This window comes from Pseudomonas sp. 3B-A001-10F (genome assembly GCF_056313565.1).
Window position 1 is genome coordinate 1 of record NZ_JBQYFW010000032.1, and the last position, 56233, is coordinate 56233.

The following is a 56233-nucleotide window of genomic DNA, read 5'->3' on the forward strand; positions in this document are numbered from 1 at the left end:
TTGATCATCTTCACGACTTGCAGCTTGAAGCTGTCGTCGAATGCCCTGCGTTTTTTAGTCATGAATAACTCCTCGATAGATGTATTTTCCACCTATCGGGGTGTCCGGGGAAATTAGACCACTGCACTGAAAGACCGAGTCGATTATGGATTCGGGAAAGCAAGTTCAGGTCGGTGCAACTCGGGAGCATCCCCCAATCAGTCCCCTCTCCCTCTGGGAGAGGGTTAGGGTGAGGGGCTCTTGCCTTTAGAGGTCGCCAAGCCCATCGATCAACGCCTGATTCTGCTCCGGCGTGCCAATCGAAATCCGCAGGAACTGCGCAATCCGCTCCTGCTTGAAGTGCCGCACAATCACGCCCTGCTCACGCAGCTTGGCCGCCAGCCCCGCCGCATCATGCTGCGGATGCCGGGCAAAAATGAAGTTAGCCGCCGACGGCAGCACTTCAAAACCCTTGGCCTGCAACTGCGCAATCACCCACTCTCGGCTCTCGATGACCAGACGGCAGGTCTTGTCGAAGTGCTCACGATCTTCAAACGCCGCTGCCGCCCCGACAATCGCCAGACGATCCAACGGATAGGAGTTGAAGCTGTTCTTGATCCGCTCCAGCGCCTCGATGAGATCGGGATGGCCGACCGCAAAACCAACGCGCAAACCAGCCAGCGAACGCGACTTGGACAGGGTCTGCGTCACCAGCAGGTTCGGATAATGGTCCACCAGACTGATCGCCGTCTCGCCGCCGAAGTCGATGTACGCCTCATCCACAACCACTACCGAATCCGGGCTGGCCTTGAGGATCTGCTCGACCGCATCCAGCGCGAGCAGGCAACCGGTTGGCGCATTCGGATTCGGGAAAATGATTCCGCCATTCGGTTTGGCATAGTCCGCCGGATCGATCTGGAACTGCGCGTCCAGCGGCACAGCATCAAACTCGATGCCATACAGACCGCAGTAAACCGGATAGAAGCTGTAACTGATGTCCGGGAACAACAGCGGCTTATCGTGTTGCAGCAATCCGTGGAAAATGTGCGCGAGCACTTCGTCCGAACCGTTGCCAAGGAACACCTGATTGCTCTGCACGCCGTAATACTGGGCGACAGCAGTTTTCAGCAGATCACTGTTCGGGTCCGGGTACAGACGCAGGTTGTCGTTGAGTTCGACCTGCATCGCCGCCAAGGCTTTTGGCGATGGGCCGTACGGATTTTCGTTGGTGTTGAGCTTGACCAGTTTAGTCAGCTTCGGTTGTTCGCCCGGTACGTACGGCACCAGATCCTTGACGAACGGGCTCCAGAATTTACTCATCGCTCAGTTCCCCTGCCCTTGTAGAAAGTCTTCGTCTTTGATGCGGTATTCAGCGCTGCGCGCGTGGGCGCTCAGCGACTCGCCACGGGCCAATACCGACGCCGTTTTACCCAGCTCGGAAGCACCGGCCTCGGAGCAAAAGATGATCGACGAACGCTTCTGGAAGTCGTACACGCCCAGCGGCGAGGAGAACCGCGCGGTGCCCGAGGTCGGGAGCACGTGGTTCGGGCCTGCACAGTAATCGCCCAGGGCTTCGGAGGTGTGACGGCCCATGAAGATCGCACCGGCGTGGCGGATCTGCGGCAGCCAGGCTTGCGGGTCAGCGACCGAAAGCTCCAAGTGCTCCGGTGCGATGCGGTTGGCGACTTCGATGGCTTGGGCCATGTCCTTCACGTGAATCAATGCACCACGGCCATTGATCGAGGTTTCGATGATGGTCGCGCGGTCCATGGTCGGCAGCAGTTTGTTGATGCTGGCGGCGACCTTGTCGAGGAACTCGGCATCCGGGCTGACCAGAATCGCCTGGGCGTCTTCGTCGTGCTCGGCTTGCGAGAACAAGTCCATGGCGATCCAGTCCGGATCGGTCTGGCCATCGCACACCACGAGGATTTCCGAAGGCCCGGCAATCATGTCGATGCCGACCTGACCGAACACGTGGCGCTTGGCAGTGGCGACATAGATGTTGCCCGGGCCAACAACCTTGTCGACCTGCGGCACGCTTTCTGTGCCATAGGCCAACGCAGCAACGGCTTGCGCACCACCGATGGTGAACACCCGGTCGACGCCAGCGATGCATGCGGCCGCCAGCACCAGCTCATTGATTTCACCGCGCGGGGTCGGTACGACCATGACCACTTCGGTCACGCCGGCGACCTTGGCCGGAATCGCGTTCATCAGCACCGACGACGGGTACGACGCCTTGCCACCCGGCACATACAGGCCTGCGCGATCCAGCGGCGTGACCTTCTGGCCCAGCACGGTGCCGTCAGCTTCGGTGTAGCTCCAGGAATCCTGCTTCTGTTTTTCGTGATAGCTGCGCACACGGGCCGCGGCTTTTTCCAGGGCTTCGCGCTGGGGCACGGTGATGCGGGTCAAAGCCAGTTCCAGACGCTCACGCGGCAGGATCAGGTCAGCCATCGAAGCGACTTCAAGGCCATCGAACTTCTGGGTGAACTCGACCAGCGCCGCGTCACCGCGTTCGCGCACAGCCTTGATGATGTCCAGCACGCGCTGATTGACCGAGTCGTCAGACACACTTTCCCAGCTCAGCAGATGATCCAGATGATGCGCGAAATCCGGGTCAGCAGCGTTGAGTCGGCGAATTGCAGTCGGTGCGGTCATAGCGAGAGCCTCATAGGAATGGCAAAAACTCAGGCGCCCTAACTTAGCAGTCGTTTCCGCTTGGGCACCTGAGATTCTGGCTATGAGGCGGATAGACGGGCGCGACTTAACGTCGCGCAGGTGAATCAGCCGCGGTGTCGCGATTCCACTGCGTTGCGCAGGGTATCGATCAACGCCTGGATTCGGGCGTGTTGCATTTTCATCGAAGCCTTGTTGACCACCAGGCGCGAGCTGATCGTGGCGATCAGTTCCTGAGGTTCCAAGCCGTTGGCGCGCAGGGTGTTGCCGGTGTCGACCACGTCGATGATCTTGTCAGCGAGACCGATCAGTGGCGCCAGCTCCATCGAGCCGTACAGCTTGATGATGTCGACCTGACGGCCCTGCTCGGCGTAGTAACGCTTGGCCACATTGACGAATTTGGTCGCCACGCGCAGACGGCCTTTTGGCTCCGGCGCGCCGATCTTGCCGGCGGTCATCAGCTTGCACTGGGCGATCTGCAGATCCAGTGGCTCGTAGAGGCCCTGGCCGGTGTATTCCATCAACACGTCTTTGCCGGCAACGCCAAGGTCGGCCGCGCCATGCTCGACATAGGTCGGCACATCGGTGGCGCGCACGATCAGCAGACGAACGTCGTCCTGGGTCGTGGGAATGATCAGCTTGCGGCTCTTGTCCGGATTCTCGGTCGGCACGATGCCCGCTTCGGCAAGAAGCGGCAGGGTGTCGTCAAGGATGCGGCCCTTGGACAGTGCGATGGTCAACATGGGAAACGTCAGTCCTTATCAAGGTACTCATGTCCGGTCGCAATCGGCGCCGGACACACATCGAGCCGGAAACCGGCTCGACTCTTAAAATCAGTGGACACGTCCCTGTGTCCCAATGCAGCAATCAGCCCGGAACGCGACGGATCTTGGCGCCCAGCATCTGCAGTTTTTCTTCGATGCACTCGTAACCACGGTCGATGTGGTAGATGCGGTCGATCAAAGTATCGCCTTCGGCAACCAGTGCCGAGATTACCAAGCTGGCCGAAGCACGCAGGTCGGTCGCCATCACTGGCGCGCCTTTCAGAACTTCAGTACCGGTGACGATAGCGGTGTTGCCTTCAACCTGGATCTTTGCGCCCATGCGGTGCAGTTCGTACACGTGCATGAAACGGTTTTCGAAGATCGTCTCGATCACGGCACCGGTGCCTTCGGCAATGGCGTTGAGCGAGATGAACTGCGCTTGCATGTCAGTCGGGAACGCCGGGTACGGCGCGGTGCGCACGTTGACGGCTTTCGGACGCTTGCCGTGCATGTTCAGCTCGATCCAGTCTTCACCGCAGGTGATTTCTGCGCCGGCTTCACGGAGTTTTTCCAGAACGGCTTCGAGGATGGTCGGATCAGTGTCCTTGACCTTGACGCGACCGCCGGTCACTGCAGCGGCAACGAGGTAGGTGCCGGTTTCGATACGGTCAGGCATGACCTTATAGAAAGCCGAACCCAGACGCTCAACGCCATCAATAGTGATGGTGTCAGTACCAGCGCCGGACACCTTGGCGCCCATGGCGTTGAGGAAGTTCGCCAGGTCAACCACTTCTGGTTCACGGGCGGCGTTCTGCAACACGCTGCGGCCCTTGGCCAGAGCAGCGGCCATCATGATGTTCTCGGTACCGGTCACACTGACGGTATCGAAGAAGAAGTGTGCACCGCGCAGGCCACCTTCAGGCGCCTTGGCCTTGATGTAGCCGCCTTCGACGTCGATCACCGCGCCCATGGCTTCGAGGCCACGGATGTGCAGGTCGACCGGACGCGAACCGATGGCGCAACCGCCAGGCAGTGCGACTTCGGCTTCACCGAAACGGGCAACCATCGGGCCCAGTACCAGGATCGACGCACGCATGGTTTTCACCAGTTCGTACGGGGCGATCAGAGTCTTGATGGTGCGCGGGTCGATTTCGACGCTGAGTTTTTCGTCGATCACCGGCTCGATGCCCATGCGACCGAACAGCTCGATCATGGTGGTGATGTCGTGCAGGTGCGGCAGGTTGCCAACGGTCACCGGGCCATCGCACAGCAGGGTGGCGGCCAGGATCGGCAGGGCGGAGTTTTTTGCGCCGGAAATGCGGATCTCGCCATCAAGACGAGCGCCACCGGTAATAATCAATTTATCCATAAGAATCTCGACGCCCTTAGGCTCAGGTGCGCTCGGCCCAGGCCGCGCTGCTGAAAAATTTCATAGTGACCGCATGGATGCTGCCATCGGTGATCCATGGGTTCAAATGGGCATAGACCTGCTGCTGACGCTTCACCGGGCTCAACGCCGCCAGTTCATCGCTAATCACGTTCAGCTGGAAATTGCAGCCTTCGCCCTCAACTTCTACCAACGTTCCGGGCAGCTTTCCTTCAAGGAAGCTCTTCACTTCTACGGCCTGCATGCTCAACCTCAATCGGCGCCCTGTGCGCACGGGTCGGACATCATACAAAAAAGCCCCGCGCCTGCGAACCCCGCATGGCAGGACTCTGACGGGGGGCTTCTTTATAGATGTGGGTTCAGGGGTGCGCCAACAGTTCGGTCAGTTCACTGACCTGAGCAATTTCGCGCATGTCTTCGGGCATCGCACGGATGCTGACAGCCTTGCCGGCCGCATTCGCATCGCGCATGAAGCACAGCAGCAACGATAAACCGACGCTGCTGGACTTCTTCACCGCCGAACAATCGATCACCAGCGAAGAGGCCTTGCTGGACTTGATCAGCGCCTGGCCTTGCTTGCGCAGGTCAGCGCCGGTGCGATAGTCCAGCACTCCGCTGAGCAGTAGCTCGTCGACATCACTCATACGAACTGCGGCCTCATTCATTTCGCGGGGTTCTTTTCGGTGGCTTCTTTGGCCTTGGCCACTTCACCGGCCCAACCATTGATGGTCTTGTCCAGATCGTTGCCATTGCGCTGCATTGCGTCGGCGAACTGGTCACGGAACAGTTTGCCGATGTTGATGCCGTTGATGATCACGTTGCGCAGTTTCCACTCGCCGTCGATTTTCTCCAACGTGTACTGCACAGGATAGATTGCACCGCTGCTGCCCTTGACGGTCATGTTGACGCTGGTGCGATCGCCCGATTCGTCCTTGGCAGGGTCAACGGTGATGCCCTGGTTGTTGTACTCAAGCAAAGCGTTGCCGTAGAACTGGAACAGGCCTTTCTTGAAGTTTTCTTCGAAGGTCTTCATCTGCGCCGGCGTGGCCTTGCGCGAGTACTTGACCGTCATGATGCTCTTGGAAATGCCTTCGGCGTCCACCACTGGCCCGACGATACTGTTGAGCGCCGCGTAGAAATCCGTCGGATCCTGCTTGTATTTCTCTTTGTTGGCAGCCAGGTCGGCCAGCAACCGGGTGGTCGTGTCCTGCACCAGTTCATGCGCGGATTGCCCAGGCGCAGCGTTAGCCATCAGTGGCAATGCCGCGAGCAACACCAACAGGCCACGTCGCAAGGTAGAAATCATTCAAAAGCTCCTCATTTGGCGTCTTTGCTAACGGTATTGAGCAGGAATTTACCGATCAGGTCTTCCAGTACCAGTGACGACTGCGTGTCATGGATGGTTCCACCATCCTTCAACGGTTTGTCTTCCCCGCCGACGCTGATACCGATGTACTTCTCGCCCAGCAGACCAGCGGTCAGGATAGACGCTGTGGAGTCGGTCGGCAGGTTGTCGACCTTTTTATCCACTTGCAGGGTGACCCGACCGGTGAAGCTGTCGCGATCCAGATCGATCGCCGTGACCTTGCCGATGGTCACACCGGCCATGGTCACTTTGGCTCTGACCGTCAAACCGGCGATATTGTCAAAGTAGGCATAAAGTTTATACGTGTCAGTGGTCGACGTCGGAGACAGACCACTGACCCGCAAAGCAAGCAGCAACAAAGCCAGGATCCCTGCCAGCAGGAACAGGCCGACACCGATTTCCAGGGTGCGGTTTTGCATCAGAAATCTCCAAACATCAAAGCGGTCAGAATAAAGTCCAGGCCGAGCACTGCCAGCGAGGCAAACACCACGGTCTTGGTGGTAGCACGACTGATGCCCTCGGAAGTGGGCTCACAGTCATAGCCTTGGAATACGGCAATCCAGGTCACTACAAAGGCGAAAACAATACTTTTGATCACGCCATTGAGCACATCACTGGTGAAATTCACGCTGTTCTGCATGTTCGCCCAATAAGAGCCTTCATACACACCCAGCCAGTCGACAGCCACCCACGAGCCACCCCAGATGCCTACCACGCTGAAAATCATCGCCAGCACTGGCAGGGAAATGAAGCCGGCCCACAGCCGCGGGGCAATGATGTACTTGAGCGGATCGACACCGATCATTTCCAGGCTGGACAGCTGTTCGGTGGACTTCATGTTGCCGATCTCGGCGGTCAGTGCCGAACCGGCACGACCGGCGAACAACAGCGCCGTCACCACCGGGCCGAGTTCACGCAGCAGGGTCAGCGCAACCATCTGCCCCACCGCCTGCTCCGAACCGTAACTCGACAGAATGCTGAAACCCTGCAGCGCCAGCACCATGCCGATGAAGATCCCGGAAACAACAATGATCACCAGCGACATTACGCCGACCGAATGCAGTTGCTTGACCAGCAAGCCGAAGCCACCACTGATGCCACCGCGCCCCAACAATGCGTGAAACAGAAACAGCGTCGCACGACCGAACACCGCGACGGCATCGATCGCCGCCTCGCCGAACCGGCGTACGCGTTCTATTAATGAAATTCTGCGCATCAGCGCTTCCCCAGAAGATCTGCGCGGTAATCCGTCGCTGGAAAATGGTACGGCACCGGGCCATCGGGATCGCCGGTCATGAACTGACGGATACGCGGCTCGTCCGAGTTCATCAACTCGTCCGGCGTACCCTGCCCCAGCACCTGACCATCACCGACGACATAGATGTAGTCGGCAATGCTCGCGGTTTCGGCCAGATCGTGGGACACCACGATACTGGTGATCCCCAGTGCATCGTTGAGCAGGCGGATCAGGCGGACCAGCACGCCCATGGCGATAGGGTCCTGCCCGACGAACGGTTCGTCATACATGAGGATCTGCGGATCGAGCGCAATCGCTCGCGCCAGTGCGACGCGGCGCTTCATGCCACCGGACAGTTCGTCCGGCATCAACTCGATGGCACCGCGCAGACCGACCGCCTGCAATTTGAGCAGGACGATGTCGCGGATCATTTCTTCCGGCAAATCGGTATGAACACGCAGGGGGAAAGCCACGTTCTCGAAAACATCGAGATCGGTGAACAGTGCGCCGCTTTGAAACAGCACACCCATGTGCTTTCGCGCATCGAACAGATCGCTGCGCGAAAGCGCAGGCAGGTTCTGGCCGTTGACCCAGACTTCGCCGCTGGCAGGGCGCAGTTGTGCCCCCATCAATCGCAGCAGCGTGGTCTTGCCACACCCGGAAGGTCCCATGATGCCGGTGACCTTGCCGCGCGGGATGCGAATATCGACGTTATTGAAAATGCTGCGCGCACCGCGCTTGAAGGAGACTCCCTTCAGCTCGACCGCGTAGGCGTTATCGGCACTCATCTAAACTCCTTGCGATGCAGCCTCTCACTCGGACGCCTGTCTTTACTTAAAAAGTACGTACATCCCGGGCAGGCCGAACTGGCGGCGAACTATATCACTGCAAAGGCTACGCGCCCAAGGCTTGTACCAGCCTGTGTTCGGCGATATGACAGGTGCGCAGGCTCTTTTCCCGGGTTTTGGTAACGAGTAATGACAAAGCACGACGAACTTGCGTGAGGCTTTGCAACATAACCGCTATAATCGCCGCCTTTTCATCGGGCTATACGATTTCTGACATGAGCCAATCCAGCGACCTGATTCAATCGGCACAACGCACCATCCAACTCGAAGTGGAAGCCGTACAAGGCTTGTTGCCCCATATCGACGCCGATTTCGTACGCGCTTGCGAGATGATTCTGGCCAGTAAAGGCCGTGTAGTCGTGGTTGGCATGGGCAAGTCCGGGCACATCGGCAACAAGATTGCAGCCACCCTGGCCAGCACCGGCACCCCGGCCTTTTTTGTCCACCCGGCCGAAGCCAGTCATGGCGACATGGGCATGATCACTCGTGACGATGTGATTCTGGCCCTGTCGAACTCCGGCTCGACCAATGAAATCGTAACCCTGCTGCCGTTGATCAAACGTCTGGGCATCCAGCTGATCAGCGTCACCGGCAACCCGCAATCGCCGCTGGCCAAGGCTGCCGAGGTCAATCTCAATGTTCATGTCGAGCATGAAGCCTGCCCGCTGAACCTGGCACCGACCTCGTCGACGACCGCAGCACTGGTCATGGGCGATGCGCTGGCCGTGGCACTGCTGGAAGCACGCGGCTTCACCGCCGAAGATTTCGCTTTCTCGCACCCGGGTGGCGCCCTCGGCCGTCGCCTGCTGCTGAAAGTGGAAAACGTCATGCACGCCGGACAAGAGTTGCCGCAAGTCCAACGCGGCACGCTGCTCAAGGACGCACTGATGGAAATGACCCGTAAAGGTCTGGGCATGACCGTCATCCTTGAAACCGACGGTAAACTCGCCGGGATCTTCACCGACGGCGACTTGCGCCGCACGCTGGATCGCAGCATCGACATTCGCAGCGCCACCATCGACCAGGTAATGACGGCCCACGGCAAGACTGCCCGCCCGGAAATGCTGGCCGCCGAAGCCCTGAAAATCATGGAAGATCACCGAATCAACGCATTGGTAGTCGTAGACGAGGAAGATCGCCCGGTCGGCGCCTTCAACCTCTCCGATCTGCTACGCGCAGGAGTCATGTAATGAGCAACGATCTGCTGCAACGCGGCAAAGCGATCAAACTGGCGGTTTTCGACGTCGACGGCGTCCTCACCGACGGTCGCCTGTACTTCCTTGAAGACGGCAGCGAGTTCAAGACCTTCAATACCCTCGATGGCCAAGGCATCAAAATGCTGATGAACGCCGGCGTGCAGACCGCTATCATCAGCGGTCGCAAGACACCCGTCGTTGAACGTCGAGCGAAAAACCTGGGGATTCCCCACCTGTTTCAGGGCCGTGAAGACAAACTGGTCGTGCTCGACGGCCTGCTTGCGCAACTGGGCCTAAGCTATGAAGAAGTCGCCTACCTCGGTGACGACCTGCCTGACCTGCCGGTGATCCGCCGGGTAGGCTTGGGCATGGCAGTGGCCAACGCTGCCGATTTCGTCCGCGAGCACGCCCATGGCGTTACCCGCGCCCGTGGTGGCGAAGGCGCCGCCCGCGAATTCTGCGAATTGATCCTGCGCGCCCAGGGCCGCCTCGATGCGGCCAACGCCGCGTACCTGTGAGCCAAACCATGTTCAGCAAAAAATTTCGTAACTTCCTGCTGTTCGGCTGCATCGCTGCGATTTTCGCAGCGGTCGGCTATTGGAATATCAGCCCGGAACGCTTTCTCGACAAACCACCGGTCACCTCGGTTGAAACGCCTATCGACTGGTATGCAACCAACACGCATACCCTGCAATACCTGCCGGATGGCAAGGTGCAGTATGAGATGACGTCCGAAAAAGCCGAGCACGTGAAGGCAACCGACGTCACGCTCGTGACCAAACCCGACCTGAACATGTATCGCGGAACAGAATTTCCGTGGCACGTGACCAGTGAGCGCGGTGAAGTGAACTCAGGCGGCACCGAAGTCGAATTGATCGACTCGGTACGCGTTGCGCGCACCGATGAAAAGAAGCGTGACATCCTGATCACGTCCACTCGCATGACCGTGTTCCCGCAGCAGGAATATGCGCAGACCGAGCAACCCGTTAGAATCGACGGCGCTGGCGGTGTATCGACTGGCGTTGGAATGAAAGCGTACCTGAAGGAAAGCAGGATACACCTGCTATCGAACGTAAGAGGACAGTATGAGGCTCGTTAAAACCCTCCCTATTTTGCTCAGTCTGGGCGCAGCACTGGGAAGCGTGAGCGCCTGGGCTCTGCCGAACGATCAGCAGCAACCTATCCGCATTCAGGCCGACGACGCCCAACTGGACGACAAGAACGGCATCGCCACCTATAAAGGTGATGTGATCATCACCCAAGGTTCGATGATCGTTAAAGGCAACACCGTCACCATGACTCGCGCGCCGAATGGAGATATCGACGTAGTGACCTCCGTGGGCAACCTGGCTTATTTCGAGCAGCTGCAAACCCAGGGCGACACCAAACCGGTTCAAGGCTACGGCGTGACGATTCAATACCATGCCCAGCAAAACCGCGTCGTGCTGATCGACAAGGCCAAGGTCGTCGACAAAGACGGCAACGTCACTCAGGGCGAGAAAATCGTCTACGACACCGTGAAGAAACTGGCCAGCGCTGGTCGCGCTACCGGCAGCAAGGTCACCGAAACGCGTCCGCGCATCGACATGGTGATCCAGCCGAAGAAGAAAACCGACGAGAAAACCCAGTAATGGCAACTCTGAAAGCTCAGCACCTGGCCAAGGCCTATAAAAGCCGCCAGGTCGTGCGTGACGTCAGCCTGTCGATCGACAGCGGCCAGATCGTCGGCCTTCTCGGCCCGAACGGTGCCGGCAAGACCACGTGTTTCTACATGATCGTCGGCCTGGTACAGGCCGATCAGGGTCGCGTGCTGATCGACGATCTGGACGTCAGCCACCAGCCGATGCACGGTCGCGCCAAGGCCGGTATCGGCTATCTGCCGCAAGAAGCGTCGATCTTCCGCAAACTGTCGGTGGCCGACAACATCATGGCCATCCTCGAGACCCGTCAGGAGCTCGACAAGGCCGGCCGTCGCAAGGAGCTGGAAAGCCTGCTGCAGGAATTCCACATCAGCCACATCCGCGACAACCTTGGCATGAGCCTGTCCGGTGGTGAACGTCGCCGGGTGGAAATCGCTCGCGCGCTGGCAACGGCACCGAAATTCATCCTGCTCGACGAACCGTTCGCCGGTGTCGATCCGATCTCGGTCGGCGACATCAAGCAGATCATCCACCACCTCAAGGCTAAGGGCATCGGTGTATTGATCACCGACCACAACGTCCGTGAGACGCTGGACATCTGCGAAACCGCTTACATCGTCAACGATGGTCAACTGATCGCCGAAGGCGATGCAGAAACCATCCTGGCCAACGATCTGGTCAAGGAAGTGTATCTGGGCCACGAGTTCCGCTTGTAAGCGTAACAGTGCCCGGTGCGCCGCCCGGGCGCTGTATCGATTCAAGCAGGAATTAATACGCTTTAATTGTTACAGCGCTCTAGGCAAACACTTCAGTTTCAGGCATATAATTTGCTTAAGTTTGGCGCCCCGGCGCCCTGTAGTGGATGGCGCATAGCGCCGGCGAATAAGGTGTTAAGCCCCTGCCATGAAACCATCGCTAGTCTTGAGAATGGGCCAGCAGCTGACGATGACACCGCAGCTGCAACAGGCCATCCGCCTGCTCCAATTGTCGACCCTGGATCTGCAACAGGAAATCCAGGAGGCGCTGGAATCCAATCCGATGCTCGAACGCCAGGAAGAAGGCGAAGACTTCGACAATTCCGACCCCATGGCCGACAACGCCGAACAGAAGCCCAACACCGAGATCCAGGAACCCTCGTATCAGGAAACCGCGCCCACGGTGGACAACCTGGAGGAAGGCGACTGGAGCGAGCGTATCCCCAACGAACTGCCGGTCGATACCGCCTGGGAAGACGTCTATCAGACCAGCGCCAGCAGCCTGCCCAGCAGCGATGACGACGAATGGGACTTCACCACCCGCACGTCCGCCGGCGAGAGCCTGCAAAGCCACCTGTTGTGGCAGCTGAACCTGGCACCGATGTCCGACACCGATCGCCTGATCGCCGTCACCCTGATCGATTGCATCAACAATCAGGGCTACCTGGACGAAACCCTCGAAGAAATCCTCGAGGCGTTCGATCCGGAACTCGACATCGAACTCGATGAAATCGAAGCCGTCCTGCACCGCATTCAGCAATTCGAACCCGCTGGTATTGGCGCGCGCAACCTTAGTGAATGCCTGCTGCTTCAATTGCGTCAGCTACCCGCCAAGACGCCTTGGCTGGCTGAAGCGAAACGTTTGGTCAGCGATTACATCGACCTGCTCGGCAGCCGCGATTACAGCCAGTTGATGCGCCGCATGAAGCTCAAGGAAGACGAGCTGCGCCAGGTCATCGAACTGGTGCAAAGCCTCAATCCGCGCCCTGGCTCGCAAATCGAATCCACTGAAGCCGAATACGTTGTCCCTGACGTCATCGTGCGCAAGGACAACGAGCGCTGGCTGGTCGAGCTGAATCAGGAATCGGTGCCGCGTCTGCGCGTCAACGCCCAGTACGCCGGTTTCGTCCGCCGTGCCGACACCAGCGCCGACAACACCTTCATGCGCAATCAGTTGCAGGAAGCCCGCTGGTTCATCAAGAGCCTGCAGAGCCGCAACGAAACCCTGATGAAAGTAGCCACCCAGATCGTCGAGCATCAGCGCGGCTTTCTGGAGTACGGCGACGAGGCCATGAAGCCGTTGGTTCTGCACGACATCGCTGAAGCGGTCGGCATGCACGAATCGACCATTTCCAGGGTGACAACGCAGAAATTCATGCATACCCCGCGCGGTATTTATGAACTGAAATACTTTTTCTCCAGCCACGTCAGCACCTCCGAAGGCGGCGAATGCTCGTCCACGGCGATCCGCGCGATCATCAAAAAACTGGTTGCCGCGGAAAATCAGAAAAAGCCGTTGAGTGACAGCAAGATCGCTGGTTTACTGGAGGCACAAGGCATTCAGGTGGCTCGCCGCACCGTCGCCAAGTACCGCGAATCCCTCGGGATCGCGCCTTCGAGCGAACGCAAGCGGTTGATGTAAGCCACGTTACAGCGTTCCAGTGGCAGGCTATCCAGCCTGCCGCTTTATGCACTGGCAACGAAGGAGAAGCTGTATGCAAGTCAACATCAGTGGACACCAACTGGAAGTGACCGAACCTCTGCGCACCTACATCAACGAAAAACTCGACCGATTAGAGCGCCATTTCGACAAGATCACCAACGTGCAAGTCACGATGTGCGTCGAAAAGCTGAAGCAGAAAATCGAAGCCACCTTGCATATTCCCGGCGGAGAAGTGGTTGCCAATGCCGAGCATGACGACATGTATGCCGCCATTGACCTACTGACCGACAAGCTGGATCGTCAACTCAAAAAGCATAAGGAAAAGACCCAGAGCCTCCTCCAGGGCGCGACCGGTCGATAACCCCCCATTCCATGATCCGACTTGAAAGTATCCTGACCCCCGGCCGTTCCCTTGTGAACGTGCCGGGCGGCAGTAAAAAGAAAGCCCTCGAACAAATTGCCAACCTGATCGCCCGCGAAGTGGCGGATCTGGAGATGCAAGATGTCTTCGAGGCGTTGATTGCCCGTGAAAAACTCGGCTCCACCGGTTTTGGCAACGGCATCGCCATTCCTCACTGCCGCCTCAAGGGTTGCACAGCACCGATCAGTGCGCTGATGCACCTTGATGCTCCGATTGATTTCGACGCCATTGACGGCGCACCGGTTGACCTGCTGTTTGTTTTGCTGGTCCCGGAGGCTGCCACCGATGCGCACCTGGAGCTGCTGCGCCAGATCGCCAGCATGCTCGATCGCAAGGAAGTGCGTGAAAAACTGCGCAGCGCTCCAAGCAATGAAGCGTTGTATCAGGTTGTCCTGGACGAGCAGAACGGGCACTAATCATGCGCTTGATCATCGTCAGTGGCCGTTCCGGCTCGGGTAAAAGTACGGCTCTGGATGTCCTTGAGGACAACGGCTATTACTGCATCGACAACCTGCCTGCAGGCTTGCTGCCGGAACTGGCCGAACGCGCGCTGATTCACACGGAACTGGCGCAGCCGCTGGTAGCCGTGTCCATCGATGCGCGCAACCTGCCGAGCCACCTGACACGCTTTCCAGAACTGCTTGAAGATGTCCGGGCCAAACACATCCAGTGCGACGTCCTGTATCTGGACGCCGACGAAGAAACCCTGCTCAAGCGTTTCTCCGAAACCCGCCGTCGTCACCCGCTGAGCAACGCCAACCGCTCACTGGCCGAGGCGATCCAGGATGAAACCGCCCTGCTCGGCCCGATCGCCGACCTCGCGGACCTGAAGATCAACACCACCAATCTGAACCTGTACCAATTGCGCGACTCCATCAAGCTGCGTCTGCTGAACCAGCCGGAGCCGGGGACCGCATTTCTGGTCGAGTCCTTCGGCTTCAAGCGCGGCATGCCGGTGGATGCGGATCTGGTGTTCGATGTGCGCTGCCTGCCCAATCCGTACTGGAAGCCGGAACTGCGCGCGCAATCGGGTCTCGATGCGCCGGTGGCTGAATACCTGGCGGCACAGCCGGAGGTCGAAGAAATGTTTCAGGACATCTTCACCTACCTGCACAAGTGGCTGCCGCGCTTCGCCGCGAGCAACCGCGCTTACGTCACCATTGCCATTGGCTGCACCGGCGGGCATCACCGCTCCGTCTACCTGACCGAACGTCTGGGTCAGGCCCTGCAGAAAACCCTGAAGAACGTCCAGGTTCGCCACCGCGACCTCACTTAAAGGATTCACACCGCGATGCCTGCTCTGGAAATCGAAATCATCAACAAGCTGGGCCTGCATGCCCGCGCATCGGCCAAGTTTGTCGGGGTGGCCGGGCAGTATCCGGATTGCACGATCAGAGTGGGCCGCGATAAAGACCACACGGTCGATGGCAAAAGCATCATGGCGATGATGATGCTAGCGGCTGGCAAGGGCACCAAGATCTATCTGAGTACCGAAGGTGAAAAGGATCAGGAGGCGCTGGATGCGCTGGTGGCGTTGATCAACAACTACTTCGACGAAGGCGGCTGACAGCCAAGGTCAAAAGATCGCAGCCTGCGGCAGCTCCTGCATTGGAAAACGTTCCCAGCAGGAACTGCCGCAGGCTGCGGTCTTTTGCTCTGCTTCAACCCAACGCCGTATCCATCACCATCATCAGACAAAACCCGATCAACAGGCCAAGACTGGCCAGTTTGTCATGACCATTGCGTCGCGACTCGGGAATCACTTCATGGGTCACTACCAGCAACATCGCCCCCGCCGCCAGAGCTAGTCCTAATGGCAACAACACCTGCGCCAGACTGACCAGCCACGCACATAACAACGCAAACACCGGTTCGACCAGACCTGACGCCGCACCGATCAGGAACGCCCTGACCCGCGACATCCCCGCCCCGGCCAACACCAACGCGATCACCAGACCTTCCGGGACATCCTGCAAAGCGATACCCATGGCCAGGCTGTCCGCATCCGGCATGCCGCCGCCAGCAGAAACGCCGACGGCCATGCCTTCAGGGATGTTATGGGCAATGATGGCGAACACGAACAACCAGATCCGTGGTGGAATCACCGGATGCTCGACGGTGCCGACGAGCATTTCCGGGGACGCGCCGGAAACCTTGCGATCGACCAGATACAGCCCGAACGCACCCAGCATGATGCCGAAGCAGATCAGGCCGCTGGCGCCCCACGGTGTCAGTCCGAGGCTTTCGGCGGCAGCAATGCCCGGCACGATCAGCGAAAACGCCGTCGCCGCCAGCATCACCCCGGCACCAAAACCCAGCAAGGTATCACTGAGTGCCTGCGGCATCCGCCGGATCACCAGCACTGGCACAGCCCCGAGCGCCGTGCCGAGGGCGCAGATCGCACCGCCCTGCAACGCGCGCAACAGCCTCGGTTCCAGATTCAGCCATTCCAGTCCGTGGGCGACCAGCAAAGTCATGCCCGCCAACAGCAACAGCGATCCCACTGCGTAACGAAACATACGCCCACTTCCGATCGCCAGTGTTTCAGTGCCCATAGTCAGCCTTGGATTGTTTTTATAGAAGACTTAAACCAGCGCAGCCTGATAACGCGCAGCGACTTCAGGCCAATTGATCACGTTATAAAAGGCGTTGATGTATTCCGGCCGACGGTTCTGATACCGCAGGTAGTAGGCGTGCTCCCAGACATCGAGGCCGAGAATCGGCGTGTTGCCGTTCATCAAGGGGCTGTCCTGGTTGCCGCTGCTTTCCACCAGCAGTTTTTTCTCCGGGGTCACGCTCAGCCAGGCCCAGCCACTGCCGAAACGGGTCAGTGCGGCTTTGGTGAAGGCTTCCTTGAAGCTGTCGAGACCGCCCAATTGCTCATCGATGGCCTTGGCCAGCGCGCCGTCCGGTTTGCCGCCGCCGCTTGGCACCATCACTTCCCAGAACAGCGAGTGATTGGCGTGACCGCCGCCCTGATTGATCACTGCCGCACGGAGTTTTTCCGGTAGATCCTTGACGCTGGCGACCAGTTTTTCTACCGGCCATTCGGCGTATTCAGTGCCTTCTACGGCGGCGTTGAGATTGTTGATGTAGGTCTGGTGATGCTTGGTGTAGTGGATCTCCATAGTCTGCGCATCGATGTGCGGTTCGAGCGCGTCGTAGGCGTAAGGCAAGGCAGGCAAGGTAAAAGCCATTTCAATGGACTCCATGGTGATGGGGGGCAGGTGCGCGGCGCGCATTGCCGGTATCCGGATGCAGCAGGCGTTGGGTGCGCGGGTATTCACCGTGCTCGCTGATGAAATTCAACAGCTCGACGTAAGTCTTGCTGCTCTGGCGCAGCGCCGCTTCACGCAAGGCCAGGCGCTGACGTTCGTCCTGCATGGTCTGCAACAAGCGTTGATGGATGGCGCAGAGGTATTCGGCGCTCTCCTCCGGCTGATTCAGGCGCAAGTGCAGATCGGCCAGGTTGTGGTGGGAGATGACGCAAGCCGCCACCGCTTCGTCGGCATCCGCCCAGCGTTCGAACAACACTTGCGCCAGGGCCAGGGCTTGCAGGTAAGCCTCACGGGCGTCGATCAGTTCGCCGAGCATGAAGCAGCGATTGGCCCTTTCGATCGTGCGTTTCCAGTGCTCCATGGTGAGCCTCCAAAGCGGTTGCGGGGTTTACACGCCGCCGGCGGTGAGTTTCTCGGGGTTGAGCAACTCTTCCAGTTGGCTGCGCGACAGGTCGGTGTGTTCCAGGGCGACGTCGATCACTGCACGGCCTTCCTTGTAGGCCTGCTTGGCGATTTCGGCGGCTTTCTGGTAACCGATGATCGGGTTGAGCGCGGTCACCAGAATCGGGTTGCGCGACAACGCTTCTTTAAGGCGCGACTCGTTCACCTTGAAGCTGGCGATGGCTTTGTCGCCGAGCAAGCGGCTGGAATTGGCCAGCAGCTCGATGCTGCTCAGCAGATTCTGCGCGATGATCGGCAGCATCACGTTCAGTTCGAAATTGCCCGACTGACCGGCAATGGTGATCACCGAGTCGTTGCCGATCACCTGCGCGGCAACCATGGCGGTGGCTTCCGGGATCACCGGATTGACTTTGCCCGGCATGATCGACGAGCCCGGTTGCAGGGCTTCGAGTTCGATTTCACCGAGGCCGGCAAGCGGGCCTGAGTTCATCCAGCGCAGGTCATTGGCGATTTTCATCAGCGACACCGCAGTGGCCTTGAGCTGGCCGGAGACGGCGACGGCGGTGTCCTGCGAGCCGATCAGCGCGAACAGATCCTTGCCCGGGGTGAATTCCACGTCGGTCAATTGACTCAACTGGCGGCTGAAACGCGCGGCGAATTCAGGATGAGCGTTGATCCCGGTGCCGACCGCCGTGCCACCCTGCGCTAGGGATTGCAGGCTTGGCAGCAAATCCTGCAGATGACTGATGTTGGCCTTGAGCTGCTGCGCCCAACCGTTCAGCACCTGGCTCATGCGCACCGGCATCGCGTCCATCAAATGCGTGCGGCCGGTTTTGACGTGGCGATGTACGTGAGTGGCTTTTTGCTCGACCACTTGCACCAAGTGCAGCAGCGCCGGCAGCAGTTGTTCGTGCAGGGCCAGCGCAGCACTGACGTGGATGGTGGTCGGGATGATGTCGTTGCTGCTCTGGCCGCAGTTGACGTGATCGTTGGCGTTGACCGGCTCGCCGAGCAGACGGCTGGCCAGGGTGGCGATCACTTCGTTGGCGTTCATGTTGGAACTGGTGCCGGAACCGGTCTGGAAGATGTCCACCGGGAAATGCGGCATGAAGTCGCCTTCGAGCAAGCCTTGCGCGGCGTCGCTGATGGCTTTGCCCTGGGCGGCGCTGATCTGGTTGAGTTCAACGTTGGCGCGGGCGGCGGCGGCTTTGGCGATGATCAGCGCGCGGATGAATTGCGTCGGCATCGGTTTGCCGCTAATCGGGAAGTTATCCACCGCGCGCTGGGTTTGCGCGCCGTAGAGAGCGTCCACCGGCACCTGCAGTTCGCCCATGCTGTCGCGCTCAATACGTGTCTTGGTCATCTGAAAATCCTTGCACCAGTTCAATAAGAGGAATCGAGGGCAGCAGTTCGCAGGTGGCGAGCTGCCAGGTGTAGCGTTGCCAACGTTGGAGCCGGCATTTGCACAGGGACAGGCGCTCCATTTCACGCAGTGGACGCCAGGCTTGATCGAGACAGAAGCTGCGCCAGTGCCACGGCAAGGCGATATCGGTGGCCGTGTCGAGCAGCAGATGGAAGGAGGTTTCAGCGATGGTCCAGGGAGAAGTCGCCGTACAACAGGCCAGATACCGGCCCTCGGCCAGATAGTGTTCGATCAGGCGCGGTTCGTCGGGATCCATCGCGCAACGGATCTGGCGACTCATCCAGCGCCAGCTTTCGAGGTACGGCTGCTCGTGCAAGGCAGAACTCATGATCCGGGGCTCATCCGATAATGAGATTTATTATTAGATGATAATAAGAACCAAAACAAGAGCGTCGTACCATGCAGATCTCATTGTGGGAGCGAGCCTGCTCGCGAAGGCGTCGTGCCGGTCACCACTGCGGTCGGCCGTGAAATCGCTTTCGCGAGCAGGCTCGCTCCCACATTGGTTTTGTATGGAGCCAATAAAAAAAGGCGCGCCACCCGATGAGGTGGCGCGCCTTTTGTGTCTGACGGCCGGGGTTTAGCTGCCCGCGACAGTCATCCGCTCGATCAACACCGAACCGGTGCGAATGTTGCTGCGCAGCTCCAGATCATTACCGACCGCGACGATCTGCTTGAACATGTCGCGCATATTGCCGGCGATGGTCACTTCCTGCACGGCGAACTGAATTTCACCGTTCTCGACCCAGAAACCCGCCGCCCCGCGCGAATAGTCGCCGGTGACCATGTTCAAGCCATGGCCCATCAATTCGGTGACCAGCAAGCCACGGCCCATGCGCTTCAACAGTGCAGCCTGGTCTTCATCGCCATGGGTGACGAACAGGTTGTGTACGCCGCCTGCGTTGGCCGTGCTCGGCATACCCAATTTACGTCCGGAGTACGTGCCGAGGATGTACGACACCAGCTCGCCCTTTTCGACGAACGGTTTGGCATACGTCGCCAGACCATCACCGTCGTAAGAAGCACTGCCCATCGCGCGCATCAGGTGCGGACGCTCATCGATGGTCAGCCATTCCGGGAACAGCTTCTGCCCCAGGGTGCCTTCAAGGAAGGACGACTTGCGATACAGGCTGCCACCGGACACCGCCGAGAGGAAACTGCCAAACAGACCACCCGCCAGTTCTGCGGAAAACAGCACCGGCACTTCGCAAGTCGGCACCGGACGTGCGCCCAGACGGCTCGCCGCCCGTTGCGCAGCACGCTGGCCGATGCTTACCGGATCCGCGAGCAAAGTGCCCTGACGGTTTACGTCATACCAGTAATCGCGCTGCATCTGGCCATTGGCCTCGGCGATCATCACGCAACTCAGGCTGTGTCGGGTCGATGCGTAGCCACCGATGAAGCCATGGCTGTTGCCGTACACGCGGCAGCCCTGATGAGTGCTGAGGGTGGTGCCGTCGGCATTCTTGATCCGCGCATCGGCGTCGAATGCCGCCGCTTCACAGAGCAACGCCTTCTCGATGGCCTGCTCCGGGGTGATGTCCCACTCGTGGAACAGGTCGAAATCGTGTTGTTCCTTGGCCATCAACGCCGCATCGGCCAGGCCCGAGGCCTCGTCTTCGGAGGTGTGCTTAGCAATGGCCAGTGCCGCCGCGACGGTCTCGCGAATCGCATCCGGACCGGTCGCCGACGTGCTGGCCGAGCCTTTGCGCTGGCCCACATACAGGGTGATGCCAAAGCCCTGATCGCGGTTGAACTCGACCGTTTCGACTTCGCGCTGGCGCACCGACGTCGACAGTCCCTGCTCCAGCGACACCGCGACTTCGCAGGCACTGGCGCCCTGAAGCTTGGCTTCGGCGATGATCTGCTCGACTTGTTCCTGCAGTGCCGGCAATGCCTGCGGGCCGACGCTTTGAACTGCACTCATGCTCATCTCCACTCAAATTCTGCTTTCGGCTGGGGTCATCGAGCGACCGGGCCGGACAAGCGGCCCCCGACTGGTTATCATGGCGGCGTTTCTTTGCGGACTGCCACCATGGTTGATTCTTACGACGACTCCCTCGATACGGGAGAAAAAAGCAAATCTCAGGTCAAACGCGAGCTGCATGCTCTGGTTGACCTCGGCGAGCGCCTGACAACACTCAAGCCAGACTTGATCGCAAAACTGCCGCTGACCGACGCTATGCGCCGGGCGTTGGCCGATGCGCCCAAGCACACCGCGAACATCGCGCGTAAACGGCACTTGCAGTTCATCGGCAAACTGATGCGCGATCAGGACACTGACGCGATTCTGACCTTGCTCGATCAACTTGATGCCTCCACTCGCCAGTACAACGAGCGTTTCCACAATCTCGAACGCTGGCGTGATCGCCTGATCGCGGGCGACGATGCCGTGCTGGAAAAATTCGTCGTCGAGTATCCGGACGCCGATCGCCAGCAACTGCGTTCCCTGATCCGTCAGGCTCAGCACGAGGTTGCGCAAAACAAACCTCCTGCTTCCAGCCGCAAGATCTTCAAGTACATCCGTGAGCTGGACGAGACTCAACGCGGTCTGCGTTGATATTCGCCACCGGGTGGTCGCCCTGCGCGCCACCCGAAGCTCCACCTCCTCTTATGCGCCCGTGCCACCCACGGTGATCGCATCGATTTTCAGCGTCGGCTGGCCCACGCCTACCGGCACCGATTGCCCATCCTTGCCGCACGTGCCCACACCGCTGTCCAGCGCCAGATCGTTACCGACCATCGACACCCGGCTCATCGCCTCGGGGCCGTTGCCGATCAACGTCGCGCCTTTGACCGGCGCAGTGATCTTGCCGTCTTCGATCAGGTACGCCTCGCTGGTGGAGAACACGAACTTGCCGCTGGTGATATCGACCTGACCGCCGCCGAGGTTGGCGCAGTAGATGCCCTTCTTCACCGACGCGATGATTTCTGCCGGATCGCTTTCGCCACCGAGCATGTAAGTGTTGGTCATGCGTGGCATCGGCAGATGCGCATAGGATTCACGACGACCGTTACCGGTGCGGGCCACGCCCATCAACCGCGCGTTGAGCTTGTCTTGCATATAGCCCATGAGTACGCCGTTTTCGATCAGCGTGGTGCACTCGGTCGGGGTGCCCTCGTCGTCGACGCTCAGCGAACCGCGACGGCCGCTCAAGGTGCCGTCATCGACGATAGTGCAAAGTTTCGAGGCAACCATTTCGCCCATGCGGCCGCTGTAGGCCGAACTGCCCTTGCGGTTGAAGTCGCCTTCGAGACCGTGGCCGACGGCTTCGTGCAACAGCACACCGGACCAGCCCGAACCCAACACCACCGGCAACGTACCGGCCGGCGCCGGAATCGCTTCCAGATTCACCAGCGCCTGGCGCAACGCTTCACGGGCATAGCCCATGGCGCGGTCTTCGGCAAGGAAATAGCGGTAATCGGTACGCCCGCCGCCGCCATGTCCGCCACGCTCGCGTCGGCCATTCTGTTCAACAATCACACTGACGTTGAAACGCACCAGTGGACGCACATCGGCGGCCAGACCGCCGTCGGTGGACGCCACCAGAATCCGCTCCCACACACCCGCCATGCTGACGCTGACCTGCTGGATACGCGGGTCAAGTGCGCGGGTGGCGACATCGATGCGCTTGAGCAGCTCGACTTTCTCGGCGCGGCTCAACACTTCCAGCGGGTTATCCGGCGCGTATAACTGTGCAACATCTTGAGTGGTAAACGCCTGGACTGTGCCGTTCTGCCCGGCCCGGGAGATCGACCGCGCCGCGCGGGCGGCTGCGCCGAGGGCTTCGAGGGTGATCGCGTTGCTGTAGGCAAAACCGGTTTTCTCACCGGACTGCGCGCGCACGCCGACACCCTGATCAAGGTTGAAGCTGCCTTCCTTGACGATGCCGTCTTCCAGCGCCCAGGATTCGGAAATCTGGCCCTGGAAATACAGGTCGGCGGCGTCGATGCCGGGGCCGGCCAGGTCGCCGAGCACGCCTTGCAGGCTCTCGATCGTCACGCCGCCGGGCGCCAACAGGTGATCACTGACTGAGGACAACAACTCGCTCATAGGTTTACGCCTTAAATTCGTGTTCTGAGGCAGGCCGCTGTGCGCCCTGCGAGAAAAACCGCCGATGACGCGTCACCGGCATTCGCGCCCTGATGGACGCTTGTTCATTGCTATCGCGCTCGGCCAACAACACCGCTTCGCCTTGATCCTGACTCGCCAGCACCCGGCCCCACGGGTCGATGATTGCCGCATGGCCGAACGTTTCTCGCGGTCCCGGATGGGTTCCGCCTTGTGCTGCGGCAAGCACATAACACTGTGTCTCGATGGCGCGAGCGCGAATCAGCACATCCCAATGCGCTGCGCCGGTCACCGCAGTAAAGGCTGACGGTGCGGTAATCAACTCGGCACCGGCGGCACGTAATTCGCTGTACAGCTCGGGAAAGCGCAAGTCGTAACACACGGTCAGACCGACTCGCCCCACGGGCGTATCGGCAACGACAACGCCACTGCCATAAGCATAGTCATCGGATTCGCGATAACGGCCGCGATTGTCCGCCACATCCACGTCGAACAGATGCAACTTGTCATAGCGGGCAACGATTTCGCCCTGGTCATTGACCAGCAGCGAGCAGGCATTGGCCTTGGCCGTCGGTTGATCCAGCGGCGGCAACGGCAAAGTACCGGCCACTATCCATAACTTGAGGTCGCGGGCGGTCTGTTTCAACCACGGCAGGATCGGCCCTTCGCCCAATGCTTCGGCGCGGCCGATATCAGCGATGTCGCGACGGCCCATGGCGGCGAAGTTTTCCGGCAGCACCGCCAGCTTCGCGCCACCGGCCGCTGCCTGTTCGAGCAGGCGCCGGGCCTGAGCCAGATTGGCCAGCACATCGCTCTGGCTGACCATTTGAATCACCGCTAAAGACATGGCGAACTCCGCAAGAGATATGCGGCCATGCTACTCCATCGGTTCAGTAGCTGGCTGTTCAAAAAGGCTTGTCGAAGGTGATTTTCGGCTCTTTCCATGGGCCTTTGACGGTGTATTTCACACTGGCAAAGCGCGCCACGCGGTCACCGATCAGCTTGTCGATCAGGAACAACGCGCCGCCGACCGCCGGTGCGCCGACGATCAGCGCCGCAATCGGCAGGTTGTTGGTCACCGGCAAGGTCACCAGCAACTTGGCGTCCACCTGATCACCGACCAGATCCAGCGTACCGTCCAGCTCAAGGTTGCTCGAAGGACCGGTCAGGCGAATCGGTTCGCGGGTGACATACACACCGTTATTTGCCACCAACAGGCCTTTGACCCGGTCGTAGCTCAAGCCTTTGCCGAACAGATCGGAGAAGTCCAGACGCAGACGCCGGCCGATGGAGTTGAAGTTAAGCAGGCCAAACACTCGCAACGCCTGCGCGCCGCCCTCCACTTCAACAAACTGACCTTTGTTCAACGACGCATCAAGGGTGCCGGAGAAGCGCTTGGTCGCCAGCCAGGCCGGCGAGCCCGGCCAACGGCCATCGACGTCCATATGAAATTCTTCGCTGGTCACGCTCGGCGCAAAGCCCCAACCCTTGAGGACATCGGCGAGATTCTTGCCGCCAATCCGGCCCTTGAACCAGCTATTGGTCGCCCCCGGCGCACCTTCCCAGCCGCCATTGCCCTGCAACAAGATGCCTTTGAGGCCCATGTCGAGGTTGTTCAGGGCGATGCCTTTCGCGGTCGGTCGTACTTTGAGCGACCAGCCGCCGACCAGATCCGGCCCGAGAAACAGTTGATTGATCGTGATATCCAGCGCCGGAATCTTCGTCGGATCCACCGAAACCAAAGGGTCTGGCGAATTCTCGTCAGCCTGCACCGTCGGGTCTGGTGCTGGCAGTTTCACGTATTGCAGATTGACCGCAATCGGCACGCCCTTGGCGTCCGGCAGGCTCGCCGAGCCCTTGGCCTGCTGGCTGTCGAGAGCCAGATTCCATGCGCCCGGTTTGCGATTGACCTGCACCGATGCCTGATCCAGCGTGGTCCCGAATGCCTTGAGCTTGCCGACTTTGAAATCAGCACTGTTGAGCAATTGCTTGGCGCTGCCGCCCGGATCCTGCCCGGCGTATTTGTTCACCAGATCCTGCCACGGCGCGACGTCCAGTTCCGAGAGCACCCCGCGAACCCGCAAGCCTTTGGCGCCCGGCAGCACCGCTTCGCCGGCACCGAGGAACAATTCGCCACGGCCCTCGGCAAAATTGCTTGGAGGTGCCGCGAAGGTGAAATTAGCCAGTTGGTCGTAGTTGACCCAATAACGCCGCTCCTGCCCCTGCAAAGTCATGCGGAACACGGTATCGCGTCCGACATCTGCCGCCATGTCGAACGGTGCCGGCAGATCCACCGCCACACCCTTCATGCTGGAACTGACCATCAACTGGCTGTCGGCGCCGTCCAGATTCAATTGCAACTGATAAGGAATGGTCCCGGAAACCGGCAATGGTTGCGTCACGCCCAGCCAGTCGGTGAGTTTCTTCACTTCGACCTGACCGGATGCGGCAACCCGGGTCTTGAGCTTGCCGGGGCTGCCATCAGCGAAGATCTGCGCGGTCACCGGTTTGTCGAACGCCCGCGCGGCGATGTTCTGCCCACTGAGTCCTTTGGCGCTGTCAAAGCGGAAATCACCCTTGAGTTGGGTCAGCTCCAGCTTCGGCTCGGCGAGTTTCAGGCGCGCATTGGCGGTTTTGAAGTCGACCAGAATCTTCGGCAGGTCGCCGCCCTTGTCCAGCGGGATGTCCAGTTTGAGCTTGCCTTGCAGATCACCCGCCCCTTCCCATCCGGCAAAGGTCTCACCGGTGCCGATCGGCGCTTCCTGAAGAATCTTCAAGCCATCCCCCAACCCACCGGCAAAGGCGCCATCGAGGAACATATGCGTACGTTGTCCGGCCGGCACATGGGGAATATTGACGAAGACATCGCTGACTTGAGTGTCAAGCAACTGGCCCTTGTCGGCCACGATCCGCACACCACTGTCTTCGATAAACACATCGCCACTGACCTTGCTTACGTGCGGCCAGCCCGGCTGGAACGCCAGTTCAGCGTCGTGCACTTTGAAGAACAGACTGATGCTGCGATCGGCCTCCCCGGCATTTTTGCTCAGCGAGCCCTGATACTGGAAGAAGCCCTGATCGACTGCACCTTTGAGGATGGCCGTACGCAGCCACTCGTCGAGCGCCGGGCTGAGCACTTGAGGCAGGTACTTGGCCGTGTAGCGACCGTCGCCATCGACCAGACCGACCCGCAGGTCCATGTAGTCTTCCTGGCTATGGTCGAAATGCAGGCGTATCAGGAAATCGCCGGCAATCTTGCCTTCCTCGCCAAGCACCTTCAGGTACGGAGCGATCAGGGTGAAGCCGTCTTTGTCGAGCTTCCAGGTCAGCCGCGCATTGGCCTGAATGTACTGCCATGGCTTGGCGAAAATCGGGTCGAGGTGCAGGACAAAATCCTTGCTGTCCATGCGCAACTCGCCACCGTCCAGGTTGCCGCTGAGGCTACCACTGACGTTTCGTGCTGCCGGAGCGCCGTGATAGGCATCGAAACCAACATTGTCCAGATTGCTGGCGAAACTGAATTTGTTGCCATCGGTGGCATTGGGGCGAAAATCCAGCAACACGTTACGCAGGCCACCGGTGACTTTCAGATGATCGACGGCCGTGGCGAAACCTTGCGGCAACGGCCCCAACGCATTGAGCAACGGAGTGATCGGAGTCAGATCGAGACGATCCGCCTGCAAGTGCCAGAGCTCGTCCACCTTGTCGGTCGCGCGCGTCTGCTTCAGTTGGACATGAGACTCCCAACGGTTTTCGCCAAAACTCATCGCCAGTGAATCAAGGGTAATGGTGGCACCCTCATCACTGTTCTCGTAGTAGGCGTTAAGCGCCAGATTATTGATCTGGATCGGCTTGCGATCGGCATAGGCGCCGGTCAGTTGCGGAGCATTCAAGCGTAACGCGGCACTCTGCAGCGTGCCCTTGGCCCAATTGACCCAAAGTTCGCCACCGGCTTTGATTTCGGAAAAATTCCACTGCTGGGTCAGACGTTCTGGCAGCCACTTCGACCAGTCGCTTTGCGGCAGGCTGGCATAACCGTCCACCACACTGTCCTGCCATTGCTCCGGGCGAATCCGCGTGCGCAGGCTCAGTGCAACGGGCTGGCCATCCGGCAAGGTCAAACGCGCATCGAGCCGTTGACGGCTGGCGCCGGTTTTCAGATTGAGGCCGACATAGGTGAGGGTCAGCGGCGCGTGATCCAGCGGTTGCAGGGTCACCTGACTGTCGAGCACCGACAGTTGCTGAATCATTTGCGAACGATTGAACAGTTGCTGCGGGTCGAGCGGCTGATCGTTCTGCACCGGCAGACCTTCCAGCGCCCAACTGCCGTCCTCGGCCTCCTTGAGGCTGATTTTCAGGCCGTTGAGTTCAAGATGGGCAATGCGCACTTCGCGCGCCAACAAGCTGGCCCAAAGATCCGGTACCGCGCGCACTCGATCCAGACGCAACGCATTGGCGCCAGCGCCGACCATCACATCATGGGCCAGCAGGATCGGCGCAAAACCGCTCCAGTTGCCTTCAAGTTCGCCGATCTGCAACGGCATGCCAAGGGCGGCACTCGCCTTGTCTTCGATGTCGGCGCGATATTCGGCCACCAGCGGGGTCAGCTCACGACCGAGACTGACGTACAACGCCATCAACACCAGAACCAACGCGCACAGGCCCAGCCCCCAGCGGGTGAGTGTGGCCAGAATGCGTGTCAGACGCTCCATGTCAGTTGGCTCCCATGGCAAAAATACTGCGAAAAGCTGAGGCCAGCCGCGGTGGAAAAAAAGTGACGCAGGGGATCAGAGCAGCACCACGTCATATTGTTCCTGGGAATACATGGTTTCCACCTGGAAGCGTATGGTGCGACCGATAAACCCTTCAAGCTCGGCGACGTTACCGGATTCTTCGTCAAGCAAGCGATCCACCACTTTCTGGTTAGCCAACACCCGATAACCCTCGGCCTGATAGGCGCGGGCTTCACGGAGGATCTCGCGGAAGATCTCGTAACAGATGGTTTCCGCAGTCTTCAGCTTGCCGCGCCCCTGGCAACTGCTGCACGGTTCACACAGCACTTGCTCGAGACTTTCGCGGGTACGCTTGCGGGTCATCTGCACCAGGCCCAACTCGGTGATGCCGATGATGTTGGTCTTGGCGTGATCACGCTCCAGCTGTTTTTCCAGGGTGCGCAACACTTGGCGTTGATGCTCTTCATCTTCCATGTCGATGAAGTCGATGATGATGATCCCGCCCAGATTGCGCAGGCGCATTTGCCGGGCGATCGCGGTGGCCGCTTCGAGATTGGTCTTGAAGATGGTTTCTTCGAGGTTGCGATGACCGACGAAAGCTCCGGTGTTCACGTCGATGGTGGTCATGGCTTCCGCCGGATCCACCACCAGATAGCCACCGGATTTCAGCGGCACCTTGCGTTCGAGGGCTTTCTGGATTTCGTCTTCGACGCCATAGAGGTCGAAAATCGGTCGTTCACCCGGGTAGTGTTCCAGACGATCGGCGATTTCCGGCATCAGTTCGGCGACGAACTGCGTGGTTTTCTGGAAGGTTTCCCGGGAATCGATGCGAATCTTCTCGATCTTCGGGTTGACCAGGTCACGCAGCGTACGCAGCGCCAGACCGAGGTCCTCGTAAATCACGCTAGGCGCGGAGATGGTTTTGATCTGTTCGTTGATCTGATCCCACAGGCGTCGCAGGTAACGGATGTCCATGAGGATTTCATCGGCACCAGCGCCTTCGGCGGCGGTGCGCAGAATGAAACCACCGGCCTCTTTGATGCCTTCCTTGGCCACGCAATCACTGACCACCTGCTTGAGGCGTTCGCGCTCGGCTTCGTCTTCGATCTTCAACGAGATGCCGACGTGGGCGGTGCGCGGCATGTACACCAGATAACGCGAAGGTATCGACAGTTGCGTGGTCAAGCGCGCGCCTTTGGAACCAATCGGGTCCTTGGTGACTTGCACCACCAGGCTTTGGCCTTCGTGGACCAGCGCGCTGATACTTTCGACCGCAGGACCTTCACGTAGAGAAATTTCGGCGGCGTGAATGAATGCCGCGCGGTCCAGGCCGATGTCGACAAACGCTGCCTGCATACCCGGCAGCACGCGGACGATCTTGCCTTTATAGATGTTGCCGACAATCCCGCGCTTTTGTGTGCGCTCAACGTGGACTTCTTGCAGCACACCGTTTTCGACCACCGCCACGCGCGACTCCATCGGCGTGATGTTGATCAGAATCTCTTCACTCATGGCAGGATCTCGTTCAGGCGTGTTCACGATAATGGCCGCATCTGGATTCGTACGACGCTTATTGCGCGTTCAGGTTTTGCCAACAGGGTATGCCGAAATGGCCTAACAGTTCTGCGGTTTCGCAAATCGGCAACCCGACCACCGCCGAGTAACTGCCATTAAGGCCCGCGACAAACACCGCGCCGAGCCCCTGAATGCCATAACCACCGGCCTTGTCCCGTGGCTCGCCACTGGCCCAGTAAGCGGCCGCTTCCTCAATGCTGATCGCGCGAAACCGCACCAGACTGCGCACCACCCGCGACTCGCAGCGCTCGTCTTCAAGCACGGCGATGGCGGTCAGCACTTCATGCTCCTTGCCGGACAACATCATCAGCATGGCGCATGCATCGGCTTCGTCCACCGGTTTGCCCAGAATTTTGCCGTCCAGCACCACGGCAGTGTCAGCACCCAGCACGCAGAATGGCTGAGTGGACACGACCGTGCGGCGTCCGGCCTCGGCTTTGCCGCGCGCCAAGCGTTCGACATAGGCCGAGGGCGACTCTTCGGGTGATGGAGTTTCGTCGATATCCGCACTGATGGCGGAGAACGGAATGCCGATCTGCGTGAGCAATTCACGCCGACGTGGCGATCCGGAGGCGAGGTAAAGCGGCTTCATCAAAACATCTCCCTGTTCAGTGCCCTGCTTCACCGGCTCAATTGATTTTGTAGCGTCGGCGCAATCCGCGTAGGGCAAAGCTGACCCAAGGCCAGAGCAAGGCACTGACCAGCGCTGGAAGTACCAGCGCCAGGGTTGGTTGACGGTTACCGGTCAAGGCACTGAGCCACAATTGCACCAGTTGCGCGAGGCCGAAAATCACCAGAATCACCAGGCATTGTTGCCACATCGGGAACATCCGCAGGCGTTGTTGCAATGACAATACGAGGAAGGTGATCAGTGTCAGGATCAGCGCGTTCTGACCGAGCAGATCGCCCTGCAGCACGTCTTCGGCCAGGCCCAGGCAAAACGCCGTGACCATACCCACTGTGTGCGGCATATACAAAGCCCAGAATGTCAGGAGCAAGGCCAGCCATAGCGGGCGCAGGATTTCCATGAAAATCGGCAATGGCGACACGCTCAGGAGTATGCCGACAACAAACGTCAGCCAGACAATCCAGCCGTTACGCGATGCGGTAGCCCCGACCATTATTCTTGTCTCCCGGTTGTCGCTGGTGCATTGACGGGCGGTTTGGCCGCAGGTCGCGCAGCCGGCTGGGCAGCTGGAGGTTTGGCAGCCGCTGGCGGTTTGCTTGCCGCGGGTTTGGCCGGTGTGGCGCTAGCGGCGGCGGTCGGTGCGGCAGGCGTCGCGGGCGTCGTAGCCGCTGCGGCAGGCGGGGTCACGGTTTTCGGTACAGTTGCCGGAATAATCGGACCGCCGCCAAAGGCATCAAGATTTTCCTGCGCTTGCGCCGCATCGTTGGCACGTTCTTCGGCGGTGCGGTTGTCGCTGAACACCAGCAACATGTAACGGCTGCGATTCAGCGCGGCGGTCGGCACGGCGCGGACGATGGCAAACGGCTGACCGGAATCGTGGATCACTTCCTTCACGGTCGCGACCGGATAGCCTGCCGGGAAACGCTGGCCAAGGCCGGAACTGACCAACAGGTCGCCTTCCTTGATATCGGCCGTGTCGGCGACGTGGCGCAATTCCAGACGCTCAGGGTTGCCGGTGCCGCTAGCAATGGCCCGCAGCCCGTTGCGATTGACCTGGACCGGAATGCTGTGTGTGCTGTCAGTGAGCAGCAAGACACGCGAGGTGTAAGGCATCAACTCGACCACCTGGCCCATCAGACCGCGCGCATCGAGCACCGGCTGACCGAGCACCACGCCGTCGCGCTCACCTTTATTGATAATGATGCGATGGGTGAACGGGTTGGGGTCCATACCGATCAACTCGGCCACTTCGACCTTTTCGTTGACCAGTGCAGAAGAATTGAGCAACTCGCGCAGCCGAACGTTCTGCTCGGTAAGGGCGGCAAGCTTTTGCATGCGGCCCTGCAACAGCAGGTTTTCGGTCTTGAGTTTTTCGTTTTCGGCGACAAGCTCGGTGCGGCTGCTGAACTGGCTGGCGACACCTTCCCACAAGCGACCCGGCAGGTCTGTGATCCAGTAGGCATCCATCAGCACCAGCGACGCTTGCTTGCGCGCAGGCTTGAGCAGGTCAAAGCGGGCATCGACCACCATCAGCGCGATCGATAGCACGGCCAGCACCAACAGGCGCACGCCCAACGAAGGGCCCTTGGCGAAAAGCGGTTTAATAAGCCGCTCCTCCCAGGCAAATGTTCTGTTTATTCATACGGCATCAAACCGGCCTGGATGAAGACTGACAGAAGATAAACGCCAACAGGCAGCACTGCAAAGTGCTGCCCGCGCGCTCACCCACGTATTGCACTCGGCGACTTATTCGCTCGAGAGCAGGTCCATGGTGTGCTTATCCATCATTTCCAATGCACGGCCACCGCCGCGAGCCACACAGGTCAGCGGATCTTCGGCAACGATCACTGGCAGACCGGTTTCCTGGGCCAGCAACTTGTCGAGATCACGCAGCAGCGCGCCACCACCGGTCAGCACCAGGCCACGCTCGGCGATGTCGGAAGCCAGTTCCGGCGGCGATTGCTCCAGAGCACTTTTCACAGCCTGAACGATGGTTGCCAGGGACTCTTGCAGAGCTTCCAGCACTTCGTTGGAGTTCAGGGTGAATGCGCGTGGAACGCCTTCGGCCAGGTTGCGACCGCGAACGTCGACTTCGCGAACTTCGCCGCCCGGGTAGGCCGTGCCGATTTCCTGTTTGATGCGCTCAGCGGTGGATTCACCGATCAGGCTGCCGTAGTTACGACGCACGTAAGTGATGATCGCTTCGTCGAAGCGGTCGCCGCCCACGCGGACGGATTCGGCATACACCACACCGTTCAGGGAGATCAGCGCGATTTCAGTGGTACCACCACCGATATCCACGACCATCGAACCACGCGCTTCTTCGACCGGCAGGCCGGCACCGATCGCAGCGGCCATTGGCTCTTCGATCAGGAATACTTCACGGGCACCGGCACCAAGGGCCGATTCACGGATGGCGCGACGCTCAACCTGGGTGGATTTGCATGGAACGCAGATCAGCACACGAGGGCTAGGCTGCAGAAAGCTGTTTTCGTGAACCTTGTTAATAAAGTATTGCAGCATCTTTTCGCAGACGCTGAAGTCGGCGATCACGCCGTCTTTCATCGGACGAATGGCAGCAATGTTGCCCGGCGTACGGCCGAGCATGCGCTTGGCCTCGGTGCCGACAGCAACGACACTTTTCTGGTTACCGTGTGTCCGAATGGCCACAACCGATGGCTCATTCAGGACGATACCGCGCTCGCGCACGTAAATAAGGGTGTTGGCAGTGCCCAGGTCAATGGAAAGATCGCTGGAAAACATGCCACGCAGTTTCTTGAACATGGGAAAGGGACCCTAGGCAACGCGTGGGTAAAAAAGTGCGGCAAACTCTAACAACGACAGGGATTTTGGGCAAGGCGCCAATATGTTAAATTGGCCGCTTTTCTGTGCACCAAGCCCCACAATCGCGGCCTTATGACCGTAGAAGTGCGGTAGTGTTCCGACAATCTAACACACGGACGCCGTCCGTTCTGTTTTCCACAGGAGAATCCCGATGGCGCTAGAACGCTCCGACGTGGAAAAAATCGCTCATCTGGCCTGCCTTGGCCTCAATGATGCCGATCTTCCACACATTACTTCCGCCCTCAACAGCATTCTCGGTCTGGTCGACGAAATGCAGGCTGTTAATACCGACGGAATCGAGCCTCTGGCCCACCCGCTGGAAGCCAGTCAGCGCCTGCGCGCCGACGTTGTGACCGAGACCAATCACCGCGAGGCCTACCAGTCCATCGCACCAGCGGTCGAAAACGGCCTGTATCTGGTTCCGAAAGTCATCGACTAAAGGGAAAGAGCCTGCAATGCATCAAATGACTCTGGCCGAGATCGCCCGCGGTCTCGCCGATAAAAAGTTTTCCTCCGAAGAGCTGACCAAAGTCCTGCTGGCGCGCATCACCCAGCTCGATCCGCAGCTCAACAGTTTCATCAGCCTCACCGAAGAGCTGGCGCTCGAGCAGGCGAAAGCCGCCGATGCACGCCGCGCCAACGGTGAGAGCGGCGCCCTGCTCGGTGCGCCGATCGCTCACAAAGACCTGTTCTGCACCCAGGGCATTCGCACCAGCTGCGGCTCGAAGATGCTCGACAACTTCAAAGCCCCGTACGACGCCACCGTGGTTGCGAAGCTGGCGGCTGCCGGCGCCGTGACCCTGGGCAAGACCAACATGGACGAATTCGCCATGGGTTCGGCCAACGAGTCGAGCTGGTACGGCGCGGTGAAAAACCCGTGGAACCTGGAACACGTGCCGGGCGGTTCGTCCGGCGGTTCGGCGGCGGCAGTAGCCGCTCGTCTGTTGCCTGCGGCTACGGCCACCGACACCGGCGGCTCGATCCGTCAGCCGGCAGCCTTCACCAACCTCACCGGCCTGAAACCGACCTACGGTCGTGTTTCGCGCTGGGGCATGATCGCTTACGCCTCGAGCCTCGATCAGGGCGGGCCGTTGGCGCGCACCGCCGAAGACTGCGCAATTTTGTTGCAAGGTATGGCTGGCTTCGATCAGAACGACTCCACCAGCATCGATGAGCCGGTGCCGGATTACTCCGCAAGCCTGGGTGACTCGCTGCAAGGCCTGCGCATCGGCGTGCCGAAGGAATACTTCAGCGCCGGTCTCGACCCACGCATCGCCGAGCTGATCCAGAACAGCATTAAAGAGCTGCAGAAGCTTGGTGCGGTGATCAAGGAAATCAGCCTGCCGAACATGCAGCACGCAATTCCTGCGTACTACGTGATCGCGCCGGCAGAAGCCTCCTCGAACCTGTCGCGTTTCGACGGCGTGCGCTTCGGCCATCGCTGCGAGAACCCGGAAAACCTGATCGACCTGTACAAGCGCTCCCGTGGCGAAGGCTTCGGCGCGGAAGTGCAGCGCCGGATCATGGTCGGTGCCTACGCGCTGTCCGCCGGTTACTACGACGCCTACTACCTGAAAGCGCAGAAGATCCGTCGCCTGGTGAAGAACGACTTCATGGCTGCCTTTAATGAGGTCGACATCATCCTCGGCCCAACCACGCCGAACCCGGCCTGGAAACTCGGCGCCAAGAACAGCGACCCGGTCGCTGCCTATCTGGAAGACGTCTACACCATCACCGCCAACCTCGCGGGCCTGCCGGGCCTGTCGATGCCGGCCGGTTTTGTCGACGGTCTGCCGGTGGGCGTGCAGTTGCTCGCGCCGTATTTCCAGGAAGGTCGCCTGTTGAACGTTGCCCACCAGTATCAGCTCAACACTGACTGGCACACCCGCACCCCAACCGGCTTCTGAGGAGACACACATGCAATGGGAAGTCGTGATCGGGCTGGAGATTCACACTCAGCTCACTACCCGGTCGAAAATCTTTTCCGGTAGTTCCACCACGTTCGGCTCTGACCCGAACACTCAGGCCAGCCTGATCGACCTGGGCATGCCCGGCGTTCTGCCGGTGCTGAACCAGGAAGCGGTGCGCATGGCGGTGATGTTCGGTCTGGCGATTGACGCCGAGATCGGTCAGCACAACGTGTTCGCCCGTAAAAACTACTTCTACCCGGATCTGCCGAAGGGCTACCAGATCAGCCAGATGGAGTTGCCGATCGTTGGCAAGGGCCACCTGGACATCGCCCTGGAAGACGGCACGGTCAAGCGTGTTGGCATTACCCGCGCGCACCTGGAAGAAGACGCCGGCAAGAGCCTGCACGAAGAATTCAACGGTGCCACCGGCATCGACCTGAACCGTGCCGGCACACCGCTGCTGGAAATCGTCTCCGAGCCGGACATGCGCAGCGCCAAGGAAGCCGTGGCTTACGTCAAGGCGATCCACGCACTGGTGCGTTACCTGGGTATTTGCGACGGCAACATGGCCGAAGGTTCGCTGCGTTGCGACTGCAACGTATCGGTACGCCCGAAAGGTCAGGTTGAGTTCGGCACGCGCTGCGAGATCAAGAACGTCAACTCGTTCCGCTTCATCGAGAAGGCGATCAACTCCGAGATCCAGCGTCAGATCGAGCTGATCGAAGACGGCGGCAAAGTGATCCAGCAGACCCGTCTGTACGATCCAAACAAGGACGAGACCCGTCCGATGCGTTCGAAAGAGGAAGCCAACGACTACCGTTACTTCCCCGATCCGGACCTGCTGCCCGTAGTCATCGAAGAGTCGTTCCTCGGCGAGGTGCGCGCCACCCTGCCGGAACTGCCACCGCAGAAACGCGAGCGCTTCCAGAGCCAGTTCGGTCTGTCGGCCTACGACGCCAACGTGCTGGCCACCAGCCGTGAGCAAGCGGACTACTTCGAGAAAGTTGCAGCCATCGGCGGCGACGCGAAACTGGCGGCGAACTGGGTGATGGTCGAGTTGGGCAGCCTGCTCAACAAGCAAGGCCTGGACATCGACGAGTCGCCGGTTTCCGCTGAACTGCTGGGCGGCATGCTGCAGCGCATCAAGGACAACACCATCTCCGGCAAGATCGCCAAAGTGGTGTTCGAAGCGATGGCCAACGGTGAAGGCAGCGCGGACGAAATCATCGAGAAACGTGGCCTGAAACAGGTTACCGACAGCGGCGCGATCTCGGCCGTGCTCGACGAAATGCTCGCGGCCAACGCCGAGCAAGTTGAACAATACCGTGCGGCTGATGAAGCCAAACGCGGCAAGATGTTCGGCTTCTTTGTCGGTCAGGCGATGAAAGCGTCGAAAGGCAAAGCCAACCCGCAGCAAGTGAACGAACTGCTGAAAAGCAAGCTCGAAGGCTGACCACAATGGAGCCAGATCCAAAGCCTGGCTCTATTCCCTGTAGGAGTGAGCCTGCTCGCGAAGGCGTCATGACATTCACCATGAGTACTGAATGTGACGGCCTCTTCGCGAGCAAGCTCGCTCCCACATTGTTATTTGGGAGCTTTCGAATGAGACGTCTGCTCGGCGCCTGCGCCTTGCTCTCCTTGCTGGCCGGTTGCGCCAGCACCGATATCATCGACCCGCACGGTTACGACCAGACCGGTGTCGCCTCTTATTACGGTGCCAAGCACCACGGTAAACGGACCGCCAGTGGCGAGCCGTTCAACCAGAATTCCCTGACCGCCGCCCACCGCCAGCTACCCTTTGGCACACGGGTGAAGGTCACCAACCTGAAAAACGATGAATCTGTTGTGGTCCGCATCAACGACCGTGGCCCGCATACCCGTGGACGCCTGATCGATGTGTCCCGCGAGGCTGCCGAACAACTCGGCATGCTGCGCAGCGGCACCGCGCGGGTTCGCGTGCAGGCCCTCGACGACTGATGGAGCGCTGACCATTTTCGGATTAGCCGATTTACCCCTGATCAGCGTGATCGAACTGCTCGCTGGCCTGTGCCTGCTGATCTTCGGCGCCGAACTGATGGTGCGCGCAGCGGTACGTCTGGCAGCACGCCTGCATGTGCGACCGCTGATCATCGGCCTGACCATCGTCGCCCTCGGCAGCAGCGCGCCACAAATGGCCGTGAGCCTGCAAGCGGCGCTGGCGCATAACCCGGACATCGCCGTCGGCAGTGTGGTTGGCAGCAGCATCTTCAATATCCTTGTCACCCTAGGGCTTTCCGCGCTGATCATTCCTCTGCGCGTCTCGCGGCAACTGGTGCGCCTGGATATTCCGCTGATGATCGGTGCCAGCCTGCTGGTATTCGTGCTGGCATGGAATGAAGAGATCGGGCGCTTCGACGGCATCCTGTTGTTGGCGGCTTTGGCGTTGTATCTCGGTTTACTGCTGCGCCAGTCACGGTATTCGACGCGACCGCATTCGGAACATCCTGAAACGGCGCAAGCCTCGTGGTTCAGCAGCCTGTTAATGATCGTTATCGGTCTGGCGATGCTGGTGTTTGCCGGGCATCTGCTGCTGGGCGCCGCGGTTATGGTAGCTACTGATCTTGGATTCTCCGAGCGCGTCATCGGCCTGACCGTGGTGGCCGTCGGCACGTCGCTGCCGGAACTGGCTACGTCATTGATCGCAGCCTTGCGCGGACAACGCGACATCGCCGTCGGCAACGTGATCGGCGCCAACCTGTTCAACCTGCTCGGGGTGCTCGGCCTGACCGCATTGATCGCACCGACGCCGCTGTCGGTGTCGCCGAACGCACTGGATTTCGACTTGCCGGTGATGCTCGGCGTTGCCGCACTGTGCCTGCCGGTGTTCTATTCCGGCTACCGCGTGACGCGCGCCGAAGGTTTGCTGTTGCTCGGTTTGTACCTGGCGTACGGGCTGCACGTGGTGTCGTTTACCACCGGCATGCCGCTGGCCGGCAAGCTTGAGCGGCTGATGCTGTTTTATGTCTTGCCGACGCTGTTGACGTTCCTGCTGTTCACGTCGATCCGCGCCTGGCGCCGCCAACACCACAAGAGTGATAAACCATGACCGAATCGAAGAAGTCCGGGGTTGAAGTCCGCCGCCAGGTAATGGGCGATGCGTTTGTTGATCGCGCGCTGGGCAACGCCACCGAGTTCACCCAGCCGTTGCAGGATTTCGTCAATGAACATGCCTGGGGTGGCGTGTGGAATCGTGAAGGTTTGCCGCTGAAAACCCGCAGTTTGATCACCCTCGCCGCGCTGACCGCGTTGAAGTGCCCGCAAGAGTTGAAAGGTCATGTGCGCGGCGCGCTGAACAACGGCTGCACGGTGGACGAGATCCGTGAGGCGTTGCTGCATTGCGCAGTGTATGCCGGCGTGCCGGCGGCGATCGATGCGTTTCGGGCAGCGCAGGAAGTGATCGACAGTTACGAGAAAAGCTAAAAGATCGCAGCCTTCGGCAGCTCCTACATGGAAATGCGGTCTCCTGTAGGAGCTGCCGCAGGCTGCGATCTTTTGATCTTGCCTTTATATCCACCCACCCCACTGCAAAACGAAGATCCCGACGTTGGTGGTAATCGCCGCCATCAACGTGGTCATTACGATAATCGCCGCCGCCAGCTCATGATTACCCTGCGCCGCCCGCGCCATGACGAAACTTGCCGCCGCCGTCGGGCTACCGAAATACAGAAACAGAATCCCCAACTCCGCCCCACGAAAGCCCCACAACCACGCCCCCAGGGTCGCCAGCACTGGCAAACCAACCATCTTCACCAGACTCGAACTCAGCGCCATGTTGCCGCTCTTGCGCAGCGCCGCCAGCGACAGCGTGCCGCCAATGCAGATCAACGCCAGCGGCAAAGTGGTTTGCGCCAGATACTGACCTGAGGTCTCCAGCCAGCCCGGCAAACCAATCTTGAAATAGGCAAACGGTGCTGCCGCAATCACGCTGATAATCAGCGGATTGCTAAACACGCTTTTGCAGATGCTCCACGGATCGGACTTGATCACCGGACTGTAAACTGCGAGCACAATGGTCGACAGCGTGTTGTAAAACAGGATCACCAGCGCCGCGAGAATCGCCCCGAGGGAAATCCCGTAATCGCCGTACATGCTCGCCGCCAGTGCCAGACCGATCACGCCGTTGTTGCCGCGAAATGCACCCTGGGTGTAGATGCCGCGATCTTCACGCGGGCAACGGAAAATCGCCCAACCCCAGGCCAGGGCAAAGCTCACCAGCGTGGCGAGGGAAAAGTAGATCAGCAGGGACGGTTGCAACGCGGCGTGCAGGTCGGCATGCAGAATGCCGAGGAACAGCAGCGCCGGCATGGTGACGTTGAACACCAGCGACGAGGCCGTGTGGATGAAGTTGTCGTTGATCCAGTCGATGCGCTTGAGCAGCACACCGAGAAACAGCATGGCAAACACCGGCGCGGTGATGTTCAGGGTTTCGAGGAAGATTGCCAGCATGCCGGGGAGCCTTGGGTGAGCGTCGTTGGATGCCAATGATAAAGCAAAAGCCCCTCACCCTAGCCCTCTCCCCGAGGGAGAGGGGACTGACCGAGGTGTCTTGTGTCATACATCGACCTGCAAGACCGAGTCGATTATGGATTCGGCAAAGCACTTTCAGGTCGATGTACTTCTTAAATATTCCCGGATCGGCCCCCTCTCCCCCCGGGAGAGGGGTGGGCGGGCGGCGTTCCGATGAGGGTAGCTTTTACTCCCCCCTTCAAAAAGCCATCAGGTAATCGGTGCCGGATTGAACAACGTAATGTCGTTATGCAACTTGTGCTTCTCCGCCCACGTCTGCTGTTTGCCGCTCGCCACATCCAGGTAATAGTGGAACAGCTCCCAACCCAATTCCTCGATGGTCGCGCGCCCGGTGGCAATCCGCCCGGCATCGATATCGATCAGGTCCGGCCAACGCTGCGCCAACTCTGTCCGCGTCGAAACCTTCACCACTGGCGCCATCGCCAACCCATACGGCGTACCCCGTCCGGTGGTGAACACATGCAGGTTCATCCCCGCCGCCAACTGCAACGTCCCGCAAACAAAATCACTCGCTGGGGTCGCACAGAAAATCAAACCCTTCTGCTTGAACCGCTCGCCAGGGCCAAGCACGCCATTGATCGCGCTGCTGCCGGATTTGACGATCGACCCCAGCGACTTCTCGACAATGTTCGACAGCCCACCCTTCTTGTTACCGGGCGTGGTATTGGCGCTGCGATCCGCTTCGCCCTTGGCCAGGTAACGGTCGTACCAGTCCATCTCGCGCACCAGCTCCTCGGCAACGGTTTTGCTTTCGGCGCGTGAAGTCAGCAGGTAAATCGCATCGCGCACTTCGGTGACTTCGGAAAACATCACCGTCGCCCCCGCCCGCAACAGCAAATCCGAGGCGTAGCCCAGCGCCGGGTTGGCGGTGATGCCGGAAAACGCATCGCTGCCGCCGCACTGCATACCCAGGATCAACTCGGAGGCCGGCACGGTTTCGCGGCGGCGCTGGTCGAGTTTCTTCAAACGGACTTCGGCCAGCGCCATGATCTGCTCGATCATCTCGGTGAAACCGTGACTGGAATCCTGCAAGCGATACAGCCACGGATCGCTGAGATCCACCGAAGCATCGTCTTCGTGCATGACCTGCCCGGCCTGAAGTTTCTCGCAGCCCAGACTGATTACCAGCGCTTCACCACCGAGGTTCGGGTTGCGCGCCAGGTTGCGCACGGTACGAATCGGGATGTAGGCGTCAGTGGCAGTGATCGCCACGCCGCAGCCATAACTGTGAGTCAGCGCCACCACGTCATCGACATGCGGGTACTTCGGCAGCAGTTCTTCCTTGATGCGTTTCACCGCGTGATCGAGCACGCCGGTGACGCACTGCACCGTGGTGGTAATGCCGAGAATATTGCGCGTGCCGACGGTACCGTCAGCGTTGCGATAACCCTCGAACGTGAAGCCTTCCAGCGGTGCCTGCGCGTCCGGCACCTCGGTGGACAGCGGCAGGCTGTCCAGCGGCGGCGCGGTCGGCATGCGCAGTTGATCTTCCTTGACCCAACTGCCGCGGCGAATCGGCTGCAACGCGTAGCCAATCACCTGACCGTAGCGAATCACCTGGCCGCCCTCGGGAATGTCTTCGAGGGTGACCTTGTGGCTCTGCGGCACAAATTCCAGCGTCACCAGGCCATCGGCAAACTCAGTGCCGGCCGGTGCGCCCTGGTCGTTGACCACGACCACCACATTGTCCCGCTCGTGCAGGCGGATGTGGCGCGGCGAGTCGGAATGTTCAATCAACTGCATGACGCCGCTCCTCAGGAATGCGCTTGAGACAATTTACCGCTGGCTTCAACACCGCCATTGGTTGGCGGCTCTTTGAGTACCACACGTTTGATCGGGCCAACGATGACCAGATAGCTGAACACCGCGACCAGTGCGTTGGCACCGACGAACACCAGCGCCCATTTGAACGAACCGGTGGAGCTGATGATGTAGCCAATTACGATCGGTGTGGTGATCGAAGCGATGTTGCCGAAAGTGTTGAACAGGCCACCGCTCAGGCCGGCGATCTGTTTTGGCGAAGTGTCGGAGACCACTGCCCAACCGAGTGCGCCCACGCCTTTGCCGAAGAAGGCCAGAGCCATGAAGCCAACCACCATCCATTCCACATCAACATAGTTGCAGGCGACGATACTGCTGGAAACCAGCAGGCCAGCGATGATCGGTGCCTTGCGGGCGAAGGTCAGCGAGTGGCCTTTGCGCAACAAGTAATCGGAAATCACCCCGCCGAGCACGCCGCCGATGAAACCGCAGATCGCCGGTAGCGAGGCAATGAAACCGGCCTTGAGAATGGTCATGCCACGCTCTTGCACCAGGTACACCGGAAACCAGGTCAGGAAGAAATAGGTGATGCCGTTGATGCAGTATTGACCCAGATACACACCGAGCATCATGCGGTTGGTCAGCAGCTGACGGATGTAATCCCACTTCGGACCGTCGGCTTTTTTGCCTTGCTTGACGTCCATGTCGACCATGCCGCCGTTGTCGGCAATGAACTGCACTTCGGCTTCGTTAGCCATCGGGTGTTGGCGCGGGCTGTGGATAACCTTCAGCCAGACCAGCGAGAAGATGATCCCGAGAATCCCCATAACGATGAACACGTGCTCCCAGCCAAAGGAGTAAACGATCCAGCCCATCAGCGGTGCGAACAGCACGGTGGCAAAGTATTGCGCCGAGTTGAAGATCGCCGAGGCAGTGCCGCGCTCGGCGGTCGGGAACCATGCCGCCACGATGCGCGCATTACCGGGGAACGACGGCGCTTCAGCCAGACCGACGAGGAAGCGCAGCATAAACAGCGCGACAATCGCCGTGGACATGCCGAATTCACCGACAAAGCCTTGCAGCACGGTGAACAGCGACCAGGTGAAAATGCTCAGGGCATAGACTTTTTTCGAGCCGAAGCGATCGAGCAGCCAGCCACCGGGGATTTGCCCGGCCACATAGGCCCAACCGAATGCGGAGAAGATATAGCCGAGGGTAACCGCGTCAATGCCCAGATCTTTTTGCAGGCTGGAGCCGGCGATGGCGATCGTGGCGCGGTCGGCGTAGTTGATCGTGGTCACCAGAAACAGCATGAGCAGGATCAAATAGCGGACGTGAGTCGGCTTGGACGATTGCATGTAGATGTACTCCCACTGATTATTTTTATGCGCGGGTGAATCTTCTTTGGTCTTCCCTGTAGGAGCTGCCGAAGACTGCTCCTACAGGGGTATTGCCTTATCAGGAACCGATGTAACTGGTCTTCACGACCGTGTAGAACTCTTGCGCATAACGGCCTTGCTCACGTGAGCCATAGGATGAACCTTTACGGCCACCGAACGGAACGTGGTAATCGACGCCAGCGGTCGGCAGGTTGACCATCACCATCCCGGCCTGCGAGTGACGCTTGAAGTGGTTGGCGTATTTCAGCGAGGTGGTCGCAATACCCGCCGACAAACCGAACTCGGTGTCGTTGGCCATCGCCAGCGCCGCGTCGTAATCGGCCACGCGAACAACGTTGGCCACCGGGCCAAAGATCTCTTCGCGGCTGATGCGCATCGACGCTTCACTGTCGGCAAACAGCGTTGGCGCGAGGAAGTAGCCTTCGGTATCACAGGTCACCAAGCCACCGCCGCTGACCAGACGCGCACCTTCGGACTGGCCGATATCGATGTATTTCATGTCCTGTTCCAGCTGCGCTTGCGAAACCACTGGACCAATATCGGTGCCGGATTTCAGCGCGTGGCCGACCTTGATCGACTTCATGCGCTCGGCCATGGCTTCGACGAATTTGTCGTGGATCCCGGCAGTGACGATCAAGCGGCTGGAAGCCGTGCAACGCTGGCCGGTAGAGTAGAACGCGCTCTGCACCGACAGCTCGACCGCTTGTTTGAGGTCGGCGTCGTCGAGAATGATCTGCGGGTTCTTGCCGCCCATTTCCAGCTGCACTTTCGCCTGACGCGACACGCAGTTAACGGCGATCTGACGACCCACGCCCACCGAACCGGTGAAGCTGATGCCGTCGACTTTCGGGCTCTGCACCAACGCATCGCCAACCACGCGACCGCTGCCCATCACCAGGTTGAACACGCCAGCCGGGAAGCCGGCGCGAGAGATGATTTCCGCCAGTGCCCAGGCGCAGCCCGGAACCAGATCGGCGGGTTTCAATACCACGCAGTTGCCGTAGGCCAGGGCTGGGGCGATTTTCCACGCAGGAATCGCGATCGGGAAGTTCCACGGGGTGATCAGACCGACCACGCCCAGCGCTTCGCGAGTCACTTCAACGTTGACGCCCGGGCGCACCGACGGCACGTAGTCGCCGGACAAGCGCAGGCATTCACCGGCGAAGAATTTGAAGATGTTGCCGGCGCGGGTCACTTCACCGATGGCTTCGGGCAGGGTCTTGCCCTCTTCCCGGGCCAGCAGGGTGCCGAGCTCTTCGCGACGGGCGAGAATTTCGCTGCCGACTTTATCCAGCGAATCGTGACGGGCCTGAATGCCCGAAGTCGAGTACGCCGGGAACGCGGCGCGGGCGGCGTCGATGGCGGCGTGAACCTGAGTCAGGTCAGCCTTGGCGTAATCGCCGATGGTGTCGCTCAGTTCCGAAGGGTTGATGTTGGCCGAGTAGTCGGCACCGGCAACCCATTCACCGTTGATGTAGTTGTCGTAGCGTTTTGCAGTTGTCACAGGGGCAGCCCTCACATCTCAAAGCCTTCACGCAAAAAGCCGCTGATTGCTCAGCGGCCTCGCTTTTATCGGGTGTTACTGCGCACCTTGCTTGTCGATCAGCGCGGCGAGCATTTCGTACTCTTCGCCGGTCAGATCGGTCAGCGGCGCCCGCACCGGGCCTGCGTCATAGCCGGCGATTTTCGCGCCTGCCTTGACGATGCTCACGGCGTAACCGGCCTTGCGGTTGCGGATGTCGAGGTAAGGCAGGAAGAAGTCGTCGATGATCTTACCGACAGTGGCGTGATCTTCACGGGCGATCGCGTGGTAGAAGTCCATCGCGGTTTTCGGGATGAAGTTGAACACCGCCGAGGAGTAAACCGGCACACCCAGCGCCTTGTAGGCAGCGGCGTAGACTTCGGCGGTCGGCAGACCACCCAAGTAGCTGAAGCGATCACCGAGGCGGCGACGGATCGACACCATCAACTCGATATCACCCAGACCGTCCTTGTAGCCGATCAGGTTCGGGCAGCGCTCGGCCAGACGTTCCAGCAGCGGCGCGTTGAGGCGGCAAACGTTGCGGTTGTAGACGACCACGCCGATGTTGACCGATTTACACACGGCTTCAACGTGAGCGGCAACGCCGTCCTGGCTGGCTTCGGTCAGGTAGTGCGGCAGCAGCAACAGGCCTTTGGCGCCCAGACGCTCGGCTTCCTGAGCGTATTCGATGGCCTGGCGAGTCGAACCGCCGACGCCGGCCAGAATCGGCACGCTGGTTTCACAAGTGTCGACGGCAGTCTTGATGATTTCCGAGTATTCGCTGGCGGCCAGGGAGAAGAACTCACCGGTGCCGCCGGCGGCGAACAAGGCTGAAGCGCCATACGGAGCCAGCCATTCCAGGCGTTTGATGTAGCCCGCGCGGTTGAAATCGCCCTGCGCGTTGAAATCGGTCACCGGGAAGGACAGCAGGCCGGCAGAGAGGATGGACTTCAGTTCTTGTGGATTCATTATTCGAACACCCTGGTAGCAACGTTTTTTGTGATTGGTCCGTTCAGCCTTCGCTGAAGTTGTAGGTCATCGTACAACTTAAAAGATAACCGTCAACTGCATTTCATCGTTGTGGGTGGTTTTTTGTCGGACAAAAGTGTTTAAGCCAAATGGCGAATCAGCGTAAAGGCCTGTTTTTACTGGGCTACATTGCAGAAATGTCTGGTCAAGATTCGTTTACTGAGCGCAGCTACCACGCCGGGTAAGGTGCGACGACTGCCACGAAGGATCGTGGCGGACCACCGAAGGAAACCGAAATGTCCACGAATTACGCTGCACCGACCCTTTCGCAAATCGCCGCTTCGTCCTCCGACATCCTCACGCTTCAGCTATCGACACTGCCCGATGTGTTGACCGCACTCGTCCCGGATTCCAGCGACTTCCCGGCGAACTGGAGCGTTTACCCGATTCTCGGCGACGACCCGGAAACGCCCCTGTGGGCAGGCGAAGAAGTGGATACCGGCACCTGGGACGATGCTGAAGACGAGATGGAGAAACTAATGGGGATCGAATTGCAGATCCCCAAAGAGGCACTGCGTCCGTACCTGAACACGGACGTCGAATTGCGCTACAAGTTTGTCGATGAGTCGAGTATGGAGCCGTTTTCGCAGGCGTTGACGTTGCGGATCGAGGCCTGACGGCTTAACCCCGCTGCGCCTGTGCCTCTTCATGGGCCTGGCGCAGTCTTTCACGGCTGTTGGTCAGGTGCAGACGCATCGCCGCACGCGCGGCATCTGAATCCTGGCGGGCAATCGCGTCGTAGATTTCTTCGTGCTCACGGCTCAGGCGGCTCATGTAGTGCTGCTGATCATCATGGGCCAGTCGCGCTGAATTCAGCCGCGTACGCGGAATGATGCTGGTGCCCAAGTGGGTCATGATGTCGGTGAAGTAACGGTTGCCGGTGGACAGGGCGATTTCCAGGTGGAAGGCAAAGTCCGAAGCAACAGCATCACTGGCATGGGCAGCGCTTTCGTTGAGCGCATCAAGGGCGGCGCGCATGGTCGCCAGTTGCTCGGCGCTGCGACGTTGCGCGGCAAGGCCGGCAGATTCGACTTCGAGGCTGATGCGCAATTCGAGAATCGCCAGAACATCACGCAGGGTGACGACAGTGGCCGGGTCGATGCGGAAACCACTCGGGCTTGGCGTGTCGAGCACAAACGTGCCGATGCCGTGGCGGGTCTCAACTTGACCGGCCGCCTGCAAACGGGAAATCGCCTCGCGCACCACGGTGCGGCTAACGCCATGGGCTTCCATGATCGCCGACTCGGTAGGCAGTTTGTCACCGCGCTTGAGCAGGCCATCGCGGATCTGCTCGCTCAGCACCGTCACCAGTTCCTGGGCCAGGCTGCGGCGCTTGCGCGGGAGACGCGGGGTGTCGATCAGGTTTTCCATGGTGTGCATCTTGTCTCGAAAATTCGGCTTGGGGGCATGATAGCTCAAGCGGGTTGTACGATCACTGGCCTGTTCAAATCGCTTTATGTAGGAGTGAGCCTGCTCGCGATGACGTCCGCACATTCAGCATCAATGTGACTGACCCAACGCTATCGCGAGCAGGCTCACGCCTACAGGGGTTTAACGGTGATCAGGCGGTCACGGTCTGTTCAACCAAATGGCCGCTGTCGATCCGCACGTGCCGTGGATGGAAGCGTTTCAAGCTACTGCGATGGCCAACGCTGACAATGCTCAGCCCCGGCAACTGATCGATCAGCGCCTGATAAAGCGTCGCTTCATCCTCTTCATCCATCGCCGAAGTCGCCTCATCCATGTACAGCCACTGCGGTGCGTAAAGCAACGCACGGGCGAAAGCCAGTCGTTGCTGCTCACCCGGCGAGAGCATGCGTTGCCAGTGATTGGCCTCGTCCAGTCGCCCAATCAGATGCGGCAAGCGGCAGGCTTCCAGCACTTGTGCATAACGCTCCGGCGCGTAACTGTCGCCCGGCTGTGGATAACTCAACGCCTCGCGCAGAGTGCCGATCGGCAGATACGGTTTCTGCGGCAGGAACAGATACCGCGCCGCCGGCAAACGAATATTGCCGTGCCCCGCCGGCCACAAATGCCCCATCGCCCGCAGCAACGTCGACTTGCCGCTGCCAGAACGGCCGCTGAGCATCACCCGCTCGCCGGGTTCCACAGTCATGTCGGCACTGGTCAACAGATGGCGACCATCGGCCAGATCCAGACCGAGGTTGTGCACTTTCAATTCGCTGCCCTGATTCTGCACATCGATGGCCGGGGTGCGTTCTTCGTTGTTGCTCATCGCATTGCGGAAACTCAGCAACCGGTCACACGTAGCGCGCCACTCTGCCAGATCCTGATAAGCACTGATGAACCAGCTGAAGTTCTCTTGCACATTGCCGAAGGCCGAGTTGATTTGCATCAGCTCACCGAGTTCGATTTTGCCGCTGAAGTACCGTGGGGCCGCCACCATGAACGGAAAAATGATCGCGATCTGCCCATAACCCGAGGTAAAAAACGTCAGCCGCTTGGACACCCGCATGATGTCCCAGAAATTGTGCCAGACCAGCCCGAAACGGTTACTCAGGCGCCGGTTTTCATTCGGCTCGCCGTTGTACAAGGCGATACTCTCTGCATTCTCGCGAACCCGCACCATTGAGAAACGCAGGTCGGCTTCAAAACGTTGCTGGTTGTTGTTCAAACCGATCAGACGCCTGCCAATCAAATGCGTCAGCCAACTACCAATCACCGCGTACACCAATGCACACCAGAACATGTAACCGGGAACAGTGAAACCGAACACCTCAATGCTTCCGGAAACGCCCCACAGAATGATCGAGAACGACACCAGACTGACGACTGTGCGGATCAGCCCCAAGCCAAGGGCCAGTGTGTTGGCCGTGAATTTATTAAGGTCTTCGGAGATCCGCTGGTCCGGGTTATCGGTATAGCCACCCTGCTCCAGCTGGTAGTAGTTCTTGTGCTCCAGCCACCGGGTGAAATGCTTTTCGGTGAGCCAGGCACGCCAGCGGATGGTCAGCATTTGCGTCAGATACTGGCGATACACGGAGCCGAGAATCGCCACCGCCGCGATACCGCAGAAATACAGGATCAACTGCCAGAAGGCCGCCTCGTCCTTCTTCTGCAAGGCGTTGTAAAAATCCTTGTACCAACTGTTGAGCCACACCGCGATCCATACGCTGAACAGCGTAAGCGCGATCACGGCAATCAGCAGCGTCCAGGCCTTGCCCTTCTCTTCGCTGCGCCAGTAAGGCGTGATCATCGCCCAAACCTTGCGAAAAAACTGCCCGCGCACAGCATCGTTGACCGCGGAATATTCAGCGTTCTGATTCATGGATAAGGCTCGAAATAGGAAAGAACAGACACGCACCGATCATAGATGATCGGTGCGTTTTATCGCGAGGGCTGGCGATAGTCGTTCAGCGCAGGTTCAGCGACGAACCGGGCGCTTCTGCAGTTTGCGCTGCAGGGTGCGGCGGTGCATGCCCAAGGCGCGGGCAGTGGCGGAGATGTTGCCTTCGTGCTCGGTCAGCACGCGCTGGATGTGTTCCCACTGCAGGCGGTCGACCGACATCGGGTTTTCCGGCACCAGACTGTCGAGGTCGGCGTGTTCGGACAGCAGCGCGGCCAGCACGTCGTCGGCATCGGCGGGTTTGCACAGGTAATTGCAGGCGCCGCGCTTGATCGCTTCGACCGCGGTGGCAATGCTCGAATAACCGGTGAGGATCACCACGCGCATTTCCGGGTCCAGCTCCAGCAGTTTGGGCAGCAGCACCAGGCCGGAGTCGCCGTCCATTTTCAGGTCGAGCGCGGCGTAATCAGGCAGGTCTGCCTGGGCGATGGTCAGGCCTTCTTCGGCCGAGCCGGCAGTGCTGACGCGAAAGCCACGGCGAGCCATGGCACGGGCCATTACTCGGGTGAACGTTGCGTCGTCATCGACCAGCAGCAAATGCGGCAGCTCTTCGCCTTCGACTTGGATTTCGTCACTCATGTTGGTCTCCTCGGGCGCCGTGAGGCAGGCGCAGCTCGGTGAGCGTGCCGCCTTCCTCATGACTATAGAGTTTCACTGAGCCGCCGGCGCGTGTCACGCTGGCCTTGCTCAAAAACAGGCCCAGGCCGAAACCTTTGCCCTTGGTGGTAAAAAACGGTTTGCCGATCTGTTCGGCGATGGCCAGCGGCACACCGGCGCCGTGGTCACGAATGCTGATGGTCACGGTTTCCGCGTCCCAGTCCAGGGTCACCTTGAGGTTTTCCGGGCAGGCGTCGGCGGCGTTGTTGAGCAGATTCAGCAAGGCCTGGGTCAGATCCGGCGGCGGCGCCATGCGTGGCACGGTGCCTTGGCCGAGGCGGTGGAAGCGATAACTGGCCTCCGGACGCATCAGGTGCCAGCGATTCAGCGCTTCGTCGAGCCAGTCGGTGACGTCCTGCATCTCGACAGCCAGACGACGGTTGGCCTCGGCGGCCCGCACCAGTTGCTGCAAGGTCTCCTTGCAGAGTTTGACCTGATCCTGCAGCACCTTCAGATCGTCCTGCAGCATCGGGTCGGGATGGTCCTGCTGCATTTCCTTGAGCAACACGCTCATGGTCGCCAGCGGCGTGCCCAGTTCATGGGCAGCGCCAGCGGCCTGGGTGGCGACGGCGAGCAATTGCTGATCGCGCAGGCCTTCTTCACGACGGATCGCCCGTAACTCTTCCTGACGGCGCAGCTCCTCAGCCATGCGCGCGGCGAAGAAGGTGATCACCGCAGCGGCCAGCGCAAAGCTCAGCCACATGCCGTAGATCTGCAGGTTTTCACGGGCGACCGGCAAGGTTTCCAGCGGATAGAAACGCGTCAGCATCACGGTGTACAGCGCCAGCGCGATGCCGGACAGGATCACCGAATAGCGCCATGGCAGCGTCACGGCGGCGATGGTCAGCGGCACCAGGTAGTAGGAAACAAACGGGTTGGTCGAACCGCCGGAGAAATACAGCAGCGCACTGTGGATCACCAGATCACAGGCCAGCTGCAGCGCATATTCGAGTTCGGTCACCGGCCACGAAGTGCGCAAACGCACGGCAGTGAACACGCAGAGCAGCGTCGAGCAGCCAAGGGTCATCGCCAGTTGCACCCACGGCAACGGCAACAATTGCAGCCAATAGGCCAGGCCTACGGAGCCAGCCTGCGCGGCGAGCACCAGGGTGCGGATGAAAGTCAGCCGCCAGAGGTTCTGGCGAGTGGCGGAAGTCAGTTGTACGGGGGCGAGCATGAGCTCTCCTGATGAGCGCTCCAGGCGGATCGCACGGAGTATAACCAAGCCGCGGCCTTGAGAGGCGAAAGTGCGGCAAACGACCACATGGCGAAAATATTTGCGGCGGCTATAAGAACGCCTTCGCGAGCAGCAGCCCCGGCCATCTGTATAGAAGTTGTAACTGGGCGAACCGGAGCATAAAAGCTAGAGTCTGATGGTTTCACGCAGGCCCCCGAACCATCACCTGCGCCCTCATCAAGGAGCTTTCATGCACACATTTCGCCGCAGCGCCGCCCTTCTCGCCCTGACCGTCGGCAGCATCGCCAGCCTTCCGGCCCTGGCCGCCGATGAGCTGCACTACAACCAGATTTCCCTGCGCGCCGAAGTCAGCACGGAAGTCGCCCGCGACCTGATGATCGTCACCCTTTACACCGAAGAACAAAACACCGACCCGGCCAAACTCGCCGCCGACGTCAGCACCACCATGAACAAGGCCTTGGCCCAGGCCAAGCAAGTCAAAGACATCACCCTGCGCCAGGGTAGCCGCAACAGTTACCCGATCTACGACACCAAAGGCCAGAAAATCACCGGCTGGCGTGAGCGCGCCGAACTGCGTCTGGAAAGCGCCGACTTCGCCGCTCTGTCCAAACTCACCGGCGAACTGCTGGGCGACCTGAAAATGGGCGGCATGGACTTCGCCATCGCCGACCCGACCCGCAAATCCAGCGAAGACAAACTGCTGAAAGAAGCCGTCACCGCCTTCAAGGCCCGCGCCCAACTGGCCACCGACGCACTGGGCGGCAAGGGCTACAAAATCGTCAACCTGAACCTCAACAGCAACGGTTATCCACAGCCGTACCTGCGCGCACCGATGATGATGAAAGCGGCGGCGATGGACTCGGCGCCAGTGACGCCGGAAGTTGAAGCAGGTACGAGCCAGGTCAGCATGACGGCTGATGGTTCGATTGAAGTGTTGATGCCGTGATTTGATTTGCGCTGAATGAAAAACCGCCGATCGGTGAATGATCGGCGGTTTTTTTGTGCCTGGGATTTGCTGTGGATGAACCACCGTCTTCGCGAGCAAGCTCGCTCCCACAGTTTGAAATGCATTCCACCTGTGGGAGCGAGCTTGCTCGCGAAGAACGATAACGCGGTCTCAGGTCTGCGGGTCAACCCGATCCAGCGCCCGATTCACCGCCAGCTCGGCCAGCATGATGATCTGCTGAATCGCCAACGCCGTATTGCGCTCGGGCCGGCCCAGTTGATCGGCAAAGTTACCGGTTAACGTGTTCGCCGACGCCAGTGACTCACAGGCATGCGCCAGCAGGCTTTCGGTGTCGATGTTCGTCTGGATCAGGAACATCGTGCTGGGCTGCCGGGGTTTGACCGGGTCGGGGCTGAGGTAGAAATCCAGGGCGCGTTTGATGGCTTCGCGGGTTTTGATCTGGTCTTCGGCGCGGATGGCGTCTTCGAGTGGGGTATCGAGGGGTGGGTCAGGTATCAATTTATCCATGGAAAATTTCCTTATGAACTGACGCCATTCATTTCCGATCTCACTCGAGAAATGAGGTGGCAACTATGTACGGAGTGAGATTACCGGTAAGGAAACCAACCCGGCCGGACAAAAGTCCGCCCGTACATAGCCGCCATAAAAACTGCTGACAGCATGAGCTGGCGGCGATTATGGAGGGGCTTGTGCAGGTTTCCAAATTCAATAACCGGGAATCTCACCTCCCGATCGCTGAGTTTTCAGCGACACCCAGAGCCTAAAGAGCGCACGTCCGACGGACAACCTGAAAACCTTGTGGGAAGGTTCTGGTTATTTGCATCAGATTTAAACAGCCAAAAGCCAACCCTCACCCTAGCCCTCTCCCAGAGGGAGAGGGGACTGACCGTGGTGTTTGGGAGAGTTACGCCGACGTGCGATACCGCGTCGAACTCAAATTCTGAAAGGCCCACCATCAGCTCCCTCTCCCTCGGGAGAGGGCTGGGGTGAGGGGCGAATCCACCACAAATCCAACGCCGACCACGCCCCGCTCTTCACCACTCAATAGGCCGAGTGTCAGCTCGCCTGCTTTTGATCTTGACCCACCGGCGACGTCGGAAGGCTGAGTGGAGGGATTGATCCGGGGGTGGGAGCGCAGCGACCGTTTGGCGCAGCCAAACACAGCGGGAGTAGGTGCAGCGAAGCAAACCGGAGACGCTGCGCCCGGATCGATCCCGCAGCGAAGGAACCCCGAGCCCCAGCGAGCGGGCCGAACGTAGGAGCAAGCGTTTTTTGCTTACTTTTTTTGGCGTTTGAAAAAAAGTGAGTCGCCGTCAGGGCGAAACCCTAAGCAGCCGTTACCGCAGCAACGGATATGTACCCAAAAAAGCCCCTACATATACCGAGATAGACACTCCAACAGGAAAAACGATATTTCCGAACACCCCCAAATCCCCGCTACCCTCAAAAAACCACCACCTCCAATCTCCGCGGGGACTCCATGCCAAGATTCACTCTAAAACCACTATTAATCACCCTCGCACTAACAACCATAGCCCCGCTGGCAAACGCCGCCACAACCCTGGTCTACTGCTCCGAAGCCAGCCCCGCAGGCTTCGACCCCAGCCAATACACCAGCGGCACCGACTTCGACGCCTCCGCCGAAACCGTCTTCAACCGCCTCACCCAATTCAAACGCGGCGGCACCGACATCGAACCCGGCCTGGCGACAAAATGGGACGTCTCCAGCGACGGCCTGCAATACACCTTCCACCTACGCCAAAACGTAAAATTCCACACCACCGACTACTTCAAACCGACCCGCGACTTCAACGCCGACGACGTGCTCTTCACCTTCCAGCGCCTCCTCGACCCGGATAACGCCTTCCGCAAGGCCTACCCCGCCGAGTCCCCCTACTTCACCGACATGGGCCTGAACACCACGATCAAATCGGTAGAAAAACTCGACGATCAGACCGTGCGCTTCAACCTCAACAACGTCGACGCCGCGTTCGTGCAAAACCTCGCCATGAGCTTCGCCTCGGTGCAATCAGCCGAATACGCCGCGCAACTGTTGAAGGAAGGCAAAGCCGCCGACCTCAACCAGAAACCGATCGGCACCGGCCCGTTCGTGTTCAAGCGCTACCAAAAGGACTCGCAAATCCGCTACGCCGCCAACACGGCCTACTGGAAACCCGAAGACGTGAAGATCGACAACCTGATTTTCTCGATCACCCCGGACGCCGCCGTGCGCCTGCAAAAACTCAAGGCCGGCGAATGCCAGGTCAGCGGCTACCCACGCCCGGCCGATATCGAAGTGATGGAAAAAGACCCGAACTTGCGTGTGCTCAAGCAGGCCGGTTTCAACCTCGGCTTCCTCGCCTATAACACCACCCACGCGCCACTCGACCAGCTCAAGGTGCGGCAGGCGCTGGACATGGCCATCGACAAACCGGCAATCATCAAAGCCGTCTACCAAAGCGCCGGCCAACTGGCCCAAAACGCCTTGCCGCCGGCGCAATGGTCGTATGACCCGAACATCAAGGACGCTCCCTACGACCCGGTAAAAGCGCGGGTGCTACTGAAAGAAGCAGGGGTTGCGCCGGGTACAACCATCAACCTTTGGGCGATGACAGTGCAACGCGCCTCAAACCCGAATGCGCGGATGTCGGCGCAGATGATCCAGCAGGATTGGGAAAAAATAGGCATCAAGGCCAACATCGTCAGCTACGAATGGGGCGAGTACATCAAACGCGCGAAAAATGGCGAACACGACGCCATGATTTATGGTTGGACAGGTGACAACGGTGACCCGGACAACTGGCTGGGCGTGCTCTACAGCTGCGCGGCGGTAAAAGGCAGCAACTACGCCAAATGGTGCGATCCGGCCTACGACAAACTGGTGCAACAGGCCAAGTTGGCCACCGACAAAGATCAACGGGTAAAACTGTATCAACAGGCGCAACTGATCCTCAAACAGCAGGTGCCGATCACACCGATTGCCAACTCCACGGTGTTCCAGCCGCTGCGCAAGGAAGTCACTGACTTCCGGATCAGCCCGTTCGGTCTTACCCCCTTCTATGGCGTGGGTATAAATAAGTAACACCAAGCCCCAAGGCGGCGCGCACAACGTGACCAATGCACCGTTTTGGGGCTTCATTTGCACCGTAAAAACCACCCGCAAACGGTCAAATGCGTCAGAAGTTACACAGATGCGACATTAAGGTACGTTCGTGCCACGCTTTGTGGCCGGCAGTCGTTCTGGATCTTGCAATGGGTATGGCCCCTGCATAAGTATCCGCAGGCACGACTCACGAGGTCGTACCTCACAACTAAAAAATGACAACAAATCATGAGGCCAACATGCTTAAACACGCGGTCATTCCGTTTTTAGTCGGCGCAGGCTTGTTAGCCTCCGCACCTTTCGCATCCGCTGCGACTAACCTGGTGTTCTGCTCCGAAGGCAGCCCGGCCGGTTTCGACCCAGGCCAGTACACCACCGGAACCGACTTCGACGCCTCAGCCGAAACCATGTTCAACCGCCTGACCCAGTTCGAGCGCGGCGGCACCGCCGTGATTCCTGGTCTGGCGACCAAGTGGGACATCTCCGATGACGGCCTGACTTACACCTTCCACCTGCGTGAAGGCGTCAAGTTCCACACCACCCCGTATTTCAAGCCGACTCGTGAGTTCAACGCCGACGACGTGCTGTTCACCTTCAATCGCATGATTAACAAGGATGACCCGTTCCGTAAGGCGTACCCGACCGAATTCCCGTACTTCACCGATATGGGGATGGACACCAACATCACCAAGATCGATAAAGTCGACGACCACACCGTCAAGTTCACTCTGAAAGAAGTTGACGCCGCGTTCATCCAGAACATGGCGATGAGCTTCGCCTCGGTACAGTCCGCCGAGTACGCAGCGCAGCTGCTGAAAGAAGGCAAGGCTGCCGACATCAACCAGAAGCCGATCGGCACTGGTCCGTTCGTGTTCAAGAGCTATCAGAAAGACTCCAACATCCGTTACACCGGCAACAAGGATTACTGGAAGCCTGAGGATGTGAAGATCGACAACCTGATCTTCGCCATCACCACTGACCCGTCGGTCCGTATTCAGAAGCTGAAAAAGAACGAATGCCAGGTCACCCTGTTCCCACGTCCGGCCGACCTGAAAGCGCTGAAAGAAGACAAGACCCTGAAGATGCCTGATCAGGCTGGCTTCAACCTGGGTTACATCGCCTACAACGTGATGGACAAGGTCAAGGGCAGCAACGAAGCCAACCCACTGGCTGACCTGCGCGTCCGTCAGGCGCTGGACATGGCTGTGAACAAACCACAGATCATCGACTCGGTTTACCAGGGCGCCGGCCAACTGGCTGTCAACGCCATGCCGCCGACCCAATGGTCTTACGACACCACCATCAAGGACGCCAAGTACGATCCTGAGAAAGCCAAGCAACTGCTGAAGGAAGCTGGCGTCAAGGAAGGTACCGAAATCGTTCTGTGGGCGATGCCGGTGCAGCGTCCGTACAACCCGAACGCCAAACTGATGGCTGAAATGCTCCAGTCCGACTGGGCCAAGATCGGCTTGAAAGTGAAGATCACCAGCTACGAGTGGGGCGAGTACATCAAGCGCTCCAAAGGTGGCGAGAACCAGGCCATGATCATTGGCTGGAGCGGTGACAATGGTGATCCGGACAACTGGCTGAACGTGCTGTTCGGCTGCGACTCGCTCAGCGGCAACAACTTCTCCAAGTGGTGCGACAAGAAGTTCGACGGCCTCGTCAAAGAAGCCAAGCGTACAACCGACCAGGCCAAGCGCACCGAACTGTACAAAGAGGCGCAACACGTCCTCAAAGATGCAGTCCCGATGACACCTATCGCTCACTCGACGGTGTACCAACCCATGCGCGCCAACGTGCAGGATTTCAAGATCAGCCCATTCGGCTTGAACTCCTTCTACGGCGTCAGCGTCAGCAAAT

General features: G+C 59.4%; 55 protein-coding genes (1 of these 55 cut by a window edge). 21 read left to right on the plus strand and 34 right to left on the minus strand.

Annotated features, from left to right (window positions below; translation table 11 throughout):
• Window positions 1-246: 246 nt before the first annotated feature.
• The 10 genes from hisC to AC0ZWN_RS23310 all read right to left on the minus strand — a co-directional run bounded on the left by hisC (window position 247) and on the right by AC0ZWN_RS23310 (window position 8200).
• Window positions 247-1299 carry a histidinol-phosphate transaminase gene (gene hisC / locus AC0ZWN_RS23265; RefSeq protein ID WP_476336695.1) on the minus strand — a complete coding sequence of 351 codons (1053 nt, stop codon included), beginning with the start codon at window positions 1297-1299 and terminating at the stop codon, window positions 247-249.
• A gap of 3 nt (window positions 1300-1302) precedes the next feature.
• The gene (hisD, locus tag AC0ZWN_RS23270; RefSeq protein WP_414926667.1) at window positions 1303-2640 is read right to left on the minus strand and encodes a histidinol dehydrogenase; all 1338 of its coding nucleotides are present in this window, start codon (window positions 2638-2640) and stop codon (window positions 1303-1305) included.
• Between the two features lie 125 nt (window positions 2641-2765).
• Window positions 2766-3401 (minus strand): ATP phosphoribosyltransferase, encoded by a 636-nt coding sequence (gene hisG / locus AC0ZWN_RS23275; RefSeq protein WP_007912384.1) that lies wholly within the window; start codon window positions 3399-3401, stop codon window positions 2766-2768.
• 124 nt (window positions 3402-3525) lie between these two features.
• Window positions 3526-4791: a UDP-N-acetylglucosamine 1-carboxyvinyltransferase gene (murA, locus tag AC0ZWN_RS23280; protein WP_007912385.1), complete on the minus strand. Its 1266-nt coding sequence runs from the start codon at window positions 4789-4791 to the stop codon at window positions 3526-3528.
• Window positions 4792-4813: 22 nt separating this feature from the next.
• Entirely contained in the window at window positions 4814-5053 is a 240-nt protein-coding gene (locus AC0ZWN_RS23285; RefSeq protein WP_008085051.1) for a BolA family protein, read from the minus strand.
• Between the two features lie 115 nt (window positions 5054-5168).
• Window positions 5169-5474, minus strand: coding sequence for an STAS domain-containing protein (locus tag AC0ZWN_RS23290; protein ID WP_034154488.1), 306 nt, complete (start codon window positions 5472-5474; stop codon window positions 5169-5171).
• Complete coding sequence (locus AC0ZWN_RS23295) at window positions 5471-6115, minus strand: MlaC/ttg2D family ABC transporter substrate-binding protein (RefSeq protein WP_476336699.1); 645 nt, start codon at window positions 6113-6115, stop codon at window positions 5471-5473. The genes AC0ZWN_RS23290 and AC0ZWN_RS23295 overlap by 4 nt, the downstream gene beginning before the upstream one ends.
• A gap of 11 nt (window positions 6116-6126) precedes the next feature.
• A complete protein-coding gene (gene mlaD, locus AC0ZWN_RS23300) occupies window positions 6127-6594 on the minus strand; it encodes an outer membrane lipid asymmetry maintenance protein MlaD (RefSeq protein WP_007912400.1) in 468 nt (155 codons plus the stop codon).
• Window positions 6594-7391 carry a lipid asymmetry maintenance ABC transporter permease subunit MlaE gene (gene mlaE / locus AC0ZWN_RS23305; protein ID WP_003221704.1) on the minus strand — a complete coding sequence of 266 codons (798 nt, stop codon included), beginning with the start codon at window positions 7389-7391 and terminating at the stop codon, window positions 6594-6596. The genes mlaD and mlaE overlap by 1 nt, the downstream gene beginning before the upstream one ends.
• A complete protein-coding gene (locus AC0ZWN_RS23310) occupies window positions 7391-8200 on the minus strand; it encodes an ATP-binding cassette domain-containing protein (protein WP_007912403.1) in 810 nt (269 codons plus the stop codon). The genes mlaE and AC0ZWN_RS23310 overlap by 1 nt, the downstream gene beginning before the upstream one ends.
• Window positions 8201-8475: 275 nt before the next feature.
• Between AC0ZWN_RS23310 and AC0ZWN_RS23315 the strand changes: the two genes are divergently transcribed.
• The 10 genes from AC0ZWN_RS23315 to AC0ZWN_RS23360 all read left to right on the plus strand — a co-directional run bounded on the left by AC0ZWN_RS23315 (window position 8476) and on the right by AC0ZWN_RS23360 (window position 15502).
• Window positions 8476-9450 (plus strand): KpsF/GutQ family sugar-phosphate isomerase, encoded by a 975-nt coding sequence (locus tag AC0ZWN_RS23315; RefSeq protein ID WP_007912405.1) that lies wholly within the window; start codon window positions 8476-8478, stop codon window positions 9448-9450.
• Entirely contained in the window at window positions 9450-9974 is a 525-nt protein-coding gene (locus AC0ZWN_RS23320) for a KdsC family phosphatase (protein ID WP_095049755.1), read from the plus strand. The genes AC0ZWN_RS23315 and AC0ZWN_RS23320 overlap by 1 nt, the downstream gene beginning before the upstream one ends.
• 8 nt (window positions 9975-9982) lie before the next feature.
• Entirely contained in the window at window positions 9983-10555 is a 573-nt protein-coding gene (lptC, locus tag AC0ZWN_RS23325) for an LPS export ABC transporter periplasmic protein LptC (protein ID WP_038357537.1), read from the plus strand.
• Entirely contained in the window at window positions 10542-11087 is a 546-nt protein-coding gene (lptA, locus tag AC0ZWN_RS23330; RefSeq protein WP_016984154.1) for a lipopolysaccharide transport periplasmic protein LptA, read from the plus strand. Before lptC ends, lptA begins: the two co-directional genes overlap by 14 nt.
• Window positions 11087-11812: an LPS export ABC transporter ATP-binding protein gene (gene lptB, locus AC0ZWN_RS23335; RefSeq protein ID WP_008085069.1), complete on the plus strand. Its 726-nt coding sequence runs from the start codon at window positions 11087-11089 to the stop codon at window positions 11810-11812. Before lptA ends, lptB begins: the two co-directional genes overlap by 1 nt.
• 187 nt (window positions 11813-11999) lie before the next feature.
• Window positions 12000-13493 carry an RNA polymerase factor sigma-54 gene (locus tag AC0ZWN_RS23340; protein ID WP_093435977.1) on the plus strand — a complete coding sequence of 498 codons (1494 nt, stop codon included), beginning with the start codon at window positions 12000-12002 and terminating at the stop codon, window positions 13491-13493.
• 73 nt (window positions 13494-13566) lie between these two features.
• The gene (hpf, locus tag AC0ZWN_RS23345) at window positions 13567-13875 is read left to right on the plus strand and encodes a ribosome hibernation-promoting factor, HPF/YfiA family (RefSeq protein ID WP_093435973.1); all 309 of its coding nucleotides are present in this window, start codon (window positions 13567-13569) and stop codon (window positions 13873-13875) included.
• A gap of 11 nt (window positions 13876-13886) precedes the next feature.
• Complete coding sequence (gene ptsN, locus AC0ZWN_RS23350) at window positions 13887-14351, plus strand: PTS IIA-like nitrogen regulatory protein PtsN (protein WP_095049754.1); 465 nt, start codon at window positions 13887-13889, stop codon at window positions 14349-14351.
• A 2-nt stretch (window positions 14352-14353) separates the two neighbouring features.
• Window positions 14354-15211, plus strand: coding sequence for an RNase adapter RapZ (gene rapZ, locus AC0ZWN_RS23355; protein WP_038357533.1), 858 nt, complete (start codon window positions 14354-14356; stop codon window positions 15209-15211).
• A 15-nt stretch (window positions 15212-15226) separates the two neighbouring features.
• Window positions 15227-15502: an HPr family phosphocarrier protein gene (locus AC0ZWN_RS23360; protein WP_476336706.1), complete on the plus strand. Its 276-nt coding sequence runs from the start codon at window positions 15227-15229 to the stop codon at window positions 15500-15502.
• A gap of 94 nt (window positions 15503-15596) precedes the next feature.
• Here the strand turns inward: AC0ZWN_RS23360 and AC0ZWN_RS23365 are convergent, their stop codons facing one another.
• From AC0ZWN_RS23365 to pmbA, 6 genes are all read right to left on the minus strand, one after another.
• Window positions 15597-16490, minus strand: coding sequence for a ZIP family metal transporter (locus AC0ZWN_RS23365; protein WP_194933406.1), 894 nt, complete (start codon window positions 16488-16490; stop codon window positions 15597-15599).
• Window positions 16491-16520: 30 nt separating this feature from the next.
• Window positions 16521-17132 (minus strand): superoxide dismutase, encoded by a 612-nt coding sequence (locus AC0ZWN_RS23370; protein ID WP_116254665.1) that lies wholly within the window; start codon window positions 17130-17132, stop codon window positions 16521-16523.
• 1 nt (window position 17133) lies between these two features.
• Window positions 17134-17574, minus strand: coding sequence for a hypothetical protein (locus tag AC0ZWN_RS23375; RefSeq protein WP_016984162.1), 441 nt, complete (start codon window positions 17572-17574; stop codon window positions 17134-17136).
• A 27-nt stretch (window positions 17575-17601) separates the two neighbouring features.
• Window positions 17602-18978: a class II fumarate hydratase gene (locus tag AC0ZWN_RS23380; RefSeq protein WP_476336710.1), complete on the minus strand. Its 1377-nt coding sequence runs from the start codon at window positions 18976-18978 to the stop codon at window positions 17602-17604.
• A complete protein-coding gene (locus tag AC0ZWN_RS23385; RefSeq protein ID WP_099758003.1) occupies window positions 18959-19366 on the minus strand; it encodes a FagA protein in 408 nt (135 codons plus the stop codon). The genes AC0ZWN_RS23380 and AC0ZWN_RS23385 overlap by 20 nt, the downstream gene beginning before the upstream one ends.
• A gap of 252 nt (window positions 19367-19618) precedes the next feature.
• Window positions 19619-20965 (minus strand): metalloprotease PmbA, encoded by a 1347-nt coding sequence (gene pmbA / locus AC0ZWN_RS23390; protein ID WP_476336712.1) that lies wholly within the window; start codon window positions 20963-20965, stop codon window positions 19619-19621.
• 108 nt (window positions 20966-21073) lie between these two features.
• On the opposite strand from pmbA, the gene yjgA reads away from it, so the two are divergent.
• Window positions 21074-21598 carry a ribosome biogenesis factor YjgA gene (yjgA, locus tag AC0ZWN_RS23395; protein ID WP_007915377.1) on the plus strand — a complete coding sequence of 175 codons (525 nt, stop codon included), beginning with the start codon at window positions 21074-21076 and terminating at the stop codon, window positions 21596-21598.
• Between the two features lie 51 nt (window positions 21599-21649).
• Here the strand turns inward: yjgA and tldD are convergent, their stop codons facing one another.
• From tldD to mreB, 8 genes are all read right to left on the minus strand, one after another.
• Window positions 21650-23092, minus strand: coding sequence for a metalloprotease TldD (gene tldD, locus AC0ZWN_RS23400; RefSeq protein WP_476336715.1), 1443 nt, complete (start codon window positions 23090-23092; stop codon window positions 21650-21652).
• A gap of 4 nt (window positions 23093-23096) precedes the next feature.
• The gene (locus AC0ZWN_RS23405) at window positions 23097-23957 is read right to left on the minus strand and encodes a carbon-nitrogen hydrolase family protein (RefSeq protein ID WP_476336717.1); all 861 of its coding nucleotides are present in this window, start codon (window positions 23955-23957) and stop codon (window positions 23097-23099) included.
• 58 nt (window positions 23958-24015) lie between these two features.
• Window positions 24016-27822 (minus strand): YhdP family protein, encoded by a 3807-nt coding sequence (locus AC0ZWN_RS23410; RefSeq protein WP_476336719.1) that lies wholly within the window; start codon window positions 27820-27822, stop codon window positions 24016-24018.
• Window positions 27823-27897: 75 nt separating this feature from the next.
• Complete coding sequence (gene rng / locus AC0ZWN_RS23415) at window positions 27898-29355, minus strand: ribonuclease G (RefSeq protein ID WP_034154470.1); 1458 nt, start codon at window positions 29353-29355, stop codon at window positions 27898-27900.
• A 58-nt stretch (window positions 29356-29413) separates the two neighbouring features.
• Window positions 29414-30010: a Maf family protein gene (locus tag AC0ZWN_RS23420; protein WP_476336721.1), complete on the minus strand. Its 597-nt coding sequence runs from the start codon at window positions 30008-30010 to the stop codon at window positions 29414-29416.
• Window positions 30011-30047: 37 nt separating this feature from the next.
• The gene (gene mreD / locus AC0ZWN_RS23425; protein WP_034154468.1) at window positions 30048-30539 is read right to left on the minus strand and encodes a rod shape-determining protein MreD; all 492 of its coding nucleotides are present in this window, start codon (window positions 30537-30539) and stop codon (window positions 30048-30050) included.
• The gene (mreC, locus tag AC0ZWN_RS23430) at window positions 30539-31651 is read right to left on the minus strand and encodes a rod shape-determining protein MreC (protein WP_476336750.1); all 1113 of its coding nucleotides are present in this window, start codon (window positions 31649-31651) and stop codon (window positions 30539-30541) included. Before mreC ends, mreD begins: the two co-directional genes overlap by 1 nt.
• A 141-nt stretch (window positions 31652-31792) precedes the next feature.
• Window positions 31793-32830 carry a rod shape-determining protein MreB gene (gene mreB, locus AC0ZWN_RS23435; RefSeq protein ID WP_002555108.1) on the minus strand — a complete coding sequence of 346 codons (1038 nt, stop codon included), beginning with the start codon at window positions 32828-32830 and terminating at the stop codon, window positions 31793-31795.
• Between the two features lie 211 nt (window positions 32831-33041).
• Between mreB and gatC the strand changes: the two genes are divergently transcribed.
• From gatC to AC0ZWN_RS23465, 6 genes are all read left to right on the plus strand, one after another.
• Window positions 33042-33329, plus strand: a complete 288-nt coding sequence (gene gatC / locus AC0ZWN_RS23440; protein WP_007901429.1) for an Asp-tRNA(Asn)/Glu-tRNA(Gln) amidotransferase subunit GatC — start codon at window positions 33042-33044, stop codon at window positions 33327-33329.
• 16 nt (window positions 33330-33345) lie between these two features.
• Window positions 33346-34797, plus strand: a complete 1452-nt coding sequence (gatA, locus tag AC0ZWN_RS23445; RefSeq protein ID WP_093435926.1) for an Asp-tRNA(Asn)/Glu-tRNA(Gln) amidotransferase subunit GatA — start codon at window positions 33346-33348, stop codon at window positions 34795-34797.
• 10 nt (window positions 34798-34807) lie between these two features.
• On the plus strand, window positions 34808-36253 hold the full coding sequence (gatB, locus tag AC0ZWN_RS23450; protein WP_476336724.1) for an Asp-tRNA(Asn)/Glu-tRNA(Gln) amidotransferase subunit GatB: 1446 nt from the start codon (window positions 34808-34810) through the stop codon (window positions 36251-36253).
• A 149-nt stretch (window positions 36254-36402) separates the two neighbouring features.
• Entirely contained in the window at window positions 36403-36777 is a 375-nt protein-coding gene (locus AC0ZWN_RS23455) for a septal ring lytic transglycosylase RlpA family protein (protein WP_476336726.1), read from the plus strand.
• 46 nt (window positions 36778-36823) lie between these two features.
• Complete coding sequence (locus AC0ZWN_RS23460; protein ID WP_476336728.1) at window positions 36824-37885, plus strand: calcium/sodium antiporter; 1062 nt, start codon at window positions 36824-36826, stop codon at window positions 37883-37885.
• The gene (locus tag AC0ZWN_RS23465) at window positions 37882-38259 is read left to right on the plus strand and encodes a carboxymuconolactone decarboxylase family protein (protein ID WP_007915345.1); all 378 of its coding nucleotides are present in this window, start codon (window positions 37882-37884) and stop codon (window positions 38257-38259) included. The genes AC0ZWN_RS23460 and AC0ZWN_RS23465 overlap by 4 nt, the downstream gene beginning before the upstream one ends.
• 84 nt (window positions 38260-38343) lie before the next feature.
• On the opposite strand, the gene AC0ZWN_RS23470 is transcribed toward AC0ZWN_RS23465, so the two are convergent.
• From AC0ZWN_RS23470 to kdgD, 5 genes are all read right to left on the minus strand, one after another.
• Window positions 38344-39285, minus strand: a complete 942-nt coding sequence (locus tag AC0ZWN_RS23470) for an AEC family transporter (RefSeq protein WP_116029462.1) — start codon at window positions 39283-39285, stop codon at window positions 38344-38346.
• A 270-nt stretch (window positions 39286-39555) separates the two neighbouring features.
• The gene (garD, locus tag AC0ZWN_RS23475; RefSeq protein ID WP_034154460.1) at window positions 39556-41109 is read right to left on the minus strand and encodes a galactarate dehydratase; all 1554 of its coding nucleotides are present in this window, start codon (window positions 41107-41109) and stop codon (window positions 39556-39558) included.
• 11 nt (window positions 41110-41120) lie between these two features.
• Window positions 41121-42485 (minus strand): MFS transporter, encoded by a 1365-nt coding sequence (locus AC0ZWN_RS23480; RefSeq protein ID WP_476336731.1) that lies wholly within the window; start codon window positions 42483-42485, stop codon window positions 41121-41123.
• Window positions 42486-42585: 100 nt separating this feature from the next.
• Window positions 42586-44031, minus strand: coding sequence for an aldehyde dehydrogenase family protein (locus AC0ZWN_RS23485; protein ID WP_476336733.1), 1446 nt, complete (start codon window positions 44029-44031; stop codon window positions 42586-42588).
• A gap of 75 nt (window positions 44032-44106) precedes the next feature.
• Window positions 44107-45018 carry a 5-dehydro-4-deoxyglucarate dehydratase gene (gene kdgD / locus AC0ZWN_RS23490; protein WP_093435890.1) on the minus strand — a complete coding sequence of 304 codons (912 nt, stop codon included), beginning with the start codon at window positions 45016-45018 and terminating at the stop codon, window positions 44107-44109.
• Between the two features lie 296 nt (window positions 45019-45314).
• Between kdgD and AC0ZWN_RS23495 the strand changes: the two genes are divergently transcribed.
• A complete protein-coding gene (locus tag AC0ZWN_RS23495; RefSeq protein WP_099757993.1) occupies window positions 45315-45695 on the plus strand; it encodes a hypothetical protein in 381 nt (126 codons plus the stop codon).
• A 4-nt stretch (window positions 45696-45699) separates the two neighbouring features.
• Here AC0ZWN_RS23495 and AC0ZWN_RS23500 read toward each other — a convergent pair whose 3' ends face one another.
• The 4 genes from AC0ZWN_RS23500 to AC0ZWN_RS23515 all read right to left on the minus strand — a co-directional run bounded on the left by AC0ZWN_RS23500 (window position 45700) and on the right by AC0ZWN_RS23515 (window position 50279).
• Window positions 45700-46449 (minus strand): FadR/GntR family transcriptional regulator, encoded by a 750-nt coding sequence (locus AC0ZWN_RS23500; protein WP_175559635.1) that lies wholly within the window; start codon window positions 46447-46449, stop codon window positions 45700-45702.
• A gap of 190 nt (window positions 46450-46639) precedes the next feature.
• Entirely contained in the window at window positions 46640-48367 is a 1728-nt protein-coding gene (locus tag AC0ZWN_RS23505; protein ID WP_186624812.1) for an ABC transporter ATP-binding protein/permease, read from the minus strand.
• A gap of 96 nt (window positions 48368-48463) precedes the next feature.
• The gene (locus tag AC0ZWN_RS23510) at window positions 48464-49024 is read right to left on the minus strand and encodes a response regulator transcription factor (protein ID WP_003221630.1); all 561 of its coding nucleotides are present in this window, start codon (window positions 49022-49024) and stop codon (window positions 48464-48466) included.
• On the minus strand, window positions 49017-50279 hold the full coding sequence (locus AC0ZWN_RS23515; RefSeq protein WP_038357512.1) for an ATP-binding protein: 1263 nt from the start codon (window positions 50277-50279) through the stop codon (window positions 49017-49019). The genes AC0ZWN_RS23510 and AC0ZWN_RS23515 overlap by 8 nt, the downstream gene beginning before the upstream one ends.
• Before the next feature lie 250 nt (window positions 50280-50529).
• Between AC0ZWN_RS23515 and AC0ZWN_RS23520 the strand changes: the two genes are divergently transcribed.
• On the plus strand, window positions 50530-51246 hold the full coding sequence (locus tag AC0ZWN_RS23520; protein ID WP_476336737.1) for an SIMPL domain-containing protein: 717 nt from the start codon (window positions 50530-50532) through the stop codon (window positions 51244-51246).
• A gap of 171 nt (window positions 51247-51417) precedes the next feature.
• Here the strand turns inward: AC0ZWN_RS23520 and AC0ZWN_RS23525 are convergent, their stop codons facing one another.
• Window positions 51418-51774, minus strand: coding sequence for a DUF6124 family protein (locus AC0ZWN_RS23525; RefSeq protein WP_476336738.1), 357 nt, complete (start codon window positions 51772-51774; stop codon window positions 51418-51420).
• Window positions 51775-52747: 973 nt separating this feature from the next.
• Between AC0ZWN_RS23525 and AC0ZWN_RS23530 the strand changes: the two genes are divergently transcribed.
• Entirely contained in the window at window positions 52748-54349 is a 1602-nt protein-coding gene (locus tag AC0ZWN_RS23530; protein ID WP_460097903.1) for an ABC transporter substrate-binding protein, read from the plus strand.
• 260 nt (window positions 54350-54609) lie between these two features.
• Window positions 54610-56233, plus strand: the 5' portion of a protein-coding gene (locus tag AC0ZWN_RS23535) for an ABC transporter substrate-binding protein (RefSeq protein WP_093435868.1). The gene runs 2 nt beyond the window's last position; only the first 1624 of its 1626 coding nucleotides appear in the window; the start codon lies at window positions 54610-54612; its stop codon straddles the right edge of the window (only 1 of its three bases is visible, at window position 56233).

What these genes read in the sequence shown, in the direction of transcription:
- hisC (WP_476336695.1), bottom strand. Translation starts at nt 1,299, where the DNA reads ATGAGTAAATTCTGGAGCCCGTTCGTCAAGGATCTGGTGCCGTACGTA.
- hisD (WP_414926667.1), bottom strand. Translation starts at nt 2,640, where the DNA reads ATGACCGCACCGACTGCAATTCGCCGACTCAACGCTGCTGACCCGGAT.
- hisG (WP_007912384.1), bottom strand. Translation starts at nt 3,401, where the DNA reads ATGTTGACCATCGCACTGTCCAAGGGCCGCATCCTTGACGACACCCTG.
- murA (WP_007912385.1), bottom strand. Translation starts at nt 4,791, where the DNA reads ATGGATAAATTGATTATTACCGGTGGCGCTCGTCTTGATGGCGAGATC.
- AC0ZWN_RS23285 (WP_008085051.1), bottom strand. Translation starts at nt 5,053, where the DNA reads ATGCAGGCCGTAGAAGTGAAGAGCTTCCTTGAAGGAAAGCTGCCCGGA.
- AC0ZWN_RS23290 (WP_034154488.1), bottom strand. Translation starts at nt 5,474, where the DNA reads ATGAATGAGGCCGCAGTTCGTATGAGTGATGTCGACGAGCTACTGCTC.
- AC0ZWN_RS23295 (WP_476336699.1), bottom strand. Translation starts at nt 6,115, where the DNA reads ATGATTTCTACCTTGCGACGTGGCCTGTTGGTGTTGCTCGCGGCATTG.
- mlaD (WP_007912400.1), bottom strand. Translation starts at nt 6,594, where the DNA reads ATGCAAAACCGCACCCTGGAAATCGGTGTCGGCCTGTTCCTGCTGGCA.
- mlaE (WP_003221704.1), bottom strand. Translation starts at nt 7,391, where the DNA reads ATGCGCAGAATTTCATTAATAGAACGCGTACGCCGGTTCGGCGAGGCG.
- AC0ZWN_RS23310 (WP_007912403.1), bottom strand. Translation starts at nt 8,200, where the DNA reads ATGAGTGCCGATAACGCCTACGCGGTCGAGCTGAAGGGAGTCTCCTTC.
- AC0ZWN_RS23315 (WP_007912405.1), top strand. Translation starts at nt 8,476, where the DNA reads ATGAGCCAATCCAGCGACCTGATTCAATCGGCACAACGCACCATCCAA.
- AC0ZWN_RS23320 (WP_095049755.1), top strand. Translation starts at nt 9,450, where the DNA reads ATGAGCAACGATCTGCTGCAACGCGGCAAAGCGATCAAACTGGCGGTT.
- lptC (WP_038357537.1), top strand. Translation starts at nt 9,983, where the DNA reads ATGTTCAGCAAAAAATTTCGTAACTTCCTGCTGTTCGGCTGCATCGCT.
- lptA (WP_016984154.1), top strand. Translation starts at nt 10,542, where the DNA reads ATGAGGCTCGTTAAAACCCTCCCTATTTTGCTCAGTCTGGGCGCAGCA.
- lptB (WP_008085069.1), top strand. Translation starts at nt 11,087, where the DNA reads ATGGCAACTCTGAAAGCTCAGCACCTGGCCAAGGCCTATAAAAGCCGC.
- AC0ZWN_RS23340 (WP_093435977.1), top strand. Translation starts at nt 12,000, where the DNA reads ATGAAACCATCGCTAGTCTTGAGAATGGGCCAGCAGCTGACGATGACA.
- hpf (WP_093435973.1), top strand. Translation starts at nt 13,567, where the DNA reads ATGCAAGTCAACATCAGTGGACACCAACTGGAAGTGACCGAACCTCTG.
- ptsN (WP_095049754.1), top strand. Translation starts at nt 13,887, where the DNA reads ATGATCCGACTTGAAAGTATCCTGACCCCCGGCCGTTCCCTTGTGAAC.
- rapZ (WP_038357533.1), top strand. Translation starts at nt 14,354, where the DNA reads ATGCGCTTGATCATCGTCAGTGGCCGTTCCGGCTCGGGTAAAAGTACG.
- AC0ZWN_RS23360 (WP_476336706.1), top strand. Translation starts at nt 15,227, where the DNA reads ATGCCTGCTCTGGAAATCGAAATCATCAACAAGCTGGGCCTGCATGCC.
- AC0ZWN_RS23365 (WP_194933406.1), bottom strand. Translation starts at nt 16,490, where the DNA reads ATGGGCACTGAAACACTGGCGATCGGAAGTGGGCGTATGTTTCGTTAC.
- AC0ZWN_RS23370 (WP_116254665.1), bottom strand. Translation starts at nt 17,132, where the DNA reads ATGGCTTTTACCTTGCCTGCCTTGCCTTACGCCTACGACGCGCTCGAA.
- AC0ZWN_RS23375 (WP_016984162.1), bottom strand. Translation starts at nt 17,574, where the DNA reads ATGGAGCACTGGAAACGCACGATCGAAAGGGCCAATCGCTGCTTCATG.
- AC0ZWN_RS23380 (WP_476336710.1), bottom strand. Translation starts at nt 18,978, where the DNA reads ATGACCAAGACACGTATTGAGCGCGACAGCATGGGCGAACTGCAGGTG.
- AC0ZWN_RS23385 (WP_099758003.1), bottom strand. Translation starts at nt 19,366, where the DNA reads ATGAGTTCTGCCTTGCACGAGCAGCCGTACCTCGAAAGCTGGCGCTGG.
- pmbA (WP_476336712.1), bottom strand. Translation starts at nt 20,965, where the DNA reads ATGAGTGCAGTTCAAAGCGTCGGCCCGCAGGCATTGCCGGCACTGCAG.
- yjgA (WP_007915377.1), top strand. Translation starts at nt 21,074, where the DNA reads ATGGTTGATTCTTACGACGACTCCCTCGATACGGGAGAAAAAAGCAAA.
- tldD (WP_476336715.1), bottom strand. Translation starts at nt 23,092, where the DNA reads ATGAGCGAGTTGTTGTCCTCAGTCAGTGATCACCTGTTGGCGCCCGGC.
- AC0ZWN_RS23405 (WP_476336717.1), bottom strand. Translation starts at nt 23,957, where the DNA reads ATGTCTTTAGCGGTGATTCAAATGGTCAGCCAGAGCGATGTGCTGGCC.
- AC0ZWN_RS23410 (WP_476336719.1), bottom strand. Translation starts at nt 27,822, where the DNA reads ATGGAGCGTCTGACACGCATTCTGGCCACACTCACCCGCTGGGGGCTG.
- rng (WP_034154470.1), bottom strand. Translation starts at nt 29,355, where the DNA reads ATGAGTGAAGAGATTCTGATCAACATCACGCCGATGGAGTCGCGCGTG.
- AC0ZWN_RS23420 (WP_476336721.1), bottom strand. Translation starts at nt 30,010, where the DNA reads ATGAAGCCGCTTTACCTCGCCTCCGGATCGCCACGTCGGCGTGAATTG.
- mreD (WP_034154468.1), bottom strand. Translation starts at nt 30,539, where the DNA reads ATGGTCGGGGCTACCGCATCGCGTAACGGCTGGATTGTCTGGCTGACG.
- mreB (WP_002555108.1), bottom strand. Translation starts at nt 32,830, where the DNA reads ATGTTCAAGAAACTGCGTGGCATGTTTTCCAGCGATCTTTCCATTGAC.
- gatC (WP_007901429.1), top strand. Translation starts at nt 33,042, where the DNA reads ATGGCGCTAGAACGCTCCGACGTGGAAAAAATCGCTCATCTGGCCTGC.
- gatA (WP_093435926.1), top strand. Translation starts at nt 33,346, where the DNA reads ATGCATCAAATGACTCTGGCCGAGATCGCCCGCGGTCTCGCCGATAAA.
- gatB (WP_476336724.1), top strand. Translation starts at nt 34,808, where the DNA reads ATGCAATGGGAAGTCGTGATCGGGCTGGAGATTCACACTCAGCTCACT.
- AC0ZWN_RS23455 (WP_476336726.1), top strand. Translation starts at nt 36,403, where the DNA reads ATGAGACGTCTGCTCGGCGCCTGCGCCTTGCTCTCCTTGCTGGCCGGT.
- AC0ZWN_RS23465 (WP_007915345.1), top strand. Translation starts at nt 37,882, where the DNA reads ATGACCGAATCGAAGAAGTCCGGGGTTGAAGTCCGCCGCCAGGTAATG.
- AC0ZWN_RS23470 (WP_116029462.1), bottom strand. Translation starts at nt 39,285, where the DNA reads ATGCTGGCAATCTTCCTCGAAACCCTGAACATCACCGCGCCGGTGTTT.
- garD (WP_034154460.1), bottom strand. Translation starts at nt 41,109, where the DNA reads ATGCAGTTGATTGAACATTCCGACTCGCCGCGCCACATCCGCCTGCAC.
- AC0ZWN_RS23480 (WP_476336731.1), bottom strand. Translation starts at nt 42,485, where the DNA reads ATGCAATCGTCCAAGCCGACTCACGTCCGCTATTTGATCCTGCTCATG.
- kdgD (WP_093435890.1), bottom strand. Translation starts at nt 45,018, where the DNA reads ATGAATCCACAAGAACTGAAGTCCATCCTCTCTGCCGGCCTGCTGTCC.
- AC0ZWN_RS23495 (WP_099757993.1), top strand. Translation starts at nt 45,315, where the DNA reads ATGTCCACGAATTACGCTGCACCGACCCTTTCGCAAATCGCCGCTTCG.
- AC0ZWN_RS23500 (WP_175559635.1), bottom strand. Translation starts at nt 46,449, where the DNA reads ATGGAAAACCTGATCGACACCCCGCGTCTCCCGCGCAAGCGCCGCAGC.
- AC0ZWN_RS23505 (WP_186624812.1), bottom strand. Translation starts at nt 48,367, where the DNA reads ATGAATCAGAACGCTGAATATTCCGCGGTCAACGATGCTGTGCGCGGG.
- AC0ZWN_RS23510 (WP_003221630.1), bottom strand. Translation starts at nt 49,024, where the DNA reads ATGAGTGACGAAATCCAAGTCGAAGGCGAAGAGCTGCCGCATTTGCTG.
- AC0ZWN_RS23515 (WP_038357512.1), bottom strand. Translation starts at nt 50,279, where the DNA reads ATGCTCGCCCCCGTACAACTGACTTCCGCCACTCGCCAGAACCTCTGG.
- AC0ZWN_RS23520 (WP_476336737.1), top strand. Translation starts at nt 50,530, where the DNA reads ATGCACACATTTCGCCGCAGCGCCGCCCTTCTCGCCCTGACCGTCGGC.
- AC0ZWN_RS23525 (WP_476336738.1), bottom strand. Translation starts at nt 51,774, where the DNA reads ATGGATAAATTGATACCTGACCCACCCCTCGATACCCCACTCGAAGAC.
- AC0ZWN_RS23530 (WP_460097903.1), top strand. Translation starts at nt 52,748, where the DNA reads ATGCCAAGATTCACTCTAAAACCACTATTAATCACCCTCGCACTAACA.